Annotated in this window: 52 protein-coding genes and 1 pseudogene (2 of these 53 cut by a window edge); 30 read left to right on the forward strand and 23 right to left on the reverse strand. The window is 63.6% G+C overall.

The features are described from left to right. From ftsZ to X741_RS152115, 8 genes are all read left to right on the forward strand, one after another. Positions 1 to 67, forward strand: the final stretch of a protein-coding gene (gene ftsZ / locus X741_RS152150) for a cell division protein FtsZ (protein WP_023778045.1). Its footprint begins 1,622 nt before the window's first position; the window shows 67 of its 1,689 coding nt (coding positions 1,623–1,689); its start codon lies beyond the left edge, outside the window; its stop codon occupies positions 65 to 67. 280 nt (positions 68 to 347) lie between these two features. Next, the gene (lpxC, locus tag X741_RS152145; RefSeq protein ID WP_023765121.1) at positions 348 to 1,298 is read left to right on the forward strand and encodes a UDP-3-O-acyl-N-acetylglucosamine deacetylase; all 951 of its coding nucleotides are present in this window, start codon (positions 348 to 350) and stop codon (positions 1,296 to 1,298) included. 251 nt (positions 1,299 to 1,549) lie between these two features. Continuing rightward, a complete protein-coding gene (locus tag X741_RS152140) occupies positions 1,550 to 2,419 on the forward strand; it encodes an outer membrane protein assembly factor BamD (RefSeq protein WP_023778046.1) in 870 nt (289 codons plus the stop codon). Between the two features lie 216 nt (positions 2,420 to 2,635). After that, positions 2,636 to 4,309 carry a DNA repair protein RecN gene (gene recN / locus X741_RS152135; protein WP_023778047.1) on the forward strand — a complete coding sequence of 558 codons (1,674 nt, stop codon included), beginning with the start codon at positions 2,636 to 2,638 and terminating at the stop codon, positions 4,307 to 4,309. A gap of 134 nt (positions 4,310 to 4,443) precedes the next feature. Further along, entirely contained in the window at positions 4,444 to 6,648 is a 2,205-nt protein-coding gene (gene ligA, locus X741_RS152130) for an NAD-dependent DNA ligase LigA (protein ID WP_023778048.1), read from the forward strand. Then, positions 6,648 to 7,340, forward strand: a complete 693-nt coding sequence (locus X741_RS152125; protein ID WP_023778049.1) for a TIGR02453 family protein — start codon at positions 6,648 to 6,650, stop codon at positions 7,338 to 7,340. The genes ligA and X741_RS152125 overlap by 1 nt, the downstream gene beginning before the upstream one ends. A 269-nt stretch (positions 7,341 to 7,609) precedes the next feature. Beyond that, complete coding sequence (locus X741_RS152120; protein ID WP_023778050.1) at positions 7,610 to 8,338, forward strand: AzlC family ABC transporter permease; 729 nt, start codon at positions 7,610 to 7,612, stop codon at positions 8,336 to 8,338. After that, a complete protein-coding gene (locus X741_RS152115; RefSeq protein ID WP_023778051.1) occupies positions 8,335 to 8,631 on the forward strand; it encodes an AzlD family protein in 297 nt (98 codons plus the stop codon). Before X741_RS152120 ends, X741_RS152115 begins: the two co-directional genes overlap by 4 nt. Before the next feature lie 91 nt (positions 8,632 to 8,722). On the opposite strand, the gene X741_RS152110 is transcribed toward X741_RS152115, so the two are convergent. The 3 genes from X741_RS152110 to X741_RS152100 form a co-directional block, all read right to left on the reverse strand. Continuing rightward, complete coding sequence (locus X741_RS152110) at positions 8,723 to 10,567, reverse strand: aminopeptidase P family protein (protein WP_023778052.1); 1,845 nt, start codon at positions 10,565 to 10,567, stop codon at positions 8,723 to 8,725. A gap of 133 nt (positions 10,568 to 10,700) precedes the next feature. Continuing rightward, positions 10,701 to 11,573, reverse strand: a complete 873-nt coding sequence (locus X741_RS152105) for a 50S ribosomal protein L11 methyltransferase (protein ID WP_023778053.1) — start codon at positions 11,571 to 11,573, stop codon at positions 10,701 to 10,703. Between the two features lie 66 nt (positions 11,574 to 11,639). After that, on the reverse strand, positions 11,640 to 12,218 hold the full coding sequence (locus tag X741_RS152100; RefSeq protein WP_023778054.1) for an SCO family protein: 579 nt from the start codon (positions 12,216 to 12,218) through the stop codon (positions 11,640 to 11,642). Between the two features lie 210 nt (positions 12,219 to 12,428). Between X741_RS152100 and X741_RS152095 the strand changes: the two genes are divergently transcribed. From X741_RS152095 to X741_RS152085, 3 genes are all read left to right on the forward strand, one after another. After that, positions 12,429 to 12,944 carry a CreA family protein gene (locus X741_RS152095; RefSeq protein ID WP_023778055.1) on the forward strand — a complete coding sequence of 172 codons (516 nt, stop codon included), beginning with the start codon at positions 12,429 to 12,431 and terminating at the stop codon, positions 12,942 to 12,944. 70 nt (positions 12,945 to 13,014) lie between these two features. Beyond that, entirely contained in the window at positions 13,015 to 13,656 is a 642-nt protein-coding gene (locus tag X741_RS152090; RefSeq protein ID WP_013894689.1) for a DapH/DapD/GlmU-related protein, read from the forward strand. A gap of 352 nt (positions 13,657 to 14,008) precedes the next feature. Beyond that, positions 14,009 to 14,434, forward strand: coding sequence for a low affinity iron permease family protein (locus X741_RS152085; RefSeq protein ID WP_013894690.1), 426 nt, complete (start codon positions 14,009 to 14,011; stop codon positions 14,432 to 14,434). 4 nt (positions 14,435 to 14,438) lie between these two features. Here X741_RS152085 and X741_RS152080 read toward each other — a convergent pair whose 3' ends face one another. Further along, positions 14,439 to 15,305 carry an SDR family NAD(P)-dependent oxidoreductase gene (locus X741_RS152080; protein WP_023778056.1) on the reverse strand — a complete coding sequence of 289 codons (867 nt, stop codon included), beginning with the start codon at positions 15,303 to 15,305 and terminating at the stop codon, positions 14,439 to 14,441. Between the two features lie 181 nt (positions 15,306 to 15,486). Between X741_RS152080 and X741_RS152075 the strand changes: the two genes are divergently transcribed. Continuing rightward, positions 15,487 to 15,768 (forward strand): hypothetical protein, encoded by a 282-nt coding sequence (locus X741_RS152075; RefSeq protein WP_023778057.1) that lies wholly within the window; start codon positions 15,487 to 15,489, stop codon positions 15,766 to 15,768. 184 nt (positions 15,769 to 15,952) lie between these two features. Here the strand turns inward: X741_RS152075 and X741_RS152070 are convergent, their stop codons facing one another. Continuing rightward, positions 15,953 to 16,528 carry a TMEM175 family protein gene (locus tag X741_RS152070; RefSeq protein ID WP_023778058.1) on the reverse strand — a complete coding sequence of 192 codons (576 nt, stop codon included), beginning with the start codon at positions 16,526 to 16,528 and terminating at the stop codon, positions 15,953 to 15,955. Between the two features lie 562 nt (positions 16,529 to 17,090). Here X741_RS152070 and X741_RS1000000170870 point away from each other — a divergent pair. Then, positions 17,091 to 17,363 (forward strand): annotated as a pseudogene (locus X741_RS1000000170870) (MFS transporter); the annotation flags it as partial. 61 nt (positions 17,364 to 17,424) lie between these two features. After that, positions 17,425 to 18,297: an MFS transporter gene (locus tag X741_RS1000000170875; protein ID WP_348625680.1), complete on the forward strand. Its 873-nt coding sequence runs from the start codon at positions 17,425 to 17,427 to the stop codon at positions 18,295 to 18,297. A gap of 23 nt (positions 18,298 to 18,320) precedes the next feature. On the opposite strand, the gene X741_RS152065 is transcribed toward X741_RS1000000170875, so the two are convergent. Further along, on the reverse strand, positions 18,321 to 19,781 hold the full coding sequence (locus X741_RS152065) for an MATE family efflux transporter (protein ID WP_245272706.1): 1,461 nt from the start codon (positions 19,779 to 19,781) through the stop codon (positions 18,321 to 18,323). Between the two features lie 221 nt (positions 19,782 to 20,002). Between X741_RS152065 and X741_RS152060 the strand changes: the two genes are divergently transcribed. Next, positions 20,003 to 20,794 (forward strand): L,D-transpeptidase, encoded by a 792-nt coding sequence (locus X741_RS152060; RefSeq protein ID WP_023778060.1) that lies wholly within the window; start codon positions 20,003 to 20,005, stop codon positions 20,792 to 20,794. A gap of 88 nt (positions 20,795 to 20,882) precedes the next feature. Here the strand turns inward: X741_RS152060 and X741_RS152055 are convergent, their stop codons facing one another. Next, complete coding sequence (locus tag X741_RS152055; RefSeq protein WP_023778061.1) at positions 20,883 to 22,373, reverse strand: esterase-like activity of phytase family protein; 1,491 nt, start codon at positions 22,371 to 22,373, stop codon at positions 20,883 to 20,885. 300 nt (positions 22,374 to 22,673) lie between these two features. Between X741_RS152055 and X741_RS152050 the strand changes: the two genes are divergently transcribed. From X741_RS152050 to X741_RS152040, 3 genes are all read left to right on the forward strand, one after another. Then, positions 22,674 to 25,085, forward strand: a complete 2,412-nt coding sequence (locus tag X741_RS152050) for an FAD-dependent oxidoreductase (RefSeq protein ID WP_023778062.1) — start codon at positions 22,674 to 22,676, stop codon at positions 25,083 to 25,085. 12 nt (positions 25,086 to 25,097) lie between these two features. Further along, a complete protein-coding gene (locus X741_RS152045; RefSeq protein WP_023778063.1) occupies positions 25,098 to 26,651 on the forward strand; it encodes a trimethylamine methyltransferase family protein in 1,554 nt (517 codons plus the stop codon). A 115-nt stretch (positions 26,652 to 26,766) separates the two neighbouring features. Beyond that, positions 26,767 to 27,081 carry a hypothetical protein gene (locus tag X741_RS152040; protein ID WP_013894701.1) on the forward strand — a complete coding sequence of 105 codons (315 nt, stop codon included), beginning with the start codon at positions 26,767 to 26,769 and terminating at the stop codon, positions 27,079 to 27,081. A gap of 18 nt (positions 27,082 to 27,099) precedes the next feature. Here the strand turns inward: X741_RS152040 and X741_RS152035 are convergent, their stop codons facing one another. After that, positions 27,100 to 28,125: a LacI family DNA-binding transcriptional regulator gene (locus tag X741_RS152035; RefSeq protein WP_023778064.1), complete on the reverse strand. Its 1,026-nt coding sequence runs from the start codon at positions 28,123 to 28,125 to the stop codon at positions 27,100 to 27,102. Positions 28,126 to 28,418: 293 nt separating this feature from the next. On the opposite strand from X741_RS152035, the gene X741_RS152030 reads away from it, so the two are divergent. The 5 genes from X741_RS152030 (at position 28,419) to X741_RS152010 (ending at position 33,434) form a co-directional block, all read left to right on the forward strand. Next, positions 28,419 to 29,423, forward strand: coding sequence for a Gfo/Idh/MocA family oxidoreductase (locus X741_RS152030; protein WP_023778065.1), 1,005 nt, complete (start codon positions 28,419 to 28,421; stop codon positions 29,421 to 29,423). Beyond that, positions 29,423 to 30,331 (forward strand): sugar phosphate isomerase/epimerase, encoded by a 909-nt coding sequence (locus X741_RS152025; protein WP_032927889.1) that lies wholly within the window; start codon positions 29,423 to 29,425, stop codon positions 30,329 to 30,331. Before X741_RS152030 ends, X741_RS152025 begins: the two co-directional genes overlap by 1 nt. Positions 30,332 to 30,431: 100 nt before the next feature. Further along, positions 30,432 to 31,442 (forward strand): substrate-binding domain-containing protein, encoded by a 1,011-nt coding sequence (locus X741_RS152020; RefSeq protein WP_023778067.1) that lies wholly within the window; start codon positions 30,432 to 30,434, stop codon positions 31,440 to 31,442. Positions 31,443 to 31,590: 148 nt separating this feature from the next. After that, complete coding sequence (locus X741_RS152015) at positions 31,591 to 32,388, forward strand: ATP-binding cassette domain-containing protein (protein ID WP_023778068.1); 798 nt, start codon at positions 31,591 to 31,593, stop codon at positions 32,386 to 32,388. Continuing rightward, complete coding sequence (locus X741_RS152010) at positions 32,385 to 33,434, forward strand: ABC transporter permease (protein ID WP_023778069.1); 1,050 nt, start codon at positions 32,385 to 32,387, stop codon at positions 33,432 to 33,434. The genes X741_RS152015 and X741_RS152010 overlap by 4 nt, the downstream gene beginning before the upstream one ends. Positions 33,435 to 33,503: 69 nt before the next feature. Here the strand turns inward: X741_RS152010 and X741_RS152005 are convergent, their stop codons facing one another. Together X741_RS152005 and X741_RS152000 are read right to left on the reverse strand one after the other, a co-directional pair. Then, the gene (locus X741_RS152005; protein WP_023778070.1) at positions 33,504 to 35,057 is read right to left on the reverse strand and encodes an SIR2 family protein; all 1,554 of its coding nucleotides are present in this window, start codon (positions 35,055 to 35,057) and stop codon (positions 33,504 to 33,506) included. A 21-nt stretch (positions 35,058 to 35,078) separates the two neighbouring features. Next, positions 35,079 to 37,760: a UvrD-helicase domain-containing protein gene (locus X741_RS152000; RefSeq protein WP_023778071.1), complete on the reverse strand. Its 2,682-nt coding sequence runs from the start codon at positions 37,758 to 37,760 to the stop codon at positions 35,079 to 35,081. Positions 37,761 to 38,023: 263 nt separating this feature from the next. Between X741_RS152000 and X741_RS151995 the strand changes: the two genes are divergently transcribed. Further along, positions 38,024 to 40,342: a glucose/quinate/shikimate family membrane-bound PQQ-dependent dehydrogenase gene (locus X741_RS151995; protein ID WP_023778072.1), complete on the forward strand. Its 2,319-nt coding sequence runs from the start codon at positions 38,024 to 38,026 to the stop codon at positions 40,340 to 40,342. Positions 40,343 to 40,366: 24 nt separating this feature from the next. Here the strand turns inward: X741_RS151995 and X741_RS151990 are convergent, their stop codons facing one another. Both X741_RS151990 and X741_RS1000000170365 read right to left on the reverse strand, forming a co-directional pair. Further along, positions 40,367 to 40,804 (reverse strand): hypothetical protein, encoded by a 438-nt coding sequence (locus X741_RS151990; RefSeq protein ID WP_013894711.1) that lies wholly within the window; start codon positions 40,802 to 40,804, stop codon positions 40,367 to 40,369. A 9-nt stretch (positions 40,805 to 40,813) separates the two neighbouring features. Further along, the gene (locus X741_RS1000000170365) at positions 40,814 to 40,975 is read right to left on the reverse strand and encodes a hypothetical protein (protein WP_023778073.1); all 162 of its coding nucleotides are present in this window, start codon (positions 40,973 to 40,975) and stop codon (positions 40,814 to 40,816) included. Positions 40,976 to 41,208: 233 nt separating this feature from the next. Between X741_RS1000000170365 and X741_RS151985 the strand changes: the two genes are divergently transcribed. After that, positions 41,209 to 42,090, forward strand: coding sequence for a dienelactone hydrolase family protein (locus X741_RS151985; protein WP_023778074.1), 882 nt, complete (start codon positions 41,209 to 41,211; stop codon positions 42,088 to 42,090). 39 nt (positions 42,091 to 42,129) lie between these two features. On the opposite strand, the gene X741_RS151980 is transcribed toward X741_RS151985, so the two are convergent. After that, on the reverse strand, positions 42,130 to 43,023 hold the full coding sequence (locus X741_RS151980; RefSeq protein ID WP_023778075.1) for a DMT family transporter: 894 nt from the start codon (positions 43,021 to 43,023) through the stop codon (positions 42,130 to 42,132). An 89-nt stretch (positions 43,024 to 43,112) separates the two neighbouring features. On the opposite strand from X741_RS151980, the gene X741_RS151975 reads away from it, so the two are divergent. Further along, positions 43,113 to 43,592, forward strand: a complete 480-nt coding sequence (locus X741_RS151975; RefSeq protein ID WP_023778076.1) for an Lrp/AsnC family transcriptional regulator — start codon at positions 43,113 to 43,115, stop codon at positions 43,590 to 43,592. 53 nt (positions 43,593 to 43,645) lie between these two features. Here X741_RS151975 and X741_RS151970 read toward each other — a convergent pair whose 3' ends face one another. Together X741_RS151970 and X741_RS151965 are read right to left on the reverse strand one after the other, a co-directional pair. Then, positions 43,646 to 43,843 (reverse strand): hypothetical protein, encoded by a 198-nt coding sequence (locus tag X741_RS151970; protein ID WP_013894716.1) that lies wholly within the window; start codon positions 43,841 to 43,843, stop codon positions 43,646 to 43,648. 243 nt (positions 43,844 to 44,086) lie between these two features. Then, positions 44,087 to 44,566 carry a thioesterase family protein gene (locus tag X741_RS151965; protein WP_023778077.1) on the reverse strand — a complete coding sequence of 160 codons (480 nt, stop codon included), beginning with the start codon at positions 44,564 to 44,566 and terminating at the stop codon, positions 44,087 to 44,089. A gap of 102 nt (positions 44,567 to 44,668) precedes the next feature. Here X741_RS151965 and X741_RS151960 point away from each other — a divergent pair, with 102 nt between their 5' ends. Then, entirely contained in the window at positions 44,669 to 46,087 is a 1,419-nt protein-coding gene (locus X741_RS151960; RefSeq protein WP_023778078.1) for an FAD-linked oxidase C-terminal domain-containing protein, read from the forward strand. A 101-nt stretch (positions 46,088 to 46,188) separates the two neighbouring features. Here X741_RS151960 and X741_RS151955 read toward each other — a convergent pair whose 3' ends face one another. After that, the gene (locus X741_RS151955) at positions 46,189 to 46,389 is read right to left on the reverse strand and encodes a hypothetical protein (RefSeq protein WP_023778079.1); all 201 of its coding nucleotides are present in this window, start codon (positions 46,387 to 46,389) and stop codon (positions 46,189 to 46,191) included. Positions 46,390 to 46,422: 33 nt separating this feature from the next. Between X741_RS151955 and X741_RS151950 the strand changes: the two genes are divergently transcribed. Continuing rightward, the gene (locus X741_RS151950) at positions 46,423 to 46,791 is read left to right on the forward strand and encodes an avidin/streptavidin family protein (protein ID WP_023778080.1); all 369 of its coding nucleotides are present in this window, start codon (positions 46,423 to 46,425) and stop codon (positions 46,789 to 46,791) included. Between the two features lie 51 nt (positions 46,792 to 46,842). Here the strand turns inward: X741_RS151950 and X741_RS151945 are convergent, their stop codons facing one another. Continuing rightward, positions 46,843 to 47,829, reverse strand: a complete 987-nt coding sequence (locus tag X741_RS151945; RefSeq protein ID WP_023778081.1) for a Dyp-type peroxidase — start codon at positions 47,827 to 47,829, stop codon at positions 46,843 to 46,845. A 133-nt stretch (positions 47,830 to 47,962) separates the two neighbouring features. On the opposite strand from X741_RS151945, the gene X741_RS151940 reads away from it, so the two are divergent. Then, the gene (locus tag X741_RS151940) at positions 47,963 to 51,955 is read left to right on the forward strand and encodes an AsmA-like C-terminal region-containing protein (protein WP_023778082.1); all 3,993 of its coding nucleotides are present in this window, start codon (positions 47,963 to 47,965) and stop codon (positions 51,953 to 51,955) included. Between the two features lie 47 nt (positions 51,956 to 52,002). On the opposite strand, the gene X741_RS151935 is transcribed toward X741_RS151940, so the two are convergent. The 3 genes from X741_RS151935 to X741_RS151925 form a co-directional block, all read right to left on the reverse strand. Then, entirely contained in the window at positions 52,003 to 52,890 is an 888-nt protein-coding gene (locus X741_RS151935) for a sigma-70 family RNA polymerase sigma factor (protein WP_023778083.1), read from the reverse strand. 27 nt (positions 52,891 to 52,917) lie between these two features. Then, on the reverse strand, positions 52,918 to 53,223 hold the full coding sequence (locus X741_RS151930) for a hypothetical protein (protein WP_023778084.1): 306 nt from the start codon (positions 53,221 to 53,223) through the stop codon (positions 52,918 to 52,920). A 125-nt stretch (positions 53,224 to 53,348) separates the two neighbouring features. After that, entirely contained in the window at positions 53,349 to 53,786 is a 438-nt protein-coding gene (locus tag X741_RS151925; RefSeq protein WP_023778085.1) for a helix-turn-helix domain-containing protein, read from the reverse strand. A gap of 156 nt (positions 53,787 to 53,942) precedes the next feature. Between X741_RS151925 and X741_RS151920 the strand changes: the two genes are divergently transcribed. Beyond that, positions 53,943 to 55,745 carry a chloride channel protein gene (locus tag X741_RS151920; protein WP_023778086.1) on the forward strand — a complete coding sequence of 601 codons (1,803 nt, stop codon included), beginning with the start codon at positions 53,943 to 53,945 and terminating at the stop codon, positions 55,743 to 55,745. 99 nt (positions 55,746 to 55,844) lie between these two features. On the opposite strand, the gene X741_RS151915 is transcribed toward X741_RS151920, so the two are convergent. The 3 genes in view from X741_RS151915 to X741_RS151905 are tightly spaced (at most 24 nt apart) and all read right to left on the reverse strand, a layout consistent with a single transcriptional unit that may run on beyond the window. Next, positions 55,845 to 56,069, reverse strand: a complete 225-nt coding sequence (locus X741_RS151915) for a ribbon-helix-helix domain-containing protein (protein WP_023778087.1) — start codon at positions 56,067 to 56,069, stop codon at positions 55,845 to 55,847. A 24-nt stretch (positions 56,070 to 56,093) separates the two neighbouring features. Continuing rightward, on the reverse strand, positions 56,094 to 56,288 hold the full coding sequence (locus X741_RS151910; protein WP_013894729.1) for a DUF4169 family protein: 195 nt from the start codon (positions 56,286 to 56,288) through the stop codon (positions 56,094 to 56,096). Between the two features lie 16 nt (positions 56,289 to 56,304). Beyond that, positions 56,305 to 56,524, reverse strand: partial view of an SspB family protein gene (locus tag X741_RS151905; protein ID WP_023778088.1) — the final stretch only. The gene runs 320 nt beyond the window's last position; 220 of the gene's 540 nt are visible here — the last part of the coding sequence; its start codon lies off the right edge, out of view — the gene reads right to left on this strand; the stop codon is at positions 56,305 to 56,307.

Consider the following 56,524-nt stretch of genomic DNA (forward strand, 5'->3'; position numbering starts at 1 on the left):
GACGCGGGCGACTCAGGACGACGATCAGCTGGAGATTCCGGCGTTCCTGCGCCGCCAGGCCAACTGAGCGGTTAACGGACTGTAACAATTGTTAACAGGCAAGCAACAAATTGCTTGCCTGTTAACGTTTAAAATGCTGCAAAAACAATCTGTTATAACGTCGTTCGTATTCCCGTTCGCGGTTACAAAGAGTAAGAAACCGTGATTTGGAGTCTCCCTACCGGGACACTATCTTCGCTGCCTACCACAGTCGGTCTGCCGGGATTTCGGGGGAAGTCGCCCTGCCAGCCGATTCAACAAGAGCCGCGCCCTCGGGCTGGAGAAGCGGACCTAGGCATTACGGGCTTATGGGGATTGTCTTGCACGACTACCAGACGACAGTGAAGGCGCGCGCGTCGCTTACGGGCACCGGCGTTCACAGCGGCAAAGAAGTTTCCGTCAGTTTCGTGCCCGCGGATGCCGATACCGGCATCGTGTTCCAGCTTGTCAGCGAGGAGGGGCAGGGCCGTGAGTTCCGCGCCCTGTTTTCCGAGATCGGCGCCACCGACCTGTGCACCATGCTTGGCGATCCGGCAGGCGAGCATATCGCCACCGTCGAGCACATCATGGCCGCTTTGTTAGGCCTCGGCATCGACAATGTCCTCATCGAGATCGACGGTCACGAGGTTCCCATCCTCGACGGCAGCGCAATGGCGTTCGTGGAAGCCATCGACCAGGCGGGCATCGAGACCTTGCCGGTCAAGCGGCGCTACATCAGGGTCGTCAAGCCGGTCCGTATCGAGAACGGTGCTTCCTGGGCCGAGTTCAGGCCCTATGACGGCACCCGTTTCGAGGTCGAGATCGATTTTGAAAGCCCGGCGATCGGACGCCAACTCTTCGCTTCGGACATCAATGCCGACATTTTCCGCCGTGACATCGCGCGGGCCCGCACCTTCGGCTTCATGAAGGATGTCGAGCGGCTGTGGGCCGCCGGCTATGCGCTGGGATCCTCGCTTGAGAATTCGCTGGTGATTGGAGACGACAACCGCGTCATCAACATGGGAGGCTTGCGCTTCCCCAACGAATTCGTGCGCCACAAGACGCTCGACGCCATGGGCGACCTGGCGCTGGCCGGCGCCCGCTTCATCGGCTGTTTCCGCTCCTATCGCGGCGGCCACAGGCTGAACGCGGCGGCGCTGCGGCGGCTGCTGTCGGACCGCACGGCTTTCGAAATCGTCGAGACGACGCGCCGCGAGCGCGGCCGCGCCGCCGAGATGAGTGCCGTCAATGCGCCGCTCTACGCACCCTGGATGATCTGAATTCCTCGACGTTTCGGGACGGTGAGTGTTGCATGAATGCACCATCCGCCGGCGAAATCGCAGCGATACTCCGACTCGGTCCGGCCGCCACAAAAATGCGCGATTGGCTGGACATAGCGTTGCCGGGCAAGGCGGTTATGGTCTATGGCTGCTGCCGTCGATTAGTGCATGTCGCTCAAAAGTGGGGACCAGTTTTGGGACAACAGCATGCAAGAGGCATTAAAATAACGCCGAAAGGGCGCAATCCAATCATGTTTTTCAAGCGAGTCGGTCAATCGAAAGCGCCGCAGCGTTCTATGTTCCTGGCGCTTTCGGTGGTTGTTCCATCGCTCTTTCTGTCGGCCTGCATGTCGTCCGAGAAAGACGTCGACCTGTCGACCTATGTCGACCAGACGGAGCCGGCCGATGTTCTCTACAACCAGGGTCTCGCCAATCTGAATGCCGGTCGCCTGGACGAGGCGAGCAAGAAGTTCGACGCTGTCGACCGCCAGCATCCCTATTCGGAATGGGCCCGCAAATCGATGGTGATGGGCGCCTTCGCCGACTATCGCAAAGGCAGCTACGACGAAGCGATCTCGTCGGCCAAGCGCTATCTGGCGCTTTATCCGTCCACCGAGGACGCGCCCTATGCGCAGTACATCATTGGTCTCAGCTACTACCGCCAGATCAAGGACGTGACGCAGGATCAGAAGGAAGCACGCCAGACCTTGCAGACGATGCAGGATCTGGTCACGCGCTGGCCGACTTCGGAATATGTCGACGACGCCAAGGAGAAGATCCGCTTCGCCAACGACCAGCTCGCCGGCAAGGAAATGCAGATCGGCCGCTATTATCTGGAGCGCCGCGAATACATCGCCGCCGTCAAACGCTTCCGCACCGTGGTGGAGAACTATTCCAACACGCGGCATGTCGAGGAAGCACTCGCCCGCCTCACCGAGAGCTATTACGCGATGGGGTTGACCTCGGAGGCCCAGACGGCCGCCGCGGTGCTCGGCACCAACTATCCCGACAGCCCGTGGTACAAGGATTCCTACAAGCTGCTGCAGAGCAACGGGCTTGCGCCGCGCGAGAATGCCGGATCGTGGATATCCAAGGCCGGAAAACTGATCACCGGCGCCTGACCGCCAGGCTTCGGACCGAAGCGCGCGTTTTTGGATTGATCCGACGCTGAAACAAAAAGATAGTGCGGCGCTGCGACTCCAACCGGGTCGCGTGCCGCTTCACAGCGGTTCGGTGGTTTGATTGAAGCGCTGAGCCGTCCTAACTTTTTGTTCTACGCAATTCCCGTGGGAAAACCGCTACGCACTTTCCTGGAATTGCTTGAGGTCCGGGTTCTGATGCTTGCCAGACTATCGATCCGCGATATCGTCCTGATCGAGAAGCTGGATATCGACTTCCAGCCCGGTCTGTCCGTGCTGACTGGCGAAACCGGTGCCGGCAAATCCATCCTGCTCGATGCTTTGTCGCTGGCGCTCGGCGCGCGCGGCGATGCCTCGCTGGTGCGCCATGGCGCGGCGCAAGGCCAGGTCATCGCCGTGTTCGATGTGCCGCGCAACCATCCGGTGCGCGCGCTGCTTGCCGAAAACGCCATCGAGGATGATGGGGACATCATCCTGCGCCGCGTGCAGACGGCGGATGGCCGCACCCGGGTGTTCGTCAACGACCAGCCATCCAGCGTGACCTTGATGCGCGATGTCGGCCACGCGCTGGTCGAGATCCACGGCCAGCACGATGAACGGGCCCTGGTCGATCCCGGTGCCCATCGCGACGTGCTCGATGCTTTCGGCGGCCATCTCGGCGCTGTTCGTTCGACCGGCGAGGCATGGCGGCACTGGCGCGCCTGCGAGCAGGAACTTACGCGCCACCGCGCCAAGGTGGCGGCGGCGGCGCGCGAGGCCGACTATCTGCGCGCGGCGGTCACTGAGCTGACCAAGCTCGATCCCCAGCCCGGCGAGGAAACGGAACTTGCCGAACTGCGCGCCCACATGATGCGCGCCGAGAAAATCGCTTCCGAGATTCATGATGCGCAGGACGTGCTGTCCGGCCCGTCCTCGCCCTTGCCACAACTGGCCAGCCTGCTGAGGCGGCTGCAACGCAAAGCGACGGAGGCGCCCGGCCTGCTCGAGGACGTGGTCAAGTCGCTGGACGAGGCGATGCTGTCGCTCGATGCGGCGCAGTCGGGTGTCGAGGCCGCATTGCGGGCCACCGAATATGATCCGCAACGGCTGGAAAAAGCGGAGGAGCGGCTATTTTCGCTGCGTGCCGCGTCACGCAAGCACAGCGTCGCCGTCGACGACCTGGCACAGTTGCGCGACACGATGGTTGCCGATCTTGCCGATCTCGATGCCGGCGAGGAACGCCTGCACGGACTGGAAAAGCAGGCCGCTGCCGCGTGCGAGGCCTATGACATCGCCGCCGCACAGCTTTCCTCGCTGCGCCACGCGGCGGCGATCGGCCTGGCCAAGGCCGTCATGGCCGAACTGCCGGCGCTGAAGCTCGAGCGCGCCGCCTTCATCGTCGAGATGAAGAGCGAGGCCGAGACCCGCATGGAAGAGGGCATCGACCAGATCGAGTTCTGGGTGCGCACCAACCCCGGCACGCGGCCCGGCCCGATGATGAAGGTCGCTTCCGGCGGCGAGCTGTCGCGCTTCCTGCTGGCGCTGAAGGTGGCGCTGGCCGACCGTGGCTCGGCGCCGACGCTGGTTTTCGACGAAATCGACACCGGCGTGGGCGGCGCCGTGGCGGACGCCATCGGCCAAAGGCTGGCGCGGCTGTCGAAGCGCGTGCAGGTGCTCTCGGTCACTCATGCGCCGCAGGTGGCGGCGCGCGCGGCAACGCATTTCCTGATCTCCAAATCGGGCGGCACCGATCGCGTGGCGACCGGCATTGCCGAGATGGATCGGACGGCGCGGCAGGAAGAGATCGCCCGCATGCTGGCCGGCGCCACGATCACCGATGAGGCGCGCGCCGCCGCCGAGCGGTTGTTGCGCGAAAACACAAACGCGGCATAGGAATATCCGGCGTGATGGATCGAGTCAGGATATGGCTCCATCCTGCTGGTCAGGAATGATCTTTTCCGAAAACCGGTTCCCACTTTTCGGGATCATGTTCTATTGTGACGCGGCATCGTTCGGGGACAAAAAACATGGCCGAAAAACCTGTCGATTCGCTCAGCGAAAGCGAGGCCGAAGCAGAGCTCCAGCGGCTGGCCGAGGAGATCGCCGAGCATGACCGGCGTTATCACACGGAAGACGCGCCAACGATCACGGACGCCGAATATGACGCCCTGAGGCGTCGAAACCTGGCCATCGAGGAGCGCTTTCCCGGCCTGGTACGCGAGGATTCGCCATCGCTCAGGGTAGGGGCCGCGCCAGCGGAAGGCTTCGCCAAGGTGCGCCACGCGGTGCCGATGCTCAGCTTGGCCAAGGCCTATACCGACGAGGACGTAACCGATTTCATCGAGCGCGGCCGGCGGTTCTTCGACCGCGACAAGGACCTCGACATCGCCTTCACCGCCGAACCGAAGATCGACGGGCTGTCGGCATCGCTGCGCTACGAGAAGGGCGTATTCGTGCAAGGCGCCACGCGTGGCAACGGCACCGTGGGTGAGGACATCACCGCCAATCTGAGGACCATCGCCGACATTCCCGCGAAGCTGAAAGGCTCGGGCTGGCCGGAAATCATCGAGATACGCGGCGAGGTCTACATGACCTATGCCGAGTTCGAAGCGCTGAAGGCACGTTCGGCGGCGGCCGGCGGCCAGGACTATGTCAATCCGCGCAACACGGCTGCCGGCTCGCTGCGCCAGAAGGACGCCTCCGTCACCGCCAGCCGAAACCTCAAATTCTTCGCCTATGCCTGGGGCTACACGACGGAAGATCCGGCACCGACCCAATACGGCGCCGTGCAGAAATTCGCGGATTGGGGGTTCAAGATCAGTCCGTTGATGGTGCGGGCGAAATCGGTCGAGGAACTGGTCGCGCATTATCACCGGATCGAGGAGCAGCGCTCCTCGCTGGGCTATGACATCGACGGCGTCGTCTACAAGGTCGACCAGCTGGAATTGCAGCGCCGGTGGGGGTTCGTCACCGGCGAACCGCGCTGGGCTATCGCGCACAAATTCCCCGCCGAACAGGCAATGACGACCGTGCAGAAGATTGACATCCAGGTCGGCCGCACCGGCACGTTGGCGCCGGTGGCGCGTCTGGCACCGGTGACGGTTGGCGGCGTGGTGGTCGAGAACGTCACGCTGCACAATGAGGATTACATCAAGGGTTTCGACAGCAACGGCCAGCCGATCCGCGACGGCATCGACGTGCGCATCGGCGACACGGTGGTGATCCAGCGCGCAGGGGACGTCATTCCGCAGATCGTCAGCGTCGTCATCGACAAGCGCCCGGCCGATGCCACCCCTTACGAGTTCCCGCACAGCTGTCCGGTTTGCGGCTCGCCGGCGACGCGCGAAATCAACGAGAAGACCGGCAAGGAGGATTCGCGGCGACGCTGCACGGGAGAACTGATCTGTGCCGCGCAAGCCGTGGAACGATTGCGCCATTTCGTCTCGCGCGGCGCCTTGGACATCGAAGGCCTTGGCGCGGAAAACATCGATACCTTCTTCAATGCCGGATTGATCAAGACGGCCGCCGATATCTTCACGCTCAGGGATCGCCGGCCAGCCGTCACCAAGGCGCTGGCCGAGCGGCGCGAGGAGCAGGCCAGGCAGCGCGAGGCGGCATCCGGCAAGACGCGCAAGAATGTCCGCAGCGTCGAGGACCGCAACTATGAAGGCCTGGACAAGCTCTTCGCAGCCATCGATTCGCGCCGAGAACCGGAACTCGACCGCTTCATCTTCGCATTGGGCATCCGCCACATCGGCGAGACGACGGCGGCTTTGCTCGCCCGCACCTTCTCGACCATCGAGGAACTGATCCGCGTCGGCAAGGAGACGGCCGCTGCGGAAGATCCGCACACCGTGTTCCCGTCGATCAACGGCATCGGCGACACGGTGATCGACGCGCTGCGCGATTTCTTCGGCAATCAGCGCAATGACGACGTCCTTGAGAAGCTGCTCGAGCAGGTCAAGCCGAAGCCGTACATCGTCACCGTCTCGGCCGACAGCGAGGTCGCCGGCAAGACGATCGTGTTCACCGGCACGCTGGAGAAGATGACCCGCTCCGAAGCCAAGGCGATGGCCGAACGGCTCGGCGCCAAGGTCGCCGGCTCGGTTTCGGCGAAGACCGACCTGCTGGTGGCGGGGCCTGGTGCGGGCTCGAAACTCAAGCTTGCCAGCGAACTCGGCGTCGAGGTCATCGACGAGGACACCTGGCTGCAGCGGGTCGGCAAGTCCTGATGGAAAGCACCTTCAAAGGGTTCGGCCAAAAGGCCATTCCGTTCCTGAAGGCGCTGGATTTCCACCAGAGCCGGGAATGGTTTTTGGAGAACCGCGACCTGTTCGAAACGGAATTGCGCGATCCACTGGGCAATCTCGTCGACACGCTGACGTCGCGTTTTGCGGAGGCGGGGTTGGGTTTGCGCGGCGACCGCAAGAAGTCGCTGTTTCGCATCAATCGCGACGTGCGTTTCGCCAGGGATAAGCGACCCTACAACCGCCACCTGTCGGCAATCCTTTCGCCCGACGGCACCAAGATGGAACAAGGCGTGTTCTACGTGCATATCGGGTTGGAGGGTTGCTTCGCCGGCGTCGCCTGGTGGCAGCCGGAGGCGGCACTGCTGCTGGCGATACGCCGTTCCATCGAGACATGGCCCGAGAGGTTTCGCGCCCTGGTGAAGGCGTTGAACAAGAATGGCCTCGAACTCGATACCGAAGGCGCCATGAAACGCACGCCGCGCGGCTTCGAACACGTCATCGACAAGGACCTTGCCGCGGCCATTCGCAACCGGCATTTCGTCGTTCGCCACGTGATCGATCCGGCCGGCATTCACGGGCCGGAACTGGTCGAGGAGCTCGTCGATTTCACGTTGCGCGCCAAGCCGCTGCTCGATTGGGGCAGGGCGATCGAGGGCAAAACCGAGAGGGATTAAGCGTTACTCGAACGCCGCCACGATCATTTCCGCTGATCGTTTGGCTCAAGCGAATTCGTGTGACAACGCTGGGCACGCCACCTACATACCGCCACTCCTAAAGCGCGTCGCGCTGAAGCGGATTCATGCGACGCGCTTTAGGTCTTTGTTTTTGTGCATGTCGTTCCCCCAAAACCGGGTCACTTTTGGGCGACATGCATTAGTTGTTGTGCATGTCGCAATCCCAAAACCGCTGCGCATTTTTGGGCGACATGCATCAGGAGTGGTTTATGGCGACGGACGTGATTTCGCAGAGCGGCGATCGAAGCGATTTCTGGCAGGGCGTGCGGCTATCCATGCCTGTCGTGGTGGCTTCGGCGCCGTTCGCGGTGCTGTTCGGGGCGCTTGCCGTCGACCAGGGCTTTTCGGTCCTCGAAGCGTTCCTGATGAGCGCGCTGGTTTTTGGCGGCGCCAGCCAAATGGTCGGCATCCAGCTGTTCGGCCAGCACGTCGCGCCGTGGCTGATCGTGCTGTCGATCTTTGCCGTCAATTTCCGTCACGTGCTCTATTCCGCCGGCATCGGCCGGCGCATCGCGCACTGGCCGATCGTCCAACAGGCGCTTGGCTATTTCATCCTCACCGACCCGCAATTCGCCGTGGCCGAGGCGAGGGCGCAATCCGGACAGACGGTCGGTTTTGCCTGGTATCTGGGACTGGGCCTGCCCGTCTACGTGTTCTGGGTGATCGAAAGCGCACTTGGTGCGATGTTCGGCAAGCTGATCCCCGACACGCATGCGCTGGGCATCGATTTCCTGCTGCCGATCTATTTTCTCGGCCTGGTGATGGGCTTCCGCAAGCGGCCGCTGTGGCTGCCGGTGGTGATCGCCAGTGGCGCCGCCTCGATCATCGCCTACAAGACGGTCGGCTCGCCCTGGCACGTCTCGATCGGCGCCATTGCCGGCGTGCTGCTCGCCGTCATCCTGCCGCCGCACCATAGCGGCGTGGAGACAAGGCCATGAGCACGACGTTCTGGATCATCATCGCCGGCGCGATCGCCACCTATCTGACGCGCATCGGCGGGCATCTGGTCATCTCCCGCTTCGACAACATCCATCCGCGCGTCGAGGCCGGGCTCAACGCCGTGCCGGCGGCGGTGCTGACGACACTGGTGGCACCGGAACTGTTGAACGCCGGACCGGCGGAATGGGCGGCATTGGTGGTCACGGCAGTGGTTTCGCTGCGCGGCGGGCTGATGGCGATGTTCTTGACGGGGGCGGCGGTGCTGATCGCGGCGCGGCAGTTTGTGGGGTGATTTTGCCGGTGCGAACGTTTCGAACGTCCGCGCCGCCCTTCATTGTCCTGCCGGGCATTTCTCCCCGTAAACTGGGAGAAAGTAGCTCATCTCAAATCTTGGCGTCGTGCGGCAATGGCGCGGTTGCCTTTTCCAGCCAGGCCAGCGTTTCGCCGTCGAGCATCGGGCCGATCTCGGCCAGTACGCGGGCATGGTAGGCGTCGAGCCAGTGCAGTTCCTCGCGCGTCAGCAGGTCGGACCGCACCAGCCTGAGGTCGATCGGCGCCAGCGTCAGCGTCTCGAAGCCGTGCATGGCGATGTCGCCGCCCTCGATTTCTGCCGCCGGGGTCACCAGGATCAGGTTCTCGATGCGGATGCCGTAGGAGCCTTCCTTGTAGTAGCCGGGTTCGTTGGACAGCATCATGCCTTCGAGCAGCTTCTCCGTCCCGGTGCGGGCGATGCGCTGCGGGCCTTCGTGCACGGCGAGATACGAGCCGACGCCATGTCCGGTGCCATGGGCGAAGTCGCAGCCGTGCTTCCACAGCGCCATGCGGGCGACGGCGTCGATCTCCGAGCCGCGCGTGCCGGCGGGGAAGCGCAGCGTTGAAATGCCGATCATGCCTTTCAGCACCAGCGTGAAGCGTTCGCGCATTTCCTCGGTCGGCTGGCCGATGGGTACGGTGCGGGTGATGTCGGTGGTGCCGTCCTGATATTGCGCGCCGGAATCGAGCAGGAACAGCTCGCCGGCCTTGAGCTTCCGGTTGGTGGCACGCGACACGCGGTAATGCATGATGGCGCCGTTCGGCCCGGCGCCGGAAATGGTGTCGAAGGAGACGTCGCGCAGCGGCATCTGGGTTTCCTCGCCGGTCTGCCGGCGCGTTTCCTCCAGCCGGGTGACGACCGCGATCTCGTCGAGGGAGCCGGGTTTCTGGCGCTCCAGCCAGCACAGCAGTTTCGCCACCGCCGCGCCGTCACGGCGATGCGCGGCGCGCGACCCGTTGATCTCGGCCTGGTTCTTGGTGGCGCGCGGGATGCGGGCCGGGTCGGGCGCGGCAACCACGGTGCCGCCATTGTCCTCGACCAGCATGCGCAGCCTGTCGGCCGCCAGCACCGGGTCGAGCGCGATCTTGGCGCCGCCCTTGGCAAGCGCCACGATGGCGGCTTCGAATTCGTCGGGCTCGTGCAAATCGGCGAGCTGGGTCAGATAGGCGGCGACCTGGCGCGAGAACTTGCGCTTGTCCATGAACAGCTTGTGCGATCCGTCGGCAGCGAGGATGGCGAAGCCAAGCGCCAGCGGCGTGTGCGGCACGTCACCGCCGCGGATGTTGAAGGCCCAGGCGATGGAGGAGGGGTCGGTCAGCACTGCATGAGTGGCGCCGTCCTTGCCGATCGCCGCCGCCAGCCGCGCCAGCTTGTCCTTGGCAAGTTCGCCGGCAAAGCCGATCGGGTGCAACTCGACGGGTGCCACCGGTGCCGCGGGTTGATCCTTCCAGATGATGTCGATCGGGTTCTTGGTCAGCGGCACCAGCACGGCGCCGATCTTGTCGGCAGCGGCCTGCAGCGCCTTGACCTCACCGACCGTGTGCAGCCACGGATCGAAGCCCAGCCGCGCGCCCTTGCCGATATTGTCCTTGAGCCAGACCGGGGGCGGGTTGTCGACCAGGCTTTCGACCGAGAAGATGTCGAGATCGACCTCGCTGCGCACCTGCAGCGTGTAGCGCCCGTCGACAAAGATGAAGGCGCGGTCGCGCAGGACGATGGCGACACCGGCCGAGCCGCTGAAGCCGGTCAGCCATTTCAGCCGCGCCGAGCGATCGGCGACATATTCGCCCTGATGCTCGTCGGCGCGCGGAACGATGAAGCCGTCGAGGCCATTTCCATCCAGCCATTGGCGCAGCAGCGCCACGCGCGGCTTGCCGACTGCCGGGTCGCCCGCGGAATCGAAGGTCTGGAACATGATGGGCCTCCTTGCACGCGCGAGCGTAGCTTATGGCTTGGGAAATCGGAATCGATTTCCAGCGGTGCAAACTGCTACAGCGTCGCCTGGCTGACAACCGAGTGGGCTTGGTCCAGCGCCGTGCGACCCGCGCTCAGTGCTTGAGGTGGATGGTCACCCAGCCTTCGCGGTGCAGCGTGCGCACGTGGCGGAAGTTCTGGCCGACATAGGCCGAGATGACCGCGTCGCGCTGGCGCTCGAGAATGCCTGACAGCACGATCGAGCCGCCAAGCGCGATGTGCCCGGCCATTTGCGGCGCCAGCCGCATCAGCGGCCGCGCCAATATGTTGGCGATGATGAGATCGAAGGGCGCGCGCCTGCCGAAGATCGGATGGTGAAAGCCCGGCGCCGTTACCGTCTCGACGAGAGCCTTGACGTGGTTGAGCCGCGCATTGGCGGCGGCGACCTTAACCGCCACCGGATCGATGTCGGTGGCGAGCACCGGAATATGTGCCAGCTTGGCCACGGCGATCGCCAGAACGGCGCTGCCGGTGCCGAGGTCTAGCGCATTGCGCGGATGTTCGCGCCGCACCACCCGTTCCAGCATTTCGAGGCAGCCCGAGGTGGTGCCGTGGTGGCCGGTGCCGAAGGCGAGGCCGGCCTCGATCTCGATGGCGAGTTCGCCACTGTGGCGCTTCCTGCGGTCATGCGCGCCATGGACGAAGAAACGGCCGGCGCGCACCGGTTTCAATCCTTCCAGCGAACGCGCCACCCAGTCGATGTCGGGCAGCGCCTCGCGCTCGACGGGCTTCGACAGGGTGAGGCCGGCGAGAATGTCCTTCATCCGCGCCTCGATCGCGTCGACGTCACCGTCGGCATAGAGCGAGACTTCGTGGATGTCCTTGTCTTCGTCGACCTCCAGCACCGCGATCGGCAGGCCTTCATCCTCGAAGGCCATCTCAAGGGCCACGAAAATACGCTCCGCCTCGACCTTGCCGGTGGTGAAATGGAGCCGTGTCTGGGTCATCAGGTTAAGTTTCTCTTTGAGCATGTCTTGTCCGAAAAACCGGCTTCCACTTTTCGGGATCAAGCTCTAGCCCTTGGCCGCGAGGCGCTTCAGCTTTTCGACAGCGGTGCTGGCACTTTCGCCATAGGCGATCGTGCCGGCGAAATCGCCCTTGCCGTTGAGCAGCAGCACCGAGGCGGTGTGGTCCATCGTGTAGTCGCCGTCGCCGGTGTCGACCTTCTTCCAGTAGATGCCGAACGACTTGGCCATGGCGTGGACTTTGTCCGGATCGCCGGAGATGCCGATGATGCGGTCGGAGAAATTGCTGACATAGGCATTCATCACCGCCGGCGTGTCGCGCTCGGGATCGACGGAGACGAAATAGGCATGCAGGTTCTTGCCGTCGTCGCCGAGCGTCTTCAGCCAGCCGGCGAGTTCGAACAGCGTGGTCGGGCAGACTTCCGGACAATGGGTGAAGCCGAAGAAGACAACGCTGGGCTGGCCCCGGAACGCGGCCTCGGTGATCGGCGCGCCCTTCTGGTCGACCAGGGTGAAGGGGGCGCCGAACGGTTCGCCGCCATAGTGGCCGCGATACCAGTCGAAAGTCAGCCAGCCGATGCCGGCCGCCATGAGGATGAGAATGCCGACCAGGATAGAACGCATCATCAGAAAAGTCCGTCTGTAACTTTCATCGGGTGCCGGCCGAAGCCACGCTCCCTTGTTCGGCCGACAGTCTTAGCGGTTCGACCGGGTACACGCAAAGATGCCGCGTTGACGCAACCGGCCGTGGCGGCACCCGGCGTTTCGATCGCACCTTGCAATATATTGGTCCTCGCCCCACCTGAGACCGGCAACTCGAACCGCAGGAGGCTCCACTTGCTCGAATTGATTGGGCGCGGACGGATTGGGCGAAAACTGATCGGCGCGTTTGCCGCGTGCGTCGTGCTTGGCACTGGCGCTGCCGTCGCCGAGGAAGTCGGCAAGGTTGGTGTCGACTGGGTCGGCAACGATATCATCGTCGAGGCGATCAAGGATCCGAAGGTGGAAGGCGTGACCTGCCACGTCTCCTATTTCGACCGCAGCATCATCGACCGCCTGCACAAGGGCAACTGGTTCGAGGATCCCTCCGATTCCTCGATCTCCTGCCGCCAGACCGGACCGATCACCATCGGCGACATCGACATGGGCGAGGGCGGCGAGGAGGTTTTCAAGCAAGGCATCAGCCTGATCTGGAAGAAGCAGGTGGTGAACCGCATCTATGACAAGGCCAACGATACGTTGATCTATCTCTCGCATTCGCGTCAGGTGCAGAATGGCTCGGCCAAGATGTCGGTCACGACAGTGCCGCTCTACGGCCAGAACGTGGTGTGGAGCAAAGGCAAGCCGAAATAGATTCGCGCGATTGGCCTGACGGACTGTTCGCGGCTTGCGGGCGTGGTTGCTCTGACGTAAAGCCGCCCTCATGGACCGTTCCCAAGATCTCGTGCTGAAGGACTCCGAGCCGCGCATCCATCCGACCGCGGAATTGAAGGCGTGCAAGCTCGGCCGCTATGCCGCGATCGGCGAACGGGTGGTGCTGCGGGAAGTCAATGTCGGCGACTTCTCCTATTTCGAGCGCCATTCGGAGGCTATCTACACCACCATCGGCAAATTCTGCTCGATCGCCGCCAACAGCCGCATCAACGCGCTGGAGCATCCGATCGAGCGACTGACCCAGCACAAGGTCAGCTATCGGCCGAACGAGTATTTCCGCTGGCTGGGCGTCGACGCCGCCTTCCGCGACCGGCGGCAGTCGAAAGCCGTGACCATCGGCCATGATGTCTGGATCGGCCATGGCGCGGTAATCATGCCCGGCATCACCATCGGCAACGGCGCCGTCGTCGGCGCCAATGCGGTGGTGACCCATGATGTGCCGTCCTACACCATCGTTGCCGGCATGCCGGCGAAGCCGCTCAGGGCACGCTTTTCCGCCGCCGTCGCGGCACGGATCGAGGCTCTTGCCTGGTGGGACTGGCCGGTCGAGAAACTCGCCCGGGCGGTTCCCGACATTCAGGCGATGCCGATCGAGGCGTTCCTCGATCGCTGGGAAAACCAGGCCTTTTAGGCCGGCATCCTGCCGTTGTCTCGAAGTTCCGCGCTCCGTTGAGCGAGGCAATCCGCAGGCTGAGGCGGCGCTGCGAAGCAAGCTGCCATTTTCCGTGCTCTCCGGACTGAAACCCCTTCCGCCATGCGGGGGTGGCGCGGCGGAAGGGGCTGGAGGTAAACCGCCGTGAAGCGGAAGGAACAGGCACTTTTGCCTGCACGGTCACCATGACATTTAACCCGATAAGGCGTGTTTTCCCTCACATGCCCGCTTTGCGTGTATTCAATTGCGCCTGACGCATTTGTCGCCCGGTTGGAACCCGAAACGGCCGCCGGATGTTTCTCATCGCGGCAGCCATCGAGGGATCCGACACATGGAAAAGCATTTCACCAAGATCGCCAACTGGGTCGCCCATGTAACCGGCCTGCCGCTAACATTTTCCGTCTGCTGCCTGATCGTCGTCGTCTGGGCGGTAACCGGACCCTACTTCGGTTTCTCGGACACCTGGCAATTGGTGATCAACACAGGCACGACCATCATCACCTTCCTGATGGTGTTTCTGATCCAGAACACCCAGAACCGTGACGGCGCGGCAATTCAGGCCAAGCTCGACGAACTGATCCGGGTGAGCCGTGCCCACAATCATTTCATTGGCATCGAGCACCTGACGGAGTCCGAGGTCGAGGAAATTCGCGCCAAATGCGAACGGGCGGCACGGCGGCATGACCAGAAGATTGCCGCCACGGCCGGGAAGAAGGCCGTGGCGCAAAAGCGCGGGACGAAGAAGCAGGCCGCTTGACGGGTCAGCCTTTTATGAAGGCCGCGAAAGCATCCTTGTGGTCGGGGTGCCAACGCGACAGGGCCGGGCGGTTTTCGATGATGTCACCGACCGCCCAGGCCATGCGCTTTTCATCCAGCGGGCGCGCCACGTCATTGTCCGGGCACAGGATGTAGAAGTCGCCCCTGACCAGCGATTCCAGCATGAAATCGATGACTTGTTCGCCGGTCCAGACCCCGGCCGGCTTTTCCGTCGCGCCTTCGGTGAGGCCGGTGTAGGTGAAACCGGGGATGAGCAGATGCGCCGACAGGCGTGCGCCAGGCTCGTTGCGCAAGGCGTGCGCCAGGCCCTCGGTGAAGGTCTTCACGCCGGCCTTGGAGACGTTGTAGGCAAGGTTGCCGGGCGGCGTCGTGATGCCTTGCTTGGAGCCGGTGTTGACGATCAGCCCCGGCCTGGCAGACGCCAGCATGCGCGGTGCGAAGGCCTCGACGCCGTGCACGACGCCCCAGAAATTGATGTCGAGGAGCCGCTTCCACTCTTCGCGGTTCTCCCAGGGTTTGCCGGGATTGTCGCCGACGCCGGCGTTGTTCATCAGCAGCGAAACATCGCCAAAGGCGCCGAATGCCCGGTCGGCGAGACGATCGACCTCATCGGCCTTCGAGACGTCGGCGGCGACGGCCAGCACGGCGTCGTCGCCGGCAATGGCGGAGACCGCCCGGGAGGCATCGTCAAGACGCGCGCCACCAATGTCGGCAAGCACGATCTTCATGCCCATCAGCGCAAGCCGCTTTGCCGCTGCCAGACCAATGCCGCTGGCGGCGCCGGTGATGACGGCGGTGTTGCCCGGCGCAAGCGCGGGCAGGGCGGTCTGGATTTCAGCGTCGGGGATCATCGGTGATGGGTTCCTTCTTTCGATGGCGCCGAACTTAGCGCCGCAACGGGCTTGCGCAAGCCTCCGTCAGCGTGTGTTCGGGTTGACCATGCCGGTCGAGGCTGCGCATGCTGCCCTCGGCAAAAGGAGACTTTTGTCGAGGCAAAGGAGACTTTTGCCGGGATCAACGGAGATTTTTCGATTGACGGATTGGATTGCAATTCTGAAGGAACAGACCGCCACCGGCGACCAGATGGGACGCGAGGTGCCGCAGATGCTGGCCAATCCCGATATCAGCGAAGCGCAAGTGAAGACGCTGTTTTCCGCGCTGGAGAAACAAGCCGAGTTCGTCGAGAAACTGCGCATGGCGTTGGAAAAGTTCGGCCATGATTTCTCGATCATCAAGGCGGCGGAGCGGCTGGAGGAGCGCTATGCAGACCTGGCCGCTTCGGTGGCGGAAAAGCTGAAAGCGATGCGCAGATAGAGCAATTCCAGGAAAAGTGTGAAGCGGTTTTCCGTCCGGGATTGCGTCAAACAAAGAGCAATTCCAGGAAAAGTGTGAAGCGGTTTTCCGTCCGGAATTGCGTCAAACAAAGAGCAATCCAGGAAAAGTGTGAAGCGGTTTTCCGTCCGGGATTGCGTCAAACAAAGAGCAATTCCAGGAAGGTCTACTTTTCGATCATCCGCGCGAAACGCGTATCCGGCACCAGCCAGACCAAGGCGACCAGCACATAGAGCGCTACGCCGATCCACTGATTGACGAAAGTCAGCACGACGGCCGCGATATAGACGGCGAGCGAGATCTTTCCCTTGCGATCGTGGCCCAGCGCCTTGGCAAAGGCGGTGTCGTTGCCGTGCAGGCGGTGCAGCGCGGCGGCCAGGATCGTATAGGCAATGGCGCAGAGTGCGAGATCGGCGCCATAGACGGCGACCGGCACCGGCGCAAAGTGATTCTCGCCCATGAAGGCGGTCGTTGCCGGCATCAGCGACAGCCAGAACAGCAGGTTGAGATTGGCCCACAGCACGCGGCCATCGACGCGCTGCACGGTATGGAACATGTTGTGCAGATTGTTCCAGTAGATGCCGACGTTGATGAACGACAGCACGTAGCAGAAGAAGATCGGCCACAATGGCAGCAAGGCGGAAACATCCTCGCCATGCGGCACTTTCAGTTCCAGCACCATGATGGTGATGATGATGGCCACCACGCCGTCGGTGAACGCCTCGACCCTGCCTTTGCCCATGATCCCGCCCCTTGGCCGCAACGAATTGTCGAAAGAAAGTAAATTGTTAGCCTATGTTGCCGGGCCGATAAACGGCGCTTGGGAAATTCCTCAACTATGTCGGTGGAAACCGTGGCACGGCGGCTGGGTCAGTTCCGGCTATCTCTCGCGGGCCCATGTCGTTCGTCCGCCAGTCATCATCGTGCGCCCGCCGCATCGGCCGCCGCACAGGCCGCGCCCCGGCAAATGCAAGATCGCGCCCGGCACGAGGCCGCCGGCCTCGATCCGAACCTTCTTCAGTCGGCGGCTCTCCCGTTGAGGCTCTGGTTTTTTGTTTTGACGCAATTCCCAAGGGAAAGCGCAAATGCGCTTTCCCCGGAAAACCGCTTCACACTTTCCTGGAATTGCTCTCAGCCCACCGTGGTGTCAGGAGCCTGCCAGCCGGCCGGAACGTCGGGAATGAGGACGCGTTAAGATCGCGATCCCGAGGCTGGAAGGGAGGTTGGCCATGACATTTCGCGATTTAGCGCATACGCAAGAAGCGGCTCGTGGCGACGCTCTTGCGATTCCGACTGTCGCCGCGATGATTGCCGTGCTGTTTGCCGGCAGCACGGCACTGACACCGCTCTATATCATCTACAAGCAGCAATTCGGTTTTTCGCAGATCACGCTGACGCTGATCTATGCGGTCTATGTCGTTGGCAATCTCGCCGCCTTGCTGGTGTTTGGCGGCGCATCGGACGTTGTGGGGCGCCGGCCAGCGGCCCTGGCGGCGATGGGCGTCGCCATCGTTAGCGGGCTTGTCTTCCTGTTTGCCGAAAATGTTCTGTCGCTCGACATAGCGCGCATCCTGAGCGGGCTTGGCATAGGCATTGGCGCAGGGACAGGAACCGCGTGGATCGCCGAGCTTCTCCCCAATGCCGACAAGTCNGCTTGGCATAGGCATTGGCGCAGGGACAGGAACCGCGTGGATCGCCGAGCTTCTCCCCAATGCCGACAAGTCGCGCGCCAGCATCATTGCCACCAACACCAATTTCCTCGGCCTCGGATTCGGCGCGCTCGTTTCGGGACTGCTGGCACAATATGAGCCCTGGCCGTTGCGGCTGGTCTTCATCGTCTTTCTGGTGGCACTCGTGGTGGTGACGATCCTGGTCTGGCGCACCCCTGAAACGATCGCGAAGCCGGGTGGCGTCAATCAGATTTCCATGCGGCCGCAGCTCTCCGTTCCGCAGGAGATACGCGCGCGCTTCGTTGCGCCGGCGGTGACCGGCTTCGGCGCGATGGCGCTGGTCGGTTTCTATGCCGCCCTGGCTCCCAGTATTCTGGCGCAGCAGTTGCACGAAACCAACCACGCCGTCGCCGGCGCGCTGTTCTTCGAACTGGCGATCGTCGCCGCGGTCAGCATCGTGGTGCTGAAGCAGGTGCAGAGCAGCAAGGTCATGTTGGCCGCGCTTGCCCTGATGGTCCCCAGCGTCCTGCTGGTGGTGGCGGCACAGATGCTGGCATCGATGGTGCTGATGATCGCGGCCACCGCCTGCTGCGGCGTCGTGGCGGCGCTTGGCTATCGCGGCGGCCTGCAGGTGGTGAACGAGATCGCGCCGGATGATCGTCGCGCCGAAATTGTGTCGAGCTTCTTCGTCTGCTGCTTCGTCGGCAACGCCTTGCCGGTCATCGGAATCGGGATCGTCTCGACCTATGCCAGTCCGATCGCCGCAAGCCTGGCATTCGCCGCCATGATTATCGTATTCGCGGTGGTAGCGCTGGCTTTCGGGCTGAAACATCGGCGCTGAGATGACCAGGGCCCGGCCGAATCTCAGCCGTTTGGCATTTCAGGCGCCATGTTGGCGCGCTGGCGCGGCACCCCAAGTCCGGTGTCAGGCGGCTCGCCGGCAGCCGGCCTGTTCTCGATCATGTGCAAGGTGCGCCAGCCGCCTACGCGGTAGTAAGCCGCGGCCAGCACGAGTGAGGTGATCGAGCCGGCTGGAAAGCTCCACCACAGCGCTTCCTCGCCGAGCACGCCGCGCATGAAATAGGCAAAGCCGGTGCGCACGACCAGCACCGAGATCACCAGGATGATCAGCGGCGGCATCACCGCCCCCGTGGCGCGCACGGTGGCGAACAGCACGATGGTGATGCCGAACAGGACGAACGACCAGGATGCGACACTGTTGATGTGGGCGGCGATGTCGATCGCAGCGCTGTCGCTGCTCAGGAACAGGCTGAGGATCGAGCGGTCGAAGAACCACAGCAGCGCGACGAGGGCGCCGGTCAGGACGAGGTTGAAGCCGACGCCGGAGGCAGCGACCCGGCCGATTCTGTCCCAGCGGCCGGCACCGACATTCTGCGCCGCCATGGAGGAGACCGCGGCACCGATGGCGAGCGCCGGCATCTGGATATAGGTCCACAATTGCGCGGCGATGCCGTAGGCGGCGGCGACCTGCGAACCGTAGGAATTGACGATGCCCATCACCGTCAGTGCCGCCGCCGAGATGACGACCATTTGCAGGCCCATCGGCACGCCCTTGAAGACGACGATGCGCAGCAAGGCAGCGTCTGGCCGCAGCAGGGCGAGGTTGGCGCCGGCCAGGCGCAACGGGTGCTTGCGCGCATAGAGCACGACGAGGATGGCGATGACGCTCACCGTCTGGCCGATCAGTGTGGAGGTCGCCGATCCGGCGATGCCGAGTTCGGGAAACGGCCCGATGCCGCGGATGAGCAGCGGATTGAGGACGATGTCGAGGACGACCGCGAGCGCCATGAAGATGAAGGGCGTACGCGAGTCACCGGCGCCGCGCAGCACGGTCATAACGAAGGACAAAAGGTTCATCATCGGCACGGCGACGAAGATGATGCGCAGGTAGGAACGGGCCAGCGGCAAGGCGTCGGCCGGGGTGCCGAGCGTGTTCAGGATGGCGTCGACCCAGATCCAGCCGCAGACCGCGAAGATGATCGAGACGAGGAAAAAGAAGGTGGCGCTGGTGCCGACGATGCGGCGCGCCTCGGGCAGGTCGCGGGCGCCGACCGACTGCGCCACCAGGATGGTCGCCGCCATGCCGATTCCGAACACGGTGCCGAGGATCAGGAACAGCACCAGATTGGCGTTGGAGGTGGCGGTCAGCGCCGATTCACCGAGGAAACGGCCGACCCAGACGGCATTGATCGAACCGTTGAGCGACTGCAGAACGTTGGAGCCGAGCACCGGCAGGGCGAACAGCAGCAGCGTGCGCGGGATCGGTCCGCTGGTCAGGTCGCCGGTGCGCCGGCGCGTGGGCATTTTTTCGTCCATGTCTGGCAATCCGGCGAAGGCCTGATCTTGAGTCCGATCCGCGATGATCGCCGATTCAGCCGGACAGGTCGATGCGGTGCCGGAAAAGATTGGCATCGGGTCTTCTGGCGCGCCTCGATCTAATCATGTTCTCAAAGCTCCCGGAATGGGATATTGATCCTGATGGGGGCCGCGTTCCTGTTGGATCTTGCGGTTGAGCTGGGGGGTTCATGTCCGATATTTCGCTGTTTTCCGAGCGCCTGAACCGGCGTGCGTTTCTGAGTGCGTCCGCTTTGAGCGCGGCCGCGATGGCCCTTTCGGCATGCTCCACGACGGATGTTGCGCCGCCGCCGCCGGTGGCCGCCGCGCCGCCCGATGCGGCTTTCGGTGACACCGCGAGCATGTACGCGGCGCGCACCGACGAGGGCTATCAACTGCCGGCAATCCCGGTCACCAAGCTCGACCCGAAGTTCGTGCGCCAGGTCGTGGCCGACCCGACCGGCGAAAAGCCCGGCACGATCGTCGTCGATACGTCAGAGCACTTCCTCTATCTGGTGCAAGATGGCGGCAAGGCCGTCCGCTACGGCGTCAGCCTCGGCAAGGCCGGTTTCGGATGGACCGGCAGCGCCGTGGTCCAGGCGAGGAAGAAGTGGCCGGTGTGGACGCCGCCGCCGGAAATGATCCAGCGCCGGCCGGAACTGGCGAAATACAAGGACGGCATGCCGCCCGGTCCGCAGAGCCCGCTCGGCGCCCGCGCGCTCTATCTGTTCCGCGACGGCAAGGACACGATGTACCGGCTGCACGGCACGCCGGAGTGGGATTCCATCGGCAAGAACGCGTCGTCCGGCTGCGTGCGCTTCATGAACCAGGACATCATCGACCTCTACAGCCGCGTCAACGGTCCGGCCCCGGTCTTCGTGCGTCCCAATCTGTCGGCCGCCGGCAAGATCATGGCCGTGTCGAGCAGGACGGCCGAGCCGATCGATGCGGGCGTGCCGAAGGACGCGGAGATGTTGAAGTAGGCGCCTTCACGGTCTGTAGCAGGGCTCGATCATTCGATCGTGGCAGGTCAGGCGGGCGCATCAGACGCGCCCGCCTGCATGGATGTCGTTACTTCTTGGCGAGGCCGGGCAGCGTCACCTGATAGACCAGGAACATGGTGTCGACATTGGCGCCGTCGTCGGCCTTGTAGGGCGCGCCGACCTGGAAACCATCCTGGGCCAGGAAGTCGTTGTCGTTGGCGACGAACAGGAAATAGTCGTCGGGCAGTTTCGGATCGAGCACGCTTGCCAGCGACATCGCTTCCCATTTTTCCGAGAGGTTGTCGTGGTCGTTCGGCGCGCCATTGTGCAGGCCGAAGCGGCCGAGCTGGGCATTGTCGTTGATGTCGATGAACGGCGTCAGCTTGGCCGGCGTCACCGACGGATCGAGCACACCCTTGGGGGCGACCGGCCTGTCCTTGTCAAAATCCGTGCCGGCGATGTCGGTGGCCGTGGAGACGTCGACGATGCTGATTTCGCGATAGAGCGAGGTGTCGCCCTTCACGCCCTGACCGTTGCCGCTGTCGCGCGCCAGCATCAGGAAGGATGTGTCCGACAACGCCACGATCTCGCTTTGCGCGGCGACCTTGGTCTTGCCCTTGGCATCCTTGAATACCGGCAGCGGCACGACATACTCATGTGCCAGTTTCAGGTGGGCGAGATCGGACGCGTCATAGACCAAGGCCCTGGTGTTCTGCCGCGTCGCAGGAGAATCGCCGCCATCCTGCCGGGTCGCGGACTGCAGCACGGCGATCAGGAACTTGCCGTCCGGCGTCATCGCCATGCCTTCGAGGCCCTGGTTGTTCTGGCGGCCGGTTTCCGGATCCTTGGGATCGGGCTCGGCGGCACCGGGGCCGGGATTGTCGGAGGAGAAGTTCGGTGTCCCCTTGCGCATCGGCACCAGGGCAGCCGGCGGCTGGGTCGCCGACATCAGGCGGCCTTCGCCGGAGAAACGGTAGATATTGGGGCCATATTCGTCGGAGATGAACATCGAGCCGTCGGGCAGTCGCACGATCGCCTCGTTGTCGAGGGCGAGCTTGCCGTTGGTGGCGGCGGGCAGCATCGGCAAGTCGCCGGCGGCGGCGCGCACGTCCGACAGCGGATCGAGGCCGGTGGCGTCGGCGCCCTTGTCGTCGGTGAGCAGCATGCTGTCGGCGAGCGTCGCCTTGACGCCGGTCTGTTCCTGGCCGGTAGCTGGGGCGGCGCCCGGCGCGACGGGGTTAAACTCGATGCCGATCGTATTGAGGCGCGGGCGATAGTCGGTGGTGCCGGCGACATTGTAGCCGCGGTCCGGCAGCAGCCAGAGCGAGCCCTTGTAGCCGGCAGCGTCATGCGTCCAGCCCGATGTGTCGATCGACATGCCGGAGCCCGAGCCGAAGGTTTCGCCGAACTTGTCGCGCTGGGCGGCCGGGATGCGGCCGACGCCGACGATGCCCTTGTTGACGGGGCCCTTGTTGACGAGGCCGCCGACGGTCGCGGTGCCGTCGGCGAGCGCCGGCGTCAAGGCGGTGAACAAGGCCAGCGCGACGCCAAGCGACGCGGTTCGGTGCAGGTGTTTCATGGACAATCCTCTTTGTGACGAAGCGTGCCGGAGCGGCCGAAAGCTGAAGGAGGCGTCACCTCGATGATGCCGCGCGCGCCTCCCCGAAAGCGATCTACGGCGTGAACATGATGCTTGCGTGACAGCGGCGGTGCGTGCCCGCCGGCTTGTTCGTGCACCAGCAAAGAAGCGCATTCGTGTGACCGAATCGATGGCGCTTTGCCACGCGGAGTTTCGCCCAGTGCGGCAAGTCGACGGCCCGGACTAGACACATATGTCCAGTGCGTCTATGGTGCCGCCCTCGAACAGGGGAGGGAAGCCTTGAAGTCGCACTACCGCGCAGTCGTCATCGGAGGTGGCGTGGTCGGCGCCTCGGTGCTCTACCATCTGACGCGGTTCGGCTGGTCGGATGTGGCGCTGATCGAGCGCGCCGAACTGACCGCCGGTTCGACCTGGCATGCGGCGGCTGGTTTCCATGCGCTCAACGCCGACCCCAATGTGGCGGCGCTGCAGGACTACACGATCAACCTCTACCGCGAGATCGAAGCCGAATCCGGCCAGGACATCGGCCTGCACATGACCGGCGGCGTCAACATCGCCAGCGATCCCCAGCGCTGGGAGTGGCTGAAATCGGCCTGGGCGGTGTTCCAGTCGGTCGGCATCGAGACCGCCCGGCTGGTGAGCCCGCAAGAGATCAGAGAACTCTGCCCGATCGTCGACATCACCGGCGTGCTCGGCGGACTGCACGATTCCAACGAGGGCCATCTCGATCCCTACGGCACCACCCATGCCTATGCTGGCGCGGCGAAGAAGCGCGGCGCCGAAATCATCCTGCGCAACCGGGTCGTCGAGCTAAAGTCGCGCGCCAACGGCCACTGGGACGTCGTTACCGAGCAGGGCACTATCGTCGCAGAGCATGTCGTCAACGCCGGCGGATTGTGGGCAAAGCAGCTCGGCCGGATGGCCGGCGTCGACCTGCCAGTGACACCGATGGAGCATCACTATTTCATCACCGAGGATATTCCGGAGATCGCGGCGCTGGATCGGGAAATCGGCATCGCCGTCGATCTCGATGGCTTTTCCTATCTGCGCCAGGAGCGCAAGGGCGTGCTGCTCGGTGTCTACGAGCAGAACCCGAAGCACTGGAACATGGATGGGGCGCCATGGGACTACGGCATCGAGCTCATCCCGGAAGATATCGACCGCATCAGCCCGGAACTCGCCAAGGCGCATGAGCGCTTTCCGTGCCTGGCGACGGCCGGCATCCGCAAATGGGTCAATGGCGCCTTCACTTTCACGCCGGATGGCAATCCGATCGTCGGGCCGGTGCGCGGTCTCAAGAATTATTGGGTCGCCTGCGGCGTCATGGCCGGCTTCAGCCAGGGCGGCGGCGTCGGCAAGTCGCTGGCCGAGTGGATGATTTTCAGCGAGCCGCAGGCCGATATCTTCGGCATGGACATCGCCCGCTATGGCGCCTTCGCCGCCAACCGGGAATATCTCAGGCAGACGACGCGGCAGTTCTATTCGCGCCGTTTCGTCATGACCTTTCCCAACGAGCGGCTGCCTGCGGGCCGGCCTTTGAAACGCCCCGGCGCCTATGACGGCATGAGTGCCGCGGGCTGCGAATGGACGGCATCCTGGGGGCTGGAAATCCCGACCTATTTCGCGCCGATGGGTTTTCGCGAGAACACCACACTCAAGCGCTCCAACGCCTTCGACATCGTCGGTGACGAAGCTTTGCAGGTGCGGCGGGCTGCTGGTCTCGTCGATATCTCGGCCTATTCGCGCTACGCCGTGTCGGGCCCAAGCGCCCAGGCATGGCTCGACCGGCTGCTCGCCTGCAAGCTGCCGAAAGCGGGACAGGCGCGGCTCGCGCCGATGCTAGGGCCAGACGGGCGGCTGAAAGGCGACCTCACGGTGATCAACTGGGGCGGCGGCGATTATTGGCTGATGGGCTCCTATTATCTCAGGGAATTCCACATGCGCTGGTTCGAGAGCCACGCGGCTGACGGCGTTGCAATCACCGATCTTTCCGATGCGATGAGCGGCTTCCTGCTGACCGGACCGAACGCGCGCAAGATCCTGGAACGCACCACGCACCAGGACGTGTCCGGCAAGGCGTTGCCGTTCATGGCGTGCGGGGCATTCGATGTGGGCATGGTGCGGGCGCGGGTTGCCCGGCTATCCATCGCCGGCGAACTGGGCTTCGAAATCAGCTGCTCGGTGGCCATGCATGCGACGCTGCGCGAGACGCTGCTTGCCGCCGGTGAGGATCTCGGCCTGGCCGAGATCGGCTACTACGCGCTCAATGCGCTCAGGCTGGAGAAAAGCTTCGGCATCTGGTCGCGCGAATTCACGCAGGGCTACAGGCCTGGCCAGACCGGGCTCGACCGCTTCATCGCCTTCGACAAGGGTGATTTCATTGGCCGCGAGGCGGCGCTGAGGGAGCGCCAGACGGGCACGTCTCAACGGATCGTGACGCTGGAGATCGATGCGCTCGACGCCGACGCCAGCGGCTTCGAGCCTATCTGGCGCGACGGAAGGCGCGTCGGCTTCGTCACGTCGGGCGGATTTGGCTACACGATCGGCAAGAGCGTCGCGCTGGCGTTGGTGGACGACGATTCTGCCGAGGAGGAGACGGCGCTTTCGGTGCACATTGTCGGCGTCGAGCGGCCGGCGCGGGTCATCGCGGCCTCGCCCTACGATCCCTTGGGCAAGGCGATGCGGCAATGAGGAGGAACTCTGATGATCGATGAAGCGGCCCGTGAGGCCAGGCGCGAGCGCAGGCGCGGACGCACGGGCGAGGCCGGCAGCGAAAGCAGCCGCCGGCCGAATTACCGGTCGCTGAAGAACCCGTTCCTGCCGCAGCCGATCTTTTCGGACGACCAGGTCGCCTCGATCCACGACACGGCGCTGCGCGTGCTGGAAGAGCTCGGCATCAAGGTACTGCTGCCGCAGGCACGCGAGGTTCTCGCCCGCGCCGGTGCCCTGGTCGACCTGGATACCGACATGGTGCGCATCGGCCGCGACATGGTGGCGGCGGCGCTGGCCTCGGCGCCGAGGTCGATCCATGCCCGTGGCGGCGATCCTTCCCGCGATCTGACGCTCGAACTCGGGTCGATGACGTTTCTTGCCGGAAGCGGGGCGCCCAATGTCACCGATCTCGAGCGCGGCCGGCGGCCAGGCACGCTCGCCGCCTTCGAGGAGTTCATCAAGCTGGTGCAGCATTTCGATGTCCTGCATATGCTCGGTCCCTGCGTCGAGCCGCAGGATGTCGACAACCGGTTTCGCCACTATGCCCTCAATCGTGCGCAGCTGACGCTGTCCGACAAGTTTCCCTTCGTGTTCGCACGCGGCACGCCGCAGGTCGAGGACGGTTTCGAGATGCTGCGGCTGGCGCGCGGCCTTTCGGAGGAGGCGTTCCGTTCGGACGCCTGGTGCTATACCGTCATCAACACCAACTCGCCGCGTCAACTCGACATACCGATGGCGCAAGGCATCATCGATTTCGCCAAAGCGGGGCAGGTCTCTATCATCACGCCGTTCTGCCTGGCGGGCGCCATGGCGCCGATAACCGTTGCCGGCGCGCTGACGCTGCAGCATGCCGAAGCACTGGCCGGACTGACGCGGGCGCAGATCGTGCGGCCCGGCGCGCCAGTCGTCTATGGCTCCTTCTCCTCCAATGTCGACATGAAATCCGGAGCGCCGGCCTTCGGCACGCCCGAACATGTCAAGGCAACGCTGGGCGCCGGCCAACTGGCGCGCTTCATCGGCCTGCCATGGCGGTCCGGCGGCGGCAGCGCGGCCAACATCTCGGATGCGCAGGCCGCGCATGAGACGCAATTCGCATTGTGGGGCTCGGTTCTGGCCGGCGCCACGGTCTGCATTCATGCCGCCGGCTGGCTGGAAGGCGGCTTGAGCGTTTCCCTGGAGAAACTGGTCACCGATGTCGAGGCGTTGCAGACGGTCGCCGAACTCTGTGCGGCGACGCCCGGCGACGAGGAGTCCATCGGCTTCGAGGCGATCGCCGAAGTGCAGCCGGGCGGCCATTTCTTCTCGGCCGGCCACACCATGGCGCGCTACCGCACCGCCTTCTACGAGCCGCTGGTGGCGGACTGGTCGAATTTCGGCAATTGGACGCAAAGCGGATCGAAGACCGCGAGCGAGCGCGCCACCGGCATCTGGCGGCGCGTCCTTGCCGATTTCGAGCCGCCGGCTTCGGCCGCCGCCACGGCCGGCGTGCTCGACGAGTTCATCGCCCGGCGCACCGAAGAAGGCGGGGAGCCGCCCGTGTCATAAGGCCGATCTCCCGGTTGTGGTGCGATCCGGAACTTGCAGTGCCTTCCGCGCATTCATGGTTTGCGGCCGGTGCCCATCGGCACCGGCGAGCCATTTTGAGGGGAGGACTGACACCATGGGTTTCGACCAGTATCACGAACCGCCTGAGGAACTGTCGCAGAAGGTGCGGACCTTTGCGCGCATGATCACTTCGCTGATCGAGGAGGCGGAAGCGATCTCCTGGTACGAACAGCGCATGTCGGTGGAGAAAGATCCGCAGGCTCGCGCCATCATGAAGAACGCGCAGGGCGAGGAGTTCAAGCATTTCGGCATGGACCTGGAATTCCTGCTGCGCCAAAAGACGGATTGGCGGGCGGAACTGAAGGAAATCCTGTTCACCACGGGCGATATCGTCGAGGCCGGCGAGAAGGGCGAGAAGAAGGTGGACTGAGCACCTTCTTCGCCTCCATCAATCGCTGTCGCGCGCGATCAGCTCCAGCGGCCAGACCTCGCGGATGATGCGCGGCCCTTCGGGGCCGGCGAAGGCGGGGAGCGAGGCCAGCAGCATTTCCGCCAGCCGCCGGCCCATTGCCTCCAGTGCAGGACGGAAGGCGGTCAGCGTCGGCGAGAAGTAGCGGCAGAGCGGCGTGTCGACGATGACGATCACGGCCATGTCATGGCCCGGCTTGATTCCCATCTCGGCCAGCGCCTTGCAGCCGCCAAGCGCCATCGCGTCATTATTGAAGATGATGGCCGTCGGTGGGTCCTTGGAGCGCATGACTTGCGGCGTCACCTGGTAGCCGCCGGCCTCGTTGATGAAGCCGTCGGCAATCAGGTCGGGGTCGACCTCGATGCCGTGCCGCTTCAGCGCCGTGCGGTAGCCGTCGAGAAACAGGTAGCCGAAGTTGAGATCAAGTGAAGGGCGGATGGCGGCAATGCGCCGGTGTCCACGCGCCACCAGGCGGTCGACGGCTTCATCACCCGCCCTCTCGAAATCGATATCGAGAGAAGGATAGGTGTCGCCACCGGACTGACTTCGGCCAAGCGTGACGAAGGGAAAGCCTGCCTTGCTGAGATAATCAATCCGATCGTCTTCCCTTCGTGTATTGGCCAACACGACCGCATCGACCAAGCGCGTCTCAACCACGCGGCGCAACCGCTCCTGCTGATATTGGCCGGGCTCACCCATGACGACCATCAGATCGAGGCCATGCTCGGCGAGCTTCGCCTGCAGTCCGATCAGGAACGGGATGAAGAAGGGTTCGCCATATTGCTGGTCGCCCGGATGCGGCTGCAGCATGAAGGCGATCGAATGGGTGGCGCCTTGCCTGAGACTGCGGCCCGACTGGTTCGGGGAATAGTTCAGCTTCTTGGCGGCTTCGAGCACGCGCTGGCGCGTGTCGGCATTGACATCGGCGCGGCCGTTCAGCGCCCGAGACACGGTGCCGATCGAAATGTTCAGGTGACGGGCAAGGTCATGAATGCTGGACGCCAAAGGACAATTCCCCCGCCTTGGCCGACGCAATTCCAGGAAAAGTGCGAAGCGGATTTCGCCCGGAATTGCGTCAAAACAAAGAGTTAGAGCAGTTCGCCGTTTCTTGAAAGGCTGAACTGCTCTAGCACCGGCTGCCATTCAGGCCAAGGCTTCCGGATGATTTTTGAGAAGCAGCCGATTGACATTCTACGCTATCGGGTGTGTTCTCGTAAACGTTTACGGAAAAGCGTTTACGGTGATGCCGTGGATGCCGTGACATTCGGCCTGGAGGGGCCGGACGGGAGGAATGCCGGATGATGAAAGCCGTCCTCGTCGGCTGTGGAGCGATGAGCAGACAGTGGCTCGATGCCGCGAGGCAGGTCGACGGGCTCGCCATCGTCGGCCTTGTCGATCTCGACGCCGAACGGGCGAAGGCTAGGGCGGGCGAATACGATCTCACCAGCGCCGTCATCGGCACCAGCCTCGACGCGGTGCTCGAGCAGACAAAGCCTGATGCGGTGTTCGATGTCGTCGTCCCCGCCGCCCGGCGCGATGTCGCTTTTGCCGCCTTTGCGCATCATTGCCATCTCTTGACCGAGAAGCCGCTGGCCGACAGTCCGCAGAACGCCCGCGCCATCATCGAGGCAGCCAAACAGGCAGGACGCGTTCACGCCGTGGTGCAGAACCGCCGTTACGTCGCCAATGTCAGGCGCATAAGGCGGTTTCTTCAGTCGGGCGCCATCGGCAATCCGACCAGCATCCATGCCGACTTCTTCATCGGGCCGCATTTCGGCGGCTTTCGCGAGGAGATGGCGCATGTGCTGCTGCTCGACATGGCGATCCATACATTCGACGCCGCCCGCTATATGGTCGCCGGCGAGCCAGCCAGCGTCCATTGCCAGGAATGGGAGCCGGCCAATTCCTGGTANGTCTTCGACCTCGGCGGCGGCAAGGTCTTCACCTATTCCGGCTCCTGGTGCGCCGCCGGTTTCCGCACCAGCTGGGAAGGCAGCTGGCGCATCGTCGCCGAACGCGGCAGCCTCATCTGGGATGGCCACGATGTGCTGAAGGCTGAAATGGTGGTGCCCGGCCGCGATGGCTTGCTCGACAAGACCGAGCCGGTCGAGGTGCCGCCGCTCGATCCCGCCGACCGCATCGGCGGCCATCTCGGCATCATCAAGGATTTCATGCACGCCATCGAGACCGGCACCGAGCCGGAGACGCATGGTGCCGACAACATCAAGAGCCTGGCCATGGTCTTCGGCGCCATCGAAAGCGCCGAGACCGGACGGCGCATCGCCATCGCAGAGGAAGCATAGTGATGCCCAACCCGCTTCTCGACATTCGGATCGGCACCATGGTGCGGGCCAATCTCGACGACCCGGCTGGTTATATCAAGCAGATCCTGCCGCTCGGCTTCGAGAGCATCCAGCCCTTCTTCTGGCAGAAGCTTGGCGGCAAGGATTTGCCGCGGCTGGCCGGGCAGATCCGCGAGGCGATCGGCGACGCCGACGTCAGCGTGTCCTCGCTCGGCGTGTTCGGCAATCCGCTGGAGAGCGGCGAGGTCGATCGCGGCGTGCTCGAGGCCTGGGAAACGGTGATCGACAACGCGCATCTATTCGGCGCTTCGACGGTCAGCGGCTTCACCGGGCGCCTGCGCGGCAAGAAGCTGACCGACAGCCTGCCGCGCTTCCGCGAGGTGTGGGGGCCGCTTGCAAAACGCGCCGCCGACAAGGGCGTGCGCATCGCCTTCGAGAATTGCGCCATGGACGGCAACTGGGCCGCCGGCGACTGGAACATCGCCCACAATCCCGACGCCTGGGAGCTGATGTTCAACGAATTGCCCGACGACAATCTCGGGCTGGAATGGGAGCCTTGCCACCAGCTCGTCTATTTGATCGATCCGACGCCGCAGATCCGCAAATGGGCGCCGCGCATCTTCCATGTCCACGGCAAGGACGCGACGGTGCGCTGGGATGTCATCCGCGAGCACGGCGTGTTCGGCCGGCTGCCCTTCGTGCAGATGCGCACGCCAGGCTTCGGCGACAGCGACTGGGCGCGGGTGATCAGCGAATTGCGGCTTGCCGGTTACAAGGGCGCCATCGACATCGAGGGCTGGCACGATCCGGTCTATCGCGGCGACCTGGAGATCACCGGGCAGGTGCGAGCGCTGGAATATCTCAAGCAATGCCGGGGAGGTGCGAGCTACCTGCCGAACCCGATGTGAGGAAAGCCGGCGGGAGGAGCCGGCCAGCCAAGCGCGGCGCATTGCCGAAGCAAATGTCGAAACCCTCGCGCTTGCGAGGACAAAAAAGGGAGGAACGTGCATGAGCATCGCCAAGAGAACGACATTTCGCCTGACCGTCGCGGCAGCCGCCACGGCGCTCGCCGCCGCCATCTCGACACTGCCGGCCCACGCGCTCGACGCGCAATGGTGCAAGGACGTCCACATCCGCTTCTTCGTCGGCGGCGCCGAGGGCGACGCCTTCGGCACCATCGTCTATAATGGCGCCAAGCAGGCGGCGGCCGATCTCGGCCCGAAGGTCGACTACATCTTCTCTCAGTGGGACGTCGAGAAGATGGTGCAGCAATTGCGCGAAGCTGTCGCCGTAAAGCCAAACGGTATCGCCATGATGGGCCATCCCGGCGACGCCGCGATCATGCCGCTGGCCGAACAGGCGCACAAGGACGGCATCAAGATGATGTACCAGAACGTCCCGGTGCCGAAGGTGGTGGAAGCGTTCGGCGGCGGCTATATCGGCGCCCAGCAGGAGCAGCAGGGCCGTGCGCTCGGCGCCGAGGCGTTCAAGCTTGGTAAGCTCAAGGCCGGCGACAAGGCGATCATGATCGGCCCGTTCGAGAACGAAGCCCGTGGCGCACGCGAGCGTGGCACGGTGGCGGCACTCAAGGAAGCCGGCGTCGAGGTCATCCAGCTGTCGTCTCCGCCGAGCGGCGAATGGGCATCCGACCCCAATCTGGCGATACCGGTGATCACGGCGGCGCTGCTCAACAATCCCGATGTGAAGGCGGTCGGCTATCCGGGCGGGCAGATGCTCGGCAATGTGCCGACCTATATGCAGTCGGCGGGCAGGAAGCCCGGCGACATCTTCAATTTCGGCTTCGACACCAGCCCGCAGATCGTCGAGGCCTTCAAGGGCGGCTGGGTGCAGCTGACGGCCGACCAGCAGCCGTTCATGCAGGGCTATCTGCCAATCCTCAGCCTTTGCCAGCAAGTGGTGCTGGGCCTGGCGCCGATGAATGTCGACACCGGCGCCGGCTTCGTCACGCCGCAGAACTACGAGATCGTCTCAGAGCTCGCCAAGCAGGCGCTGCGCTGACCTCCCAAGGCTGCCGGCCGGGTTTAGCCCGGCCGGCAGGACNAAGCAGGCGCTGCGCTGACCTCCCAAGTCTGCCGGCCGGGTTTAGCCCGGCCGGCAGGACCGCCGGTGACAAGGCCGGCAAGCGACAATGAAAAGCGAGGATCCGATGGCCGAACGCATCATCGAACTGCGCGACATCAAGAAGTCCTATGGCCAGGTCTATGCGCTGGGCGGGGTCGATCTCAGCGTCGACCGTGGCGAGGTGGTCGGCCTGATCGGCGACAATGGCGCCGGCAAGTCGACGCTGATCAAGATCCTGTCGGGCGTCGTCAGGCCGACCAGCGGCGACATACTGGTGCGCGGCCAGCCGGTGACCGGATGGAGTGCGGCGCGCTCGCGCGACGCCGGCATCGAGACGGTGTTCCAGGATCGGGCGCTGGCGGTGCAGCAGACCATCGTGCGCAACATCTTCATGGGCCGCGAGCTCACCGGCTTCATGGGCTTTCTCAGGGTTAACAAGGAGATCGAGGAGGCGAGCCGGCTGATGCGCGAGATCGGCTTCACCTCGAAGGTGTTCACGCCGCATTCGATCGTCGGCCAGCTGTCGGGCGGCGAACGCCAGGGCGTGGCGATCGCGCGCGCCATCTACAAGCAGGCGGAGCTGATCATCCTCGACGAGCCGACGACGGCGCTGTCGCTGACCGAGACCGCCAAGGTCTTCCATTTCGTGCGCCAGGTGCGGGCGAGCGGCCGCTCGATCCTGTTCATCGGCCACAACATCCATCATGTCTTCGACATCGCCGACCGCTTCGTGGTGCTGGATCGCGGCAAGGTGGCTCTGACCACTGACCGCAGTGAGGTCAAGTCGGCCGAGGAGCTCATCAATTTCATGGAAGACGTGGCGCATCCGGGCGGACTGCCCGGACTGCACGAAGCCGGCGAAACGGAGCAGAGAGCGCGATGAGCAAGGCCATGGAACCCGATCTGCAAAGCCCTTTCAGCGGTCCGAGCGGCGATATCGCCGGCAAGGAATGGCGGCATCCGTCCGATCACTGGCTGCGGGGCTTCATCATCGACAACCGCGCCTCGCTCGGCACGCTCGCCGTGTTCATCGTCATGATGGCGGTGTTCATGATCGCCAACCCGACCGTGTTCACCACCTGGTATCTCTACAGCTCCGTGCTCACGACGCTCCCCGTCGCGCTATTCGTGGTGGTGCCGCTGGTCTTCGTCGTCACCTGCGGCGAGATCGACCTGTCGTTTCCGGCGACAATGGGCTTTGCGTCCTGGGTGTTCGCGCTGGTGGTGCAGGCCGGCTACGATCCGTTCCTCGGCATTGCCGCCGCACTGGTCACCGGCGTGCTGCTCGGCTTCCTCGTCGGGTCGCTGGTCGTCTATGGCGGGCTGTCGTCGCTGATCGCCACGCTCGGCATGAACTTCCTGCTGCGCGGCCTGATCCAGATCATCAACGAGGGCAGGTCGATGGCGCTGACCGGCCTTGCCGACAGCTCGGCCTACAAGATCTTCTCCAGCCAGGTCTACGGCATCCCGGTGCAGATCTTCTGGGCCATCGCCTTCGTGGTGCTGTCGGCGATGCTCTACAACCGCCACCGCTTCGGCGCGCAGGTCAAGGTGGTCGGCGACAACCCCGACAGCGCCAAGCAGATGGGCATCGACGTCAAATGGGTGCGGGTGAAGGTGTTCGTCTTCGTCGGCATCGGGGCCGCGATCGCCGGCACGTTTTCGGTGATGATCAACTTCACCTGGTGGCCGACCGCCGGCGATGGCTACCTGCTGCCGGTGCTGGCCTCGGTGTTCGTCGGCGGCACCCCGACCTGGGGCGGCATCGGCACCGTTGCAGGTGGAGCGATCGGCGCGGTGACTGTGTCCTTCATCCAGACTGGCGTCGTGGCGGCGGGCCTCAGCGGCTTCTACGTGCAGTTCTTCAACGGCCTGATCATCATCCTGTCGCTGCTCGGGCACAAGTGGAACCAGGCGAGGTATAGGTGAGGGGACTGGCCGTGGCAAACACACCATAGGAGTGGATCGCCGCCGCGCAGGAATGGCCATAGCGACACCTCAAAACCCCCATCTCAACCTGTCATAGAAAGCGGCCAATTTGCGAAAATAGCTCGCGTAATTTGATTTAAGATAGTCAGTTTTTTCAAAGTTTTCTTTAAGAAAATCGCGCAGACAATCCAAGTCTATTTCGTCTGGTTTCAAGAATGGGATGTATATCGTCGCGTTCTCTGGAGTGCATTTTCCGATTAGCTCATCAATTTTGCAATCTTTATATTTAGAAATAAAGGATTTAGCGTATTGCCCTAGCCTAAAGTCCTTAGTGGGCCGGTTCATCCATTTATCCAAATTGTTCCCCATCTTCGCATAGTCATCCGTACTCGCAATTTTGCAGGCGCGCAAGTATTTGAAAACAGGAACATTTTTTGTATTTCGTCCTGCTGTCTTTATCGATTGGTCGAGGATCTGCTGCGGGTCGTACCCCCGGTTTTCGAAAATCAGATCAGCAATTAGATCTCTTGCGTCAATGCCGGCATAACCCACCCCCGAAATTGGAGTCAGTTGTTGTGATACAACGCCCACCCCTACCAGGAACTCGACGTCCTCTTTTCTGTCGATCTCATCAATGTCTACCACACAAATCTTCTTCTCTGGTTCCGCAGACTTAACCAATTCGTAAAGTTGCTCTTTGCAATACCTAAGAACTCTAGCGGGTATCTTCCTTTTTGTGGCTTCAAGCGCCCGGTAAATTTGAGAGAAATCATTCGTCTTAACAAGGACGAGTGGGATTTGTACCCCGTCAATTGAAATATAGGTGTCAGATATCCCATCACTCTCCTTGTCAGAAGGCCTTTGTACGAATATCAGGTTCTTTCTAAGCTTCTCGACGTTTTCTCTCCCGATGCACAATGAGATTGATCTAAGCATCATGCTGATATTTTGATCTGAAATCGAGTACCCTATAAATACTACCGGGTGTTCGACGAATATAGTGATCAACTTTGCGGCAAGGTAAGCATTTTTATTGTTGAAATCGTGATAATCGTCGGAGGTTAGCGTGAGAGATTCTGGGCGTGATGCGCACCCGTGGATCTTGTATATTTCTCCAATTTCTTGTGGATTGGAAAATAGAAGCTCCTCTTGTCCGACATATATCTTATAGTCAGGAAACACTTGCTCGAGAAATGGATCCCAATTAGTTGTTATTATCCCATCAACATTCAGAGACGATAGTAGCTCGACTTCTTTCTGATATTCGGATTTCTTTGCTATGTTCTGGTCCAGCTTTAATAGGTAATTGGCGATTTCGATCCTAAGCGCCGACGTTATCCCTTTAGCCCTGATTTTATTCTTCGCGACGCTTTCTTTAAACTCATCGGAGCTCCACCAAAAATCATTGAATTGTTCCGCAATCAGCTTGGCCGCGAGTGGCAAATTTCCATCGGCTGATGCCAAATAGAATTCGAACGGCTTGGAACCCCGACAGAAACGCCGGAGCAATCCAGCCCAATCTTCGAGCCCTAGATATCTTCTGGAGAACCCTGATCCAACGAAAAGGAATGGACCGGCCGCCTTTGCTTTAAATATTTTTGTTAGATCTTCCTCAACTGACATGTATCCCCGGCCTTCTTTGGTCTATTTTGTTGCCCCTACGACGAACCCGTCCAGAACGCGTTTCTGGCCGGCCTTGTCGAAGTCGATGGTGAGCTTGTTGCCTTCGATGGCCGCAATGTTGCCGTTGCCGAATTTCTGATGGAAGACGCGGTCGCCGACGCTGAAGGCGGATGGCGTGTCGGAGACGGATTTGGCGACCAGTTCGCCGTCGATGGTGCGGCCCTTGACCGAGGTGCGGCCGGCGCCGTAGCCCGAGTCGGTCTCGCCATAGCCGATGCGCTCGACCTGATGGCCGGAGCGCGTGCCCCAGTTGCGGTTGGTCGCCTCGGTGCGGTTGGCCTGCGCGCGCTGCCAGCCCGGCGTCGAATAGGTGTTGGAGAAGGCACCGGATTTTTCGGTGTTGGCACCGACATTGTCGAAGCGCGAGGCGCCATAGGGGTTCTGTCTTCCCGCTCCCTGGCCGCCGCCACGGCCCGATGCGAACGAGCCGCCGCCATAGGGATTGCCGTAGCCGCCATAGGAATTGCCGGCTTCGGCGACCTCGACGTGGGAGTTCGGCAGCTCTTCGAGGAAGCGCGACGGGATGGTCGATTGCCAGAGGCCGTGGATGAGGCGGTTGGAGACGAACCAGATATGCAGGTTCTTCTTGGCCCGCGTCAGCCCGACATAGGCGAGCCGCCGCTCTTCCTCCAGCCCTGAGCGGCCGCCTTCGTCGAGCGCGCGCTGGTGCGGGAACAGGCCTTCCTCCCAGCCGGGCAGGAAGACGGTCTCGAATTCGAGGCCCTTGGCCGAATGCAGCGTCATGATCGAGACGGCGTCGAGCCCGGCATTCTGCTCGGCATCCATGACCAGCGCGACATGTTCGAGGAAGGAGCGCAGCGACTCGTACTCCTCCATCGAACGGACCAGTTCCTTGAGGTTCTCCAGCCGGCCGGGGGCTTCGGCCGAGCGGTCGTTCTTCCACATGTCGGTGTAGCCGCTCTCTTCGAGAATGGTCTCGGCGAGCTCGGTGTGCGGCGTGGTTTCCAGCGCCTTCTGCCAGCGTTCGAAATTGGCGGCGACCTCGCGCAGCGCGGCGCGCGGCTTCGGCTTGAGCTCGTCGCTTTCGGCGAGGTTGGCGGCAGCCTCCAGCATCGGGATGCGCAGCGCCCGCGCCGTATCGTGGATCTGGCGGATGGTGGCTTCACCCAGCCCGCGCTTGGGCACGTTGACGATGCGCTCGAAGGCGAGGTCGTCGCCGCCATTGGCGACGATGCGGAAGAAGGCCAGCGCGTCGCGGATTTCCATGCGCTCGTAGAAACGCGGACCGCCGATGACGCGGTAGTTGAGGCCGAGCGTGATGAAGCGGTCCTCGAAAGCGCGCATCTGGAAAGACGCGCGGACGAGGATCGCCATGTCGTTGAGATTGTGCTTCTGACGCTGATAGGCCTCGATCGTCTCGCCGATGGCGCGGGCTTCCTCCTCGGAATCCCAGGCGGCGTGGACATTGACCTTGCCGTCCTCGGGATCGTTGCGGTCGGTGAACAGCGTCTTGCCGAAGCGGCCCTCATTGTGGGCGATGAGATGGGAGGCAGCGCCCAGGATGTGCGCGGTGGAGCGGTAGTTGCGCTCCAGCCTTATGATGGTGGCGCCAGGAAAATCCTTGTCGAAGCGCAGGATGTTGTCGACCTCGGCGCCGCGCCAGCCATAGATGGACTGGTCGTCATCGCCGACGCAGCAGATGTTGACTTTGTTATCGCTCACGGGCTGTTCCGCGCCTGCCGGCGCGGGCCCTCCGCGGGGCCCTCGCAACGGCTCGGACGCCCGGTCGGGCTTGCGACCTTCGGCCGATCGCAGATCCGTCGACGTTGACGCGCGCCCTGAATCCGGCCGCTGCGCCAATAGCCGCAGCCACATGTACTGGGCGGTGTTGGTGTCCTGGTACTCGTCGACGAGGATGTATTTGAAGCGCCTGTGATAGTCCTTCAGCACATCCGGATTGGCGCGGAAGATGCGGATCGGATGGCACAGAAGGTCGCCGAAATCGCAGGCGTTCAGCGTCTGCAGGCGTTCCTGATAGGCCTTGTAGAGCTCACGGCCCTTGCCGTTGGCGAAGCTGCGCGCGTCGCCCTCGGCGATGTCGGCCGGGCCTTGGCCCTTGTTCTTCCAGCCGTCGATCATCTGGGCGAACTGCTTGGCCGGCCAGCGCTTGTCGTCCAGGCCTTCGGCCTGGATCAACTGCTTGATCAGCCGCACGACGTCGTCGGTGTCGAGGATGGTGAAGTCAGATCTCAGGCCGGCGAGTTCTGCGTGGCGGCGCAGCAGCTTCACGCCGATCGAGTGGAAGGTGCCGAGCCACGGCATGCCTTCGACATTGCCTTCGCCGATCAGGATGCCGATGCGCTGTTTCATCTCGCGCGCGGCCTTGTTGGTGAAGGTCACCGCGAGAATCTGTGACGGGAAGGCCTTGCCGGTGGCGAGGATGTGGGCGATGCGGGTGGTCAGCACGCGGGTCTTGCCGGTGCCGGCGCCGGCCAGCACCAGAACCGGGCCTTCGGTGGTTTCCACCGCCAGCCGCTGTTCGGGATTCAAACCCTTGAGATAGTCGGGCGCATTGTTGTGGCCGCTGCGGGCAGCCATGGCGCGCGCGGCAATGCCCGACGGGGCCGTGGGCCGCGCATTGGGTTCGTCGAAAAAGGGCATGTCTTCGGAAAAGCCGGACATCTTCCCCCCGAATGTAGTGATTCGGGAGGGAAAGACCAGAAGTGTCTACGTTTTGTTCCCGGTAAAGTGGCTTATCCGGCCGCCTAGCCAACGGACGATCGGCCTGCCCAGCGTTTGCAGCCGGGGAGACAGTCCCTATCACGCCGCATGGCTCAAGCTTGACAGGCGGGGCGGGCGGAGGAAAGTTGTGTTCCGGGCGTGAACGCAATGCCGGGTTGCCCATGGCGGCGCAGTCGAGCGCGAACAGTCGAAGGAGTATCATCTTGGCTGTCACCATCACCTCCCTCGTTCTTTTTCTGCTTGGCCTGGCGCTTGGCGCCGGCGGCATCTGGTTGGCTTCGCTGGGCGGCAGTTGGTATTACATCATCGCCGGTCTCGCCTTCCTGATCGCCGCCTGGCTGCTCTACCGGCGCCGCTCCACGGCACTGTGGCTCTATGCGGCGATCGTGATCGGCACGCTGGCCTGGGCGGTCTGGGAAACCGGCTTCGACTGGTGGGAACTCGGCCCGCGCGGCGGCATCATCGTGCTGGTGGCGCTGTGGCTGCTGACGCCGTGGGCGAGGCGGGGGCTTGCCGGTCCCGACGGACGCGCGCCGCTGATCCTGGCGGTGCTGGCGTCGCTGGCGGCGGCCGGCTATTCGATGACCACGGACCCCCAGGACATCGCCGGCGCGCTCGACACCGACAAGGTGACCCCCAACGCCAATCTTGGCGGCGATGTGCCGGCCGGCGAGTGGCACTATTACGGCCGCACGCAATTCGGCCAGCGCTATTCCCCGCTCGACCAGATCACGCCGGACAATGTCGCCAACCTGAAGCCAGCCTGGACCTACCGGACCGGCGACGTAAAGGGGCCTGACGATGTTGGCGAGACCACCTATCAGGTCACGCCGCTGAAAGTCGGCGACACGCTCTACATCTGCACGCCGCACAATTTTGCCATCGCGGTCGATGCAGCGACCGGCAAGGAAAAATGGCGCTACGATCCCAAGATCAAGCTCGACAAGGATCGCCAGCACCAGACCTGCCGTGGCGTATCCTATTATGCCGATGCCGCCGGCGCTGCCGGGCAACCCTGCGCAACCCGCGTCTACCTGCCGACCTCGGACGCGCGGCTGATCGCGCTCGATGCCGCCAACGGGCAGGTCTGTCCGGCCTTCGCCGAGGGCGGCACGCTCAACCTTCTGACCGGGATGCCGTACCCGAAGTCAGGCTATTACTACTCGACCTCGGCGCCGCTGATCGCGGGCGGCAAGATCATCGTCGGCGGCGCGGTCAACGACAATTATTCGACACAGGAACCGTCCGGCGTCATCCGCGCCTATGATGCCGCCACCGGCAAACTGCTGTGGAACTGGGATTCCGGCAATCCGGACCAGACGACGCCATTGGCGCCCGGCCAGACCTACACCGCCAACTCGCCCAACATGTGGTCGACGCCGAGCGCCGACGAGAAGCTCGGCCTGCTCTATGTGCCGCTCGGGAACCAGACGCCGGACCAGCTCGGCATGGGCCGCAGCGCCAATGTCGAGAAATTCTCCTCCTCGATCACCGCGCTCGACCTCAACACAGGACAATTGAAATGGGTGCGGCAGACCGTACATCACGACCTGTGGGACATGGACGTGCCGGCGCAGCCGACCCTGATCGACATCACCAAGGCCGACGGCTCGATCGTGCCGGCGCTGGTCGGGCCGACCAAGCAGGGCGACCTCTATGTGCTCGACCGGCGCAGCGGCGACCCGGTGATCGCGGTCAAGGACATGCCGGCGCCAGGTGGCGCCATCGAAGGCGACCACACGTCACCGACCCAGCCGGCTTCAGACCTCTCCTTCAACCCGAAGCCGCTGACCGATGCCGACATGTGGGGCATCACCATGTTCGACCAGCTGGCCTGCCGGATCGCTTTCCACAAATTGCGCTATGAAGGCCGCTACACGCCGCCCTCGCTGCAGGGATCGCTGGTCTATCCCGGCAATTTCGGCGTCTTCAACTGGGGCGGCGTGGCGGTCGATCCGGTGCGGCAGGTGATGTTCGGCATGCCGACCTATCTCGCCTTCACGTCGAGACTTGTTCCCCGCGCGGACGTGCCGGCGCCGGGCGACGACACCAAGGGCAGCGAGCAGGGGCTGAACCGCAATGACGGCGCTCCCTATGCGGTGGTGATGGGACCGTTCCTGTCGCCGCTCGGCATTCCCTGCCAGGCGCCGCCCTGGGGTTATGTCGCCGGCGTCGATCTCCGGACAGGCGCGATCGCCTACAAGCACCGCAACGGTACCGTCTACGACATGACGCCGCTGCCGCTGCCGCTGAAGGTCGGGGTGCCCGGCATTGGCGGGCCGATGATCACCGCCGGCGGCGTCGCCTTCCTGGGCGCGGCGGTCGACGACTATCTGCGCGCTTATGATTTGACATCGGGCAAGCAGCTCTGGCAGGCGCGGCTGCCGGCCGGCGGGCAATCAACGCCGATGACCTATACGGTGGCGGACGGACGTCAGTTCGTGGTCATCGTCGCCGGCGGCCACGGCTCGGTTGGCACCAAGCCGGGGGACTACGTGATGGCCTACGCGCTGCCGAAGTAGGGGAGTGACACCAAACCGTCGGCTCTAGCCGAGCCCCAGATGGCCCTTCAGGCTGGGCACCGAGCCCAGCACCTGGTTGGTCAAATCCGGTCCGGCGGCGGCTTCGGCCTGCTGGACCAGCGTTTCGCCGGCCTTCTGGATCTGCGCCATGTCGAGGCCGGATGCCTTGAGCGCGGCGAGGCCGTTGACCAGCGCGCCGGCCTTTTCGCCGAGGACGCCGCCAAGCGCGCCCTGCAGCGACGACAGGAAGCCGCCACCGCCGCCGGCAGGGGCGGCGGCCATGACGTCATATTTCTGCGCCAGCGCATCGGCGCCCGGGATCTTGGCGAAGAATGACGAAGCGCTGGTGCCTTCCGCCTCATGCTCGAGCACCGAGAAAATGGTGCCGACGACTTTTTCCGTCGTTGCCTGGTCGAGACCCGCCTTCTGCGAAACGGTGTTCACGATGTCCTGTACGTCCATGACTTCACCTCAACCCTGGATTTTCGTGTTTGCCGGATGGCGCTGGCTGCGAACCTTGACCATCGACTTCTTGACCATGGACTCGCGGCTCGAGGCAACAACAGCCGTGCGCATCGCCAGCATGGCGGCCGCGGCAATCATGAAGGCTGTTGCCAAGATCGGCATGGTCATCGGCGTCGTTTCCTCCAGGCCCCGCCATTGGGCGGCCGATCAGCCAGTTTCCCCTACTATTGTGGCAGCGCCATCAAGATTGTCGCCGATGACAAAAACGTGATGGGAGATGAGATCCGTCGCCCGGGCGCCGATCGCTGGGCGGAACGATGTCACTGTCCCGTGACTGGACGATGAGAGGCTCGCCCCTATCTTGCGGACGGCAGGGGCAGTCCAGGCCCGAGGAGTGCGCCATGACCGACGTCAAACCCGTGATCACCCAGGCGATGATCGACGCCTATGACGAATACACGCATCTGACGCTCGACCGCCGCCGCTTCATGGAACAGCTGAGCAGGCTTGCCGGGTCGGGTGCGGCGGCGGCCGCGATCGCGCCGCTTTTGGCGGCGAACTCCGCCCAGGCGGCGATCATTGCCGAAAACGATGCCCGCGTGAAAGGCGAGGACATCACCTATCCAGGCAGCGGCGGCGAGATGAAGGGCTATCTGGTCAAGCCGGCAAACCCGGCCGGCAAGCTCGGCACCGTCATCGTCATCCACGAGAACAGAGGGCTCAACCCGCATATCCGCGACGTTGCCCGGCGCGTGGCGCTGGAAGGGTTCGTGGCGCTGGCGCCCGATTTCCTGTCGCCGCTCGGCGGCACGCCCGCCGACGAGGACAAGGCGCGCGACATGTTCACCACGCTCGACCCGGCACAGACCGTCGCCAACGGCGTTGCCACCGTCGCCTTCCTCAAGGCCGACAAGGACGGCAACGGCAAGGTCGGCGCCATCGGCTTCTGCTGGGGCGGCGGCACCGCCAACATGCTGGCCGTCAATGCCCCCGACCTTGCCGCCAGCGTCGCCTATTACGGCATGCAGCCGAAGGCCGCGGACGTGTCGAAGATCAAGGCGGCATTGCTGCTGCACTATGCCGGGCTCGACGATCGCACCAATGCCGGCATCGACGCCTTCAAGAAGGAACTCGATGCCGCGCATGTCGAATACACTGTTTATGTCTATGAAGGCGCCAACCATGCCTTCAACAACGACACTTCGGCGGCGCGCTACGACAAGAAGGCTGCCGATCTCGCCTGGGGCCGGACGATCGCCTTTCTGAAGGAGAAACTGGCCTGAAGCAAAAACTGGCCTCAAGCAAAAACTGGCATTGGGCGTCTAATCCGTCCTCGCCGGCCTGTGGAAGGCGACGCCGGCGACCACCAGCGCGATGCCAATACAATCGCTGAAGTCGGGTATCTGGCGTAGCACGATGACGCCGATCAGCGTTGCCGTGACCGGCAGCAGCGACAGCATCAGCGCAAAGCTAGAACGCGGCAGCCGCGACATGGCGAGCTGATCGCAGATGTAGGGAATGACCGAGGAACAGATGCCGACGCCGATGGCGGCGATGAGCAGTGGCGGCGAGAAGAAGGCGGGCAGCGCGTCGGTAAAGCCAATCGGAAGCACGACCAAGAAGGCGACTGCCATGGCTGCTCCCAGGCCCGCTATGCCGTCACCGGCGCGGGCGACGCGGTGGCCGAGCACGATATAGCCGACAAAGAGCGCGCCGTTGAGGAAGGCCCAGAACAGCCCGAGCGGATCGCTGGACCACTTCACGTCGATCAGCAGCACGGTGCCGGTGACGGCAACGGCAAGGGCGGTGAGGTTGCGGGCGCTCCTGAGGCCGACCAGCGAGACGCCGATGGTGCCGACGAACTCGATCGCCGCCACCAGCGAGATCGGCAGCCGGTCGAGCGCCAGGTAGAACGCGCAGTTCATCACCGCCAGGCAAGCGCCGAAGGCCAGCAACAGCAGCCGCGCCGGGGGATCGGCGCGGGCGAAGGTCCGCCACGGGCGCGTCAGCGGTGCGAAGACCAGCGCGGCGGTGGCGATGCGCAGCCACGCCATGCCGAGCACGCCGACATGCGGGAAAAGCAGCACCGCGAAAGCCGGGCCGAGATAGTGGAAGACGGCGCTGACGCCGAACCAGACATGCGGCGGCAGTTTTGCCGCCAGGAGCATGGGCCCGGGGGCAGGGCTGGTAGCAGGCGCTTGCGTTCGATCGTTCATCGGGTCAGTATCGCAGGCAGTTTTCCCTATCTATATGGAAGATGAACGGCCTGGCTGGCACGTTCCTTACCGGAAGCAAGGATTTTTCCGTGAAACGCCTTCGAACTGAAAATGTCGATCTCGACGCCGCGGATATGAAGATCCTGCGCCTGCTGGAAAAAGATGCGCGCGCCAGCACGGCGGAGCTTGCACGCTCGGTCGGCCTGTCGGCGCCGAGTGTCGCCGAGCGGATCAAGAGGCTGCAGGAGAACGGCGTGATCGAAGCCTATTGCGTCAGGATCAATCCCGCCGCCCTTGGCCTGAAGCTGTCGGCGTGGCTGCGGATCCGGCCGGTGCCGGGGCAATTGTCCGTGGTGGCCGACATCATCCGCGAGCTGCCGGAGATCGCGCAATGCGACCGGGTGACCGGCGAAGACTGTTTCATCGCGCTCGCGCATGTCGGCTCGGTGGCGGAGCTCGAACGGGTGATCGACCGCATCATTCCCTACGCGATGACCAACACGGCCATCATCCAGTCGTCACCAGTGGTGGCGCGTTCGCCGCTGGCGGCGGTCAAGCGATCGCCGTGAAACGGCGTGATTCGATTGATTTACCTGGTTTGTTCTGGGGCGATACGCCGGCACTAAGCATGCCCGCGCTTCAGGCGGGCGCGCTTCAAAATGCTGCGCCAGCGGATCATGTCGAACGGGATCGGTTCGTTGTTGTTGGCGATATGGAAGATCTCGTTGTCGACGTTCTTGAGCGAACGCCAGAAATCATAGTCGGTAATGCGCGGATCGGCGGCCAGCCTGTCCACCTCGACCTTGATGTCGGTTTTCATGCACGTCCCTCGAACCGGCTCCGCCCGCCGCCCGCAAACAACCCGTGCGGACCTTTTCTGCCGCTCCGCTGAGTCGTTCAACGGCCCAATTGGCTTGTTCCCGTTAAAACCTCGGTAAGGTTAACGCCGGGGCGAGGCTGCTTCAAGAACCGGCGCCAGCCGATTTGCAGGTTCCTCCATTTTGAGCTGCCGGTGTGGCTTTGATGCCCACTTCGCTGGACGCGGTGACAGTGACAGCCCGCCTTATTTGCGCTTGATCCCGATCGAGCGGCCGGCACGCTCCGGCATCGGCAGCACCGAATGGGCTGAAAGCATGGCTTCGACCTTGGCCAGCACATCAGCGGGGAAGGGGGCGACCTTCGGTCCCGACATGTCGACATGCAGCGACAAGGTTTCGGAAGTGGCGGCGAGCCAGCCGTCGACATGGCGGATTTCCTGATAGGCTCTCAGCCGCTTCTCGTCATGGTCGATCAGCTGGAAGGAGACCTGGACCTTATGGTCCAGATGCAGCTCCTGCACGTAGCAGACATGGACTTCGGCGGTGTAGATGGTGAGCCGCCGCTCTTTCACATAGTCCAGCCCCATGCCCATCGCCTCGAAGGCCTCGTCCGAGCAGCGGTCGAACAGCACGTTGTAATAGGCCATGTTGAGATGGCCGTTGTAATCGATCCAGTCCTTTTCGATGTCCATGGGCCTGGAGACGAACGGGGCGGGGATGGACATGGAAACTTCCTTGTTCTGGCGCTGGACAGAGCGTGGCTACGGAGACTACGCATCCATAATCGCATAACAAGCGTGGACACTGGTCCATTCGCGGAGGAATTCATGGCTCTGAGCGACCTCAATCCCGTCGAACGCAACGAGGCAGGCATCGCGGCGGTGCTCGGTATCCTCAAGCAGCGACTCGGCGAGCGCTTCCAGACCGGCGAGGCTATCCGCTCGCAGCACGCGCACACCACGACCTACATTCCAACGCAGGCGCCGGACGGTGTCGCTTTTCCGGAGACGACGGCCGAGGTGCAGGAGATCGTGCGCGCCTGCGCCGCCCATCGCGTGCCGGTGATCGCCTTCGGCGTCGGCTCGTCGCTGGAGGGCCACACCAACGCGCCGGGCGGGGGCATCTCGGTCGATACGTCGCGCATGAACCGCATTCTTGCGGTCAATCCGCAGGATCTCGACTGCACGGTCGAGCCGGGGGTGACGCGCGAGGATCTCAACCGGCATCTGCGCGACACCGGCCTGTTCTTTCCGATCGATCCGGGCGCCAATGCCTCGCTGGGTGGCATGGCCGCGACGCGGGCGTCCGGCACCAACGCCGTGCGCTATGGCACGATGCGCGAGAACGTGCTGTCGCTGACCGCCGTCATGGCCGACGGCGAGACGGTGATCACCGGCAAAAGGGCGAAGAAGAGTTCGGCCGGTTACGACTTGACGCGGCTCTTGGTCGGCTCGGAAGGCACGCTCGGCATCATCACCTCGCTGACGTTGAGGCTGCAAGGCATTCCGCAGGCCATCTCCGGCGGCGTCTGTCCGTTTCCGAGCGTCGAGTCGGCCTGCAACGCCGTCATCGCGACGATTCAGATGGGCATTCCGGTGGCGCGCATCGAACTGGTCAATGCGCTGCAGATGCGGGCGATGAAGATTTATTCGAAGCTCGATTATCCCGAGAGCCCATGCCTGTTCGTCGAATTCCACGGCAGTGATGCCGGTGTCGCCGAGCAGGCAGAGACCTTTGGCATGATCGCGGAGGAAAATGGCGGCGGACCGTTCCTGTGGACCAGCGTCGCCGAGGAGCGGACGAAATTGTGGAAGGCCAGGCACGACGCCTACTGGTCGTCGTTGACATTGCGGCCGGGCGCTAAGGGTCTATCGACCGATGTCTGCGTGCCGATCTCGCGCTTTGCCGAATGCGTCACCGAAACCGAAGCCGACATCGCCGAAATGGGGCTGATCGCGCCGATCGTCGGTCATGCCGGCGACGGCAATTTCCACGTGCTGGTGCTGATGGATGTGAACGACCCCAAGGAGATCGCGCTGTCGGAGAAATTCGTCGCGCGGCTCAACATGCGGGCCATCGCCATGGACGGCACCTGCACCGGCGAACATGGCATCGGCCAGGGCAAGATCGGCTTCCTGCGCCACGAACTCGGCCACGGCGTCGACATCATGCGCACCATCAAGCAGGCGCTTGACCCGCAAAACATCATGAATCCGGGCAAGATATTGCCGAGCGAGGGCCATTAAATGTCGGGTGCCGAGACCCTGCTGCCGATCGAGGTGCCGCCGTCTTCCCCCGGCGCGCCATTGCCTCATGTGTTTGCGGATGAAAGCAGGCTGCTCGTCGCTTATATCGCCAATGCTCCGGATACGTCCTTCGATGGCACGAATCCGCGCTCGGTTTCACCGGCAACAGTGAATGCGTCGGCACGAAAAGGCTTGTCGAACGCGCCGCCGTTCGGTTCGGACGGCACCTGCACCGGCCGCACGTTGAGGCCTGAAACTGCCCGCACATTCGGAACCGATTCCCGGCTTTCACGTTGCGGCAACCAACGGATATCGTCAAAGCGGAGCGGCCTCCCATGGACTGGAAAGGCGTCTGGAAGAATCAATACGGGTCCATTGTCGAGATCACCGATGATGCGGACAATCATATATCGGGATCGTTTCGAACCGCGCTGCCGGATAGCGGTTTCCATGGCCAGGAAATTCCGATTTTGGGCGTCCACCGCGGCGACTGCATCAGTTTTGCCGGCGGCGGGAAAACGGCGGTCGGGGATGCGATCGTTTCTTACACCGGTCTTCTTCGGGAGGGGAAAATGGAGACGTTATGGTTTGTCGTCTCGGATGCGGCGATAAAGGCCAGTGGCGAGGGCCAACCCGCGAAAATCGAAAAACTGAATTGGTGGCGTTCGATGTCGACCAGCGCGGACACGTTCCAAAGAAGCTAGTCCCAATGGCCGGGAAGCCATTTGGCCTCGCTGGTCGCCGAATCCAGAGCGTTAGCGTGCTGCCGCAGGCTGCTCCTGCGCGTCCTGGACAAGGGCCTGCAGCGTGGGCCGTGTCGGGGCGAAGAATGTCGTGCCGGTGTGCGGCGTAGAGACATCGAGCAGCCGGTCGTAGGCGCCCGGCGGGTCGCCGACATACATGCGCTGCAGCATCTTTTCGGTGACCCAGAGATACCGGGAATAGCCGATGAAGTAGGTGCCGAACTCGTTCTGCCCGGGCCTGCCGAACGGCATGTTGTCGCGCAATATGTCGTATTCGTTGCCGTCGGCATCCTCGATGGTGGCCAGCGACTTGTGCGACTTGCGTGGTGCGTCGTCATCGTCGATTTCGATGTTGTCGATCTTGGTGCGGCCGATGATCGCCTCCTGCTCGGGCGTTGGAATGCGCGCCCAGGCCTGGAGATCGTGCAGGTATTTCTGGACGACGACATAGCTGCCGCCGGTAAAGTCGGCATCCTCGTCGCCGATCAGCGCCGAGGCGGGCAGGTCGAGGCCGGTCGGGTTGGCCGTGCCGTCGACGAAACCGAGCAGGTCACGGGCGTCGAAATAGCGAAAGCCCGTGACTTCGTCGACGACGGTCACACCAGGGCCAAGCCTGTCGAGCAGGATGCGCTCGAACTCGAAGCACATGTCTGATCGTTCGGCGCGGATGTGGAAGAACAGGTCGCCCGGTGTCGACGGGGCCGAATGGACCGCTCCCTTGATCGGCGCGAACAGTTTCAGCTCCAGCGGCCGCCGGCCGGGGCTGAGGCGGTCCCAGAGAGCGCGGCCGATGCCGGCGATGCAGGACAAGCGGCCGCCAAGATCACGGAACCCGACATTCTTGACCAGGTCGTCAAGGTCGCCGAGCGCGGAACAAACCCTGGCGAGAGCCGGCTGTTCATCGGCGACGGTGACCACCAGAAAAATCGCCGACTGCGAAAGCGGGGCATCGATGCTCTGCGCGTCGATCGGCACGCGGTCCCAGTTCTTGCCCGACATCCGAGAATCTCCGTATTTTCCGGGATTTGTTTCAGATCGCCCGACAGGACGCAACAGTGGAAGAATTGCCTCTTTATCGACACGCGGATGCGGGTAGAGTGCGGCGGAAATTCAATCAACCTGTTCGGAGCTGATGCTCGCACGCCTGTTCGTGATCTTCGGTGGCCTGTTCGTGCTGGTGCTGTGTGCGGCGCTGGTGGTGCCGTATTTTATCGACTGGACCGGCTACCGCGCCGATTTCGAACGCGAGGCGAGCGCCATCCTCGGCCGCAAGGTGACCGTGCAGGGCGACGCCACGGCAAGGCTGTTGCCGTTTCCCTCGGTGACCTTCTCCAACGTCGCCGTCGCCGGTGGCCCCAATGGCCAGCCGGCCATGACCGTCGAGACGTTTTCGATGGACGCCGAACTCGCGCCCTTCCTGCGCGGCGAGGTGCTGATCTTCGACATGCGGCTGGTGCGGCCGAAGGCGACCATCGACATCGCCAGGGATGGCACGGTCGACTGGGCGATGCGTCCGTCCTCGCCCTTCAATCCCGGCCAGATATCGATCGAGAAGCTGACGGTGACCGAAGGGCAGATCGAATTGCGCCATGCCGCCGGCGGGCGCAGTCACATCTTTTCGGAGATCAATTCGACCATTTCGGCCAAGTCGCTGGCCGGTCCGTGGCGACTGGACGGCACGTTGCGGCTGGACGGGTTGCGCACCACGGTCGCTGCGTCGACCGGCAAGGCCGAACCTTCCGGGCAAATGCGGATTCGCCTCAAGGCCGACCCCGATGCCTATCCGCTGGTGATCGAAACAGACGGCAATGCCGGCATCGTCAACGGCGCCGCTGTCTACGCCGGGCAATTCAAGATTTCCGGTGCCGACAAGAACAGCGCCGAGCTGCGCGGCACCGATGGCGAAACGGTGAAGATCTCGAACGGCAAGCCCGATCCGGGCTTTCGGCTGAACGGCAAGTTCTCGCTCGACCACCAGAAGCTCGGCGTCGACGAATTCCGTTTCGAGACGGGGCCGCTGGACAATCCCTATACCGCCGACGGCAAGGCCTCGGTCGATCTCGGCCAGAAACCGAGCTTCGCCATCGAGGCCAATGGCGCGCAGGTGCAGTTCGACGAGGCCGTGGGCGCTCAGGCCGGCACCGGCCTGACACTCGACCAGCGCATTGCCGGGCTGGAGCAGGCGCTGCTCGATCTGCCGAAGCCGACCATTCCCGGCACGGTCGAGGTCAAGCTGCCGGCGGTGGTCGCCGGGGACACGACGGTGCGCGATGTGCATCTTTCCGCCGAGCCGGTCGAAGATGGCTGGAAGATAAAGTCGCTTGCCGCGACACTGCCGGGCCGCACCACGCTGGAAGCCGATGGCATGCTGGTGCTCAACGTACAGAGCCATTTCGGCTTCACCGGCTCGTTGCTGCTTGCGGTGGCGCAGCCCTCGGGCTTCGCCGCCTGGCTGTCCAAGGATGTCGACGAGGCGATCCGCCGCCTGCCTGCCGCCGGCTTCAAGGCCAAGGTCGATCTCTCGGGAAGCCATCAATCCTTCAGCGACCTCGAACTGATCCTGGGCAAGGCGAAGTTTTCCGGACGCATCGATTCCAGCCAGCCCGAGGACGCCAGGCCCTCGGTGCTGATGCGGCTCGATGGCGGCGAGCTCGATGTCGACGGGCTGGCGGCGTTCGCCTCGATCTTCGTCAGCGACAAGGGCGCCAACCGCTTCGCCGACCGCGATCTCGATTTCCAGATCAAGGCTGGGCCGGTCAGCGCCGGCGGGCTGACCGCCGACACGGTCGATACGGCGCTGAGGCTGCGCGAGGGCTTGCTCGAAATCGACCGGCTGTCGGTGGGCGGGCTGGCCGGCGCCTCGATCAGCACCACGGGCCGGATCAAGGATTTCCCGGCGAGCCCGACCGGCAAGCTGGACGCTTCCGTGGTTGCCGTCGACCTGAAGCCGCTGATCGACGTCGCCGCGCAGCATTATCCGGACAGCGCCGTGCTGAAGGGCCTGGCAAGCCGTGCGGCCGCCTATCCCGACCTGTTCCAGGATGCCCGCGTCGATCTCGTGGCAAGTGCCGCCGACAATGGCGATGGCACGACGGGCCTGGCGGTGAGTGGACAGGGCAAGGCCGGCGGCTCGGCTTTTTCGGCTTCGCTGTCGGGGAAGGGGGCGATGGACGATCTTCTCGACGCGCCGGTAAGGCTGACCTTCAACGCCAAAAATCCCGACGCCACCGCTCTCCTGGCGCTTTACGGCCTGCCGGCGCTGCCGCTCGGCATGCTGGGCGAAGCCAGCACCGATATCCAGGCCAAAGGCACGCTCAGTGGCGGCCTGGCGACAAATTTCAGCCTCACCGGCAACGACTTCAAGGCCGGCTTCGAGGGAACCGTGGCGGACACGCCGCAAGGGCCTACGGCCAAGGGCAAGCTCAGCCTCGACGCCGCCGACATCGAACCCTGGCTGATGACATCGGGCATCGGCCTGCCGGGCATGGGCGCCGGCATGTCGGCGTCGCTCGCAGCGCAGGGCGACTACGGCAACGGCCTGCTGGTGCTCGACAATCTCAGCGGCGCCATCAACGAGGCTGCGGTGTCCGGCGATGTCAATGTCGATGTCAAGGACGGCGTTCCGCATCTGGCCGGCGCGCTGGCGCTCGACGAACTCGACCTCGATCCGATGGCGGTGGCGCTGTTCGGCGATTCCGCCTTTCTTGCTGACAAGGGTGCAGCTGACAAGAGCGGGGCCGACAAGGGCGGGGGCGAAAAGCGTGGCGCCTGGCCGGATGCGCCCTTCAGCCAGAAATCCAGCCTGCCGTTCACCGCCGACCTCGACCTGACGACGGCGGCGCTCGCCGCCGGCTCGTTCGCCACCGCTTACGACGCTGGTTTTTCGCTCAAGCTCGACCAGGAAGGCATCCGCGTTTCCGATCTCAAGGCCAAGCTCCTGGGCGGGGCGCTGACCGGCCTGTTCGAGTTGAAGAACAATGACGGCACCGGGCTTTTCAGCGGCCAGATGAAACTGGCCGGATCCGATTTGGGAACCGTGCTGCCGGATGCCGGCATCAGCGGCAAAGGCGATTTCTCGGCGGCGCTGTCGACCAGCGGCAAGTCGGTCGATGCGATGGTCGCCGCTTTGTCGGGTTCCGGCACGGCGACGTTGAAGGGTTTGCAGGTCGCCGGCGTCAATCCCGATGCGTTCAGCGCTTTGCTTGCCAAGGCCGACGCGATCGGGCGCGACATCGACGCGGCCAAGACAGCCGGCTTCGCGCCTGACATCGCCGCCGACGGCAGCTTTGCCGCCGGGGATGCCGAGATTGCTTTCACGGTTGCCGGCGGCACGCTGCGGGCGCCGCCGATCAGTTTTGAAAATCCGGCGGCGACCCTGTCCGCCGATATCACGGCCGATCTCAACGCCAGCACGGTGTCGGCCAAGGGCGCGATCACCTACAAGCCCGGCGACGAGGCCCTGGTCGGCTCCGAGCCGGTCATGAATTTCACCGCCGAAGGCCCGCTCGGCGCCATCAAGCGGCAGTTCGACAGCGAGCCGCTGGGGCAGTTCCTGACCCAGCGGGCGCTGGAAAAGGAGCAGCAGCGCGTCGAGGCGATGCAGGCGGCGCTGCTGGAGAAGCAGCGGTTGCGGCGTGAGGTGCGCTACTACGCTGCACTCCAGGATGCGCGCGACAAGGCCGCCGAGGAGCTTCGCCAGCAGGAGGAAGCGGCGCGGCTGAAAGCCGAGGCGGACGCCAAGGCGAAAGCGGAGGCCGACGCCAAGGCCCAGGCTGAAGCGGATGCCAAGGCTGAAGCGGATGCCAAGGCGAAAGCCGACGCCGAAGCGAAAGCCAAGGCGGATGCCGACGCCAAGGCAAAGGCGGATGCGGACGCCAAGGCCGCGGCCGAGCAGCAGGCCGCCGATGAGGCGGCCAAGGCCCAGGCGGAACAGGAGCGCCAGAAGGCGGAAGAGGCAAAGCGCATCGCCTCGCAGGAAAAGGCCAAGCAGGAAGCCGAACGGAAAGCCGCCGACCCAGCGCCGAAGGTCGAGCGGGCGCCACAGCCGCAGGCGAACGACAATCCGCCAGCCAAGCCAAAGGCCAATCCGTTCACGATCGACAATTTGTTGAAGTCGTTGGAGTAGGGCAGTAGGGCAGTAGGGCAGTAGGGCCTTGCTGTCCGAAATCGTTTTTAAAGGACGGACATCTCGGCGCCGTCCGCGGCATAGCGGGCGTGGCGGAAGTCGCGGATGGCGGCAAGCTTGCCGTCTTGCCAGGCCAGCAAGATGAAATAGGTGGGTCGTGCGCCCGGGTCGTTGGCGTCGCGGACGAGGATTGCCGGCCTGTCTTCGACGAACCCCGGCACGAAACACCAGTCCTGCACCCGGGAATAGTTGCTGAAATAGGTGCCAACTTCCTTGCGGCCGTTCAGCCGCGTCTTGGCCACCAGCTCCAATCGGACTTCATCGGCCAGCATGTCGCGCACCGCGTCGAAATCGCGGGCGTTGAAGCGATCGATGTAGGCATCGAGCAGCAGACGTTCTGTGGCATTCAGCCTCGGAACAGGGCGGTCGTCCGGTTCGTCAGCGAGTTCGCGCAGCCGGCCGCGGCCGCGATGCAGCGCGGCCTTGATCGCCGGGACGCTGGTATCGAGAGTGGCGCTGATCTCCTGCAGCGAATAGCCGAGAACATCCATCATGATGACACTGCTTCGCTCCGCCACGGGAAGGCGCATGAAGGTGTGCAGCGCGGCAGAAGCGGCCTGACGGTCGACGGTAGGGTTTGCCGGGTCGACGATCATGTCCGGATCCTCATCAGAATGGACCTTTTCACGGGCGCGGCGGCGCAGAAAGTCGAGCGCCGTGTTGTGGGCGATGCGAAACAGCCAGCCTTCCGGGTTGGCGATCGGCCCGGCATCGGCCAAGGCCTGAAACGCCTTGGCCAGCGCCTCCTGCAGCACGTCCTCGCCGTCGATGACCGAGCCCGTCATGCGGGCGCAGTAACGGTGCAGCTTGGGGCGCAACTCCCCAGACAGGCGCTCGAAAAGCTCGCTATGCCGGTCAGCAACGGGAATGGTCATGCGTCTCCCATCCTGCGACGTCCTCGGTTACGCATCCAGCATCCGGTAACTGCCCACCACGGTCATCTCCTCGCGCTGCGGACGTTCGCTGCAACGATCCCGGATGCCGTTTTGAAATGCCTCGAATGCGGCCAGCCCGGTGATGAGGTCGGCATGGGCATCGGTTTGCGTCTCGACCAGGTGGACGAATGTGCCGTCGCCGGACCGCAATGTCATGTAGCGAACGCCGTCCGGCGATTTGTCGTGCAACTCCTGGAAGACGGCCTTGACCAACCGCTCGTTCTCGTCGGCCCGTTCCGGTTTCGTCTTGTAGCGTATCAGATGACGTTTCATCCCCGACCTTCCTCTGGATTGTACCGCGCCGCTTTTGGGCTCTCACCACCGAGACGTCGCGGAGAGGCCAAAGGATGCGGGGCGTCGTGAAAATATAGGTGCCGCGCGCGCGAGATCCTGGTGCGTCACTCGCCGTCCCGATCGAGCAGGCGCCGCAACATGGGCTCTATGCGCGAGAGTTCGTCGAGATGGACCGCCGAAAGCTCGGCCAGACGATCGTCGGCGCGCTCGGTCAGCCGCAGCAGCACGCGGCGATGGTCGTCCTTGTCCTGATCGCGTACGACCAGCCCCGCCTCGCCGAGGCGGTTGACCAGTTCGACGGCGCTGTGGTGGCGGATGCGCAGGCGCTCCGCCAGGTCGCCGACCGTTACGGGCCCGCCGCCCGGAAAACCCTTGATCGCCAGCAGCGCCTGGTGCTGACGCGGCGTCAGGCCGGCATCTTCCGCCTGGATCTGGCTGAATTCGAGGAAGCGACGGATTAGGTAGCGAAACTCCGACAGCCGCTGGTAATCGGACTGCTTGATGGCGGGGCGTGATTTCCTTGGCTGCGTCATATCGGACATTTGTTCGGTTTCCGGCGAAAGCTCAAACGGATTTCGAGCAAAACCCGCTTGAATATTTATATCGTATTACGATACATAGCCAGCCGACAAGCCGGCTGGCCGCTTCGACCGGACCGAGCGTGCGAGATACGGCCCGGTGCCAGGAAGCAAACCATCATGAAGACCCATCAACCCAATCCCGACCATCTCAGGGATTTTACCACCGATGCCAGAGTGCTCTTGGTTGCTGCCATCGCCGTCGTGGTGGCGACAGCGGGGCTGTTTGCCGGCATCGTGCTGTTGAAGCTGATCAGGCTTGCCACCAACATTGCCTATTTCGGCCAGTTCTCGCTTGCCGACCTGAAGCTGCAGGATACGCCGCTCGGTTATGCGGCCGTCATCGTTCCGGTCGTCGGCGCGCTGATCATCGGCCTGATGGCGCGCTACGGCAGCGAGAAGATCCGCGGCCACGGCATTCCCGAAGCCATCGAGGCGATCCTGCTCGGGCGCTCGAAACTCGACGCCAAGGTGGCGATCCTGAAGCCGCTGTCGTCGGCGATCTCGATCGGTTCCGGCGGTCCTTTCGGCGCCGAAGGCCCGATCATCATGACGGGCGGCGCGATCGGCTCGCTGATCGCACAGATGCTGCCGGTCAGTGACAATGAACGAAAGACGCTGCTGGTGGCGGGCGCCGCGGCCGGCATGACAACCGTGTTCGGCACGCCAATCGCCGCCATCATGCTGGCGGTCGAACTGCTGCTTTTCGAATGGACGCCGCGCAGCTTCATTCCCGTCGCCGTCGCGGCAATCATCGCCGAGGTCGAGCGCACCTTGCTGCATCTGCCCGGGCCGATCTTCCCGTTCGAGGGCGGCATGGCGGTCTCGTTCACCGGGCTTGGCGGCTGGGTGCTGATCGGCATCTGCGCCGGCCTGTTGTCGGGGCTTTTGACGCAGATGGTCTATGCCTGTGAGGACGCTTTCCAGAAACTGCCCATCCACTGGATGTGGTGGCCGATGATCGGCGGCTTGGTGGTCGGCATTGGCGGGTTGATCGAACCGCGGGCACTCGGCGTCGGCTATGACAACATTTCGGACATGCTGGACGGCCACACGGTTGCCACCGCCGCACTCCTCCTGCTGGTGGTCAAGGCCATCATCTGGTCGGTGGCGCTCGGTTCGGGAACGTCCGGGGGCGTGCTGGCGCCGCTGTTGATCATGGGCGGGGCGATGGGGGCGGTGCTTGCCGGTTTCCTGCCGGCGGCGGATCCGGGCTTCTGGGCATTGCTGGCGATGGCCGCCACCATGGGCGGCACGATGCGGGCGCCGCTGACCGCGACCTTCTTCGCCGTCGAGTTGACCGGCAACACCCATGTTCTGGTGCCGCTGATCGCGGCTTGTGCGGCGGCGCACGCCGTCACCGTGCTCCTGATGAAGCGCTCGATCCTGACCGAGAAGATCGCAAGGCGAGGGCACCATCTGGTGCGCGAATATCGCGTCGATCCCTTTGCGCTGACCAGGGTGCGCGAGGTGATGACCACGCAGGTCGAGAGCGTACCGGCGACGATGACGCTGCATGGCGCTGCGGCCTTCCTGACCGCACCGGAAACGCGGCATCCGAGCTTTCCGGTGATCGACGAGAACGGGCATGTGCTCGGCCTCATCGATCCGCCCGCGATCCTGCGCTGGCGGCGGGCCGGAACCCACCGCACCACGACGCTCGGCACGTTGCTGGCCGGGAGCAAGGTGACGCTGGCCTATCCGGACGAGTATCTGGAAGGCCTCTCCGACAAGCTGCTGACCGCCAACGTGTCGCATCTGCCGGTCGTCACCCGCGAAGGCCTGCAACTGGTGGGCTATGTCGGCTGGAAGGATCTGATGCGCGTGCGGTCGCGCAAGCAGGCGGAAGAGCGTGAGCGTTCGACCTTGCTTGGCTTCGGCGGCAGGCGCAGGCAAAAGGCGGACGCTGTGGAGGGCCTTTAGAGCATTTCACCGTTTTCACGGAAACGGCGAACCGCTCTATCTCTTTGTTTTTACGCAATTCCGGACGGAAAACCGTGTCACACTTTTCCTGGAATTGCTTTAGCCGCTCGTCCCGCGCTTCGCCCATTCCAGGACATGCAGCCTCAGCGCCGAGGACAGGTTGGTGTCGCGCGGTCGCGTCTCGTCGACTTCGGCGACGAGAGCGGCGAGCGTCAGCTTCCTGGCCGCGGCGATGGCGACGAGATCGTCGTAGAAGGGCTTTTCGAGGGAATAGCTGGTGCGATGGCCGCGAATGGTCACGGAGCGCTTTTCGACGACGCTCACGGTCGGACGCTCACGGCCGGACGCTCATTGATCGTCGCTGTCGGACGGCTCGAGGCGATGGCCGGCGACGAATTTGTCGGCCTTGTCGGCGATCAGCCGGTCGCGCTGCTTGTCCGCCTTGGAACGGCCGTGCAGCGCCCGGTTCTGTTCAGCGACGCGCAGCTTCTCGTCCCGCGCCCTCTGCTTGCGGGCCTGGCGGAGGTTGACGATGTCGGCCATGGCGCGAACCGTGGGCTTATTTCTTGCGGAAAGCGTCGAGCGAAACCACTTCGGCGCCCTTGGCGGCGGCGTCGCCCGCCGCCGGTTTCTTCTCCGGCTCGGCGGCAGCCTTCTTCTCGGCCTTGGTCTTTTTCTCGGAGACTATGGTCAGCGGTTCGGGCGTTGCCTGGTCTTCCGGTTCCCCGGTCGCCGCACCTTCGGTCTTGACGTCGAATTCGAGCTCGAAGTTGACCGAT

The sequence above is a fragment of the Mesorhizobium sp. LNHC221B00 genome (assembly GCF_000502935.1).
Lineage (GTDB): Bacteria > Pseudomonadota > Alphaproteobacteria > Rhizobiales > Rhizobiaceae > Mesorhizobium > Mesorhizobium opportunistum.

What these genes read in the sequence shown, in the direction of transcription:
- lpxC (WP_023765121.1), top strand. Translation starts at nt 348, where the DNA reads ATGGGGATTGTCTTGCACGACTACCAGACGACAGTGAAGGCGCGCGCG.
- X741_RS152140 (WP_023778046.1), top strand. Translation starts at nt 1,550, where the DNA reads ATGTTTTTCAAGCGAGTCGGTCAATCGAAAGCGCCGCAGCGTTCTATG.
- recN (WP_023778047.1), top strand. Translation starts at nt 2,636, where the DNA reads ATGCTTGCCAGACTATCGATCCGCGATATCGTCCTGATCGAGAAGCTG.
- ligA (WP_023778048.1), top strand. Translation starts at nt 4,444, where the DNA reads ATGGCCGAAAAACCTGTCGATTCGCTCAGCGAAAGCGAGGCCGAAGCA.
- X741_RS152125 (WP_023778049.1), top strand. Translation starts at nt 6,648, where the DNA reads ATGGAAAGCACCTTCAAAGGGTTCGGCCAAAAGGCCATTCCGTTCCTG.
- X741_RS152120 (WP_023778050.1), top strand. Translation starts at nt 7,610, where the DNA reads ATGGCGACGGACGTGATTTCGCAGAGCGGCGATCGAAGCGATTTCTGG.
- X741_RS152115 (WP_023778051.1), top strand. Translation starts at nt 8,335, where the DNA reads ATGAGCACGACGTTCTGGATCATCATCGCCGGCGCGATCGCCACCTAT.
- X741_RS152110 (WP_023778052.1), bottom strand. Translation starts at nt 10,567, where the DNA reads ATGTTCCAGACCTTCGATTCCGCGGGCGACCCGGCAGTCGGCAAGCCG.
- X741_RS152105 (WP_023778053.1), bottom strand. Translation starts at nt 11,573, where the DNA reads ATGACCCAGACACGGCTCCATTTCACCACCGGCAAGGTCGAGGCGGAG.
- X741_RS152100 (WP_023778054.1), bottom strand. Translation starts at nt 12,218, where the DNA reads ATGATGCGTTCTATCCTGGTCGGCATTCTCATCCTCATGGCGGCCGGC.
- X741_RS152090 (WP_013894689.1), top strand. Translation starts at nt 13,015, where the DNA reads ATGGACCGTTCCCAAGATCTCGTGCTGAAGGACTCCGAGCCGCGCATC.
- X741_RS152085 (WP_013894690.1), top strand. Translation starts at nt 14,009, where the DNA reads ATGGAAAAGCATTTCACCAAGATCGCCAACTGGGTCGCCCATGTAACC.
- X741_RS152080 (WP_023778056.1), bottom strand. Translation starts at nt 15,305, where the DNA reads ATGATCCCCGACGCTGAAATCCAGACCGCCCTGCCCGCGCTTGCGCCG.
- X741_RS152070 (WP_023778058.1), bottom strand. Translation starts at nt 16,528, where the DNA reads ATGGGCAAAGGCAGGGTCGAGGCGTTCACCGACGGCGTGGTGGCCATC.
- X741_RS152065 (WP_245272706.1), bottom strand. Translation starts at nt 19,781, where the DNA reads ATGCCCACGCGCCGGCGCACCGGCGACCTGACCAGCGGACCGATCCCG.
- X741_RS152060 (WP_023778060.1), top strand. Translation starts at nt 20,003, where the DNA reads ATGTCCGATATTTCGCTGTTTTCCGAGCGCCTGAACCGGCGTGCGTTT.
- X741_RS152055 (WP_023778061.1), bottom strand. Translation starts at nt 22,373, where the DNA reads ATGAAACACCTGCACCGAACCGCGTCGCTTGGCGTCGCGCTGGCCTTG.
- X741_RS152045 (WP_023778063.1), top strand. Translation starts at nt 25,098, where the DNA reads ATGATCGATGAAGCGGCCCGTGAGGCCAGGCGCGAGCGCAGGCGCGGA.
- X741_RS152040 (WP_013894701.1), top strand. Translation starts at nt 26,767, where the DNA reads ATGGGTTTCGACCAGTATCACGAACCGCCTGAGGAACTGTCGCAGAAG.
- X741_RS152020 (WP_023778067.1), top strand. Translation starts at nt 30,432, where the DNA reads ATGAGCATCGCCAAGAGAACGACATTTCGCCTGACCGTCGCGGCAGCC.
- X741_RS152015 (WP_023778068.1), top strand. Translation starts at nt 31,591, where the DNA reads ATGGCCGAACGCATCATCGAACTGCGCGACATCAAGAAGTCCTATGGC.
- X741_RS152010 (WP_023778069.1), top strand. Translation starts at nt 32,385, where the DNA reads ATGAGCAAGGCCATGGAACCCGATCTGCAAAGCCCTTTCAGCGGTCCG.
- X741_RS152005 (WP_023778070.1), bottom strand. Translation starts at nt 35,057, where the DNA reads ATGTCAGTTGAGGAAGATCTAACAAAAATATTTAAAGCAAAGGCGGCC.
- X741_RS152000 (WP_023778071.1), bottom strand. Translation starts at nt 37,760, where the DNA reads ATGTCCGGCTTTTCCGAAGACATGCCCTTTTTCGACGAACCCAATGCG.
- X741_RS151990 (WP_013894711.1), bottom strand. Translation starts at nt 40,804, where the DNA reads ATGGACGTACAGGACATCGTGAACACCGTTTCGCAGAAGGCGGGTCTC.
- X741_RS1000000170365 (WP_023778073.1), bottom strand. Translation starts at nt 40,975, where the DNA reads ATGACCATGCCGATCTTGGCAACAGCCTTCATGATTGCCGCGGCCGCC.
- X741_RS151985 (WP_023778074.1), top strand. Translation starts at nt 41,209, where the DNA reads ATGACCGACGTCAAACCCGTGATCACCCAGGCGATGATCGACGCCTAT.
- X741_RS151980 (WP_023778075.1), bottom strand. Translation starts at nt 43,023, where the DNA reads ATGAACGATCGAACGCAAGCGCCTGCTACCAGCCCTGCCCCCGGGCCC.
- X741_RS151970 (WP_013894716.1), bottom strand. Translation starts at nt 43,843, where the DNA reads ATGAAAACCGACATCAAGGTCGAGGTGGACAGGCTGGCCGCCGATCCG.
- X741_RS151965 (WP_023778077.1), bottom strand. Translation starts at nt 44,566, where the DNA reads ATGTCCATCCCCGCCCCGTTCGTCTCCAGGCCCATGGACATCGAAAAG.
- X741_RS151960 (WP_023778078.1), top strand. Translation starts at nt 44,669, where the DNA reads ATGGCTCTGAGCGACCTCAATCCCGTCGAACGCAACGAGGCAGGCATC.
- X741_RS151950 (WP_023778080.1), top strand. Translation starts at nt 46,423, where the DNA reads ATGGACTGGAAAGGCGTCTGGAAGAATCAATACGGGTCCATTGTCGAG.
- X741_RS151945 (WP_023778081.1), bottom strand. Translation starts at nt 47,829, where the DNA reads ATGTCGGGCAAGAACTGGGACCGCGTGCCGATCGACGCGCAGAGCATC.
- X741_RS151940 (WP_023778082.1), top strand. Translation starts at nt 47,963, where the DNA reads ATGCTCGCACGCCTGTTCGTGATCTTCGGTGGCCTGTTCGTGCTGGTG.
- X741_RS151935 (WP_023778083.1), bottom strand. Translation starts at nt 52,890, where the DNA reads ATGACCATTCCCGTTGCTGACCGGCATAGCGAGCTTTTCGAGCGCCTG.
- X741_RS151930 (WP_023778084.1), bottom strand. Translation starts at nt 53,223, where the DNA reads ATGAAACGTCATCTGATACGCTACAAGACGAAACCGGAACGGGCCGAC.
- X741_RS151925 (WP_023778085.1), bottom strand. Translation starts at nt 53,786, where the DNA reads ATGTCCGATATGACGCAGCCAAGGAAATCACGCCCCGCCATCAAGCAG.
- X741_RS151920 (WP_023778086.1), top strand. Translation starts at nt 53,943, where the DNA reads ATGAAGACCCATCAACCCAATCCCGACCATCTCAGGGATTTTACCACC.
- X741_RS151910 (WP_013894729.1), bottom strand. Translation starts at nt 56,288, where the DNA reads ATGGCCGACATCGTCAACCTCCGCCAGGCCCGCAAGCAGAGGGCGCGG.